The organism is Pseudomonas syringae group sp. J248-6, assembly GCF_032586995.1.
Classification (GTDB): Bacteria; Pseudomonadota; Gammaproteobacteria; order Pseudomonadales; family Pseudomonadaceae; genus Aquipseudomonas; species Aquipseudomonas amygdali.
The window spans coordinates 1-57,671 of record NZ_JAWHOP010000009.1; the positions used below are offsets into that span (position 1 = coordinate 1).

The following is a 57,671-nucleotide window of genomic DNA, read 5'->3' on the forward strand; positions in this document are numbered from 1 at the left end:
GTTTCCGTCTGCGCCGGAAGTGGGGCGAATTATAGACAGATCACAGAGGGCGTCAACCGTTATTTTGAACTTTCTTCGATCCTGTCCCGGCAGAACCTCCAAGACGCGGGATTCGCCTTGTAATCATTGGAATCCGCAACAGCAACAGGAACGCACCTATCCCCGCATACAGCGCCCATTCCTTAAGGTCAGCCCTGACAATCCAGAACATGTGCAGCAAGCCCAGCCCCAGAATCACGTATATAAGCCGGTGCAGCTTCTTCCAGCGCGCCCCGAGTCGACGCTGACTATAGCGATTGGACGTCACCGCCAAAGCCAGCAGCCCGAGAAACGCCAACGCACCCACGATGATATAAGGACGCTTGACCAGCTCCACGCCCAACTGACCTAAATCCAGCCCGAGGATGAACAGCGCATACATCGTCATGTGCAGCACCACATAAGCAAAACACCACAACCCCAGTTGACGACGGACAACGATCCATCCCGGCCAGCCGGTCAGACGCTGCAAAGGCGTCATGGACATTGTGATCAGCAACATCACCAGAGTCGCCAGCCCGAAGTTCTCTACCAGAACCTTGCCCGGATCAGGACCCAGGGCAAAGATCCATGCCTGATAGAGCCACCAGACCGGCGCAACACACGCGGCGAGAAATACAGCCAGACGCCAGAACGGGTATCGCATCAATAGTCCTTCCTCAGATCCATACCGGCATACAAGGCACCCACCTCCTCCTCATAACCGTTGAACATTTTCGTGTCGCGCAGATTCGGACTGAATAGCCCACTCGGCAAGCGACGCTCTCGGGCCTGGGTCCAACGAGGGTGATCCACCGTCGGGTTAACGTTGGCATAGAAGCCGTACTCATTTGCCGCAATGCTTTGCCATGTGGTCTTCGGCTGCTCACTGACCAGACTGATACGCACGATGGACTTCACACTCTTGAAGCCATACTTCCAAGGCACCACCAAACGCAGCGGCGCGCCGTTCTGATTAGGTAATTCACGCCCATACATGCCCACCGCAAGGATCGCCAACGGATTCATCGCTTCATCCAGTCGCAGCCCCTCTACATACGGCCAGTCGATGAGGGCAAAGTCAGAGCGTTGCCCAGGCATGGACTTTGGGTCTTCAAGCGTTTCGAAGCGAATGTATTTGGCCTTCGAGGTCGGCTCTACCTGCTTAAGCAGTGCAGAGATAGGAAAGCCCATCCAGGGAATGACCATCGACCAGGCTTCGACGCAGCGCAGCCTATAGATCCGCTCCTCCAACTGGTAAGGCTTCATGAAGTCTTCCAGCGCATAGCGGCCCGGCTTGCCGACTTCACCATCGATCACGACGCTCCACGGTTCAGTCTGCAAGGAACCGGCATTTTTTGCCGGATCGCCCTTGTCGGTACCAAACTCGTAGAAATTGTTGTAGTGGGTGGCGTCCTTGAACGGCGTGATCGCCTCATCCTTGACATTGACCGCCTGCCATTTAGTGGAAGGCAGCTTGTCGGCAAACCACCCCGGCGCTTTCCCGGGCTCTACATCCGCATAGCGCGAAGCATCTGCAGCGCTTGCCCAGCGCGGCAGCGCCGTGACGGCCAGACCCGCAAGCGAGCCGCCGAGCAATGTACGTCGAGAGAGATAGATGGATTCAGGCGTGACGTCAGACTCTTTGGAGTCGGACGCAGAAGGAAGCTTGATTAGCATAATGACTCCATAGCCTAAGGGAACTGATGCACCAGTAGACTACGGAGTATGGTGGAAATTAGATCATTGAGAGGCTTTATGACGACGCAATAGATACTGAATAGGTCCCGACAGTGCGTAGGCGAGGAATATCAGCAGCAGAATGCGTGGCGGGTCGCTGAATACCACGGCAAACACCAGCACCACGGCCAGAATCGCAACAAAAGGTACACGCCCTTTCAGGTCCAGCTCCTTGAAGCTGTTGTACTTGATGTTGCTGACCATCAGCATGCCTGCAGCCGCAACCAGCAAGGCCACCAGGAACGACAACTTCGAACCCTGAATCCCGAAATCACTGAACGCCCAGACCGTGCCAGCTACAACACCTGCCGCAGCAGGGCTAGCCAGGCCAATAAAGTAACGTTTGTCAGCCTTGCCGACCTGAGTGTTGAAGCGCGCCAGACGCAATGCCGCGCCCGCCACATAGATGAAGGCGACCATCCAGCCCACCTTGCCCATGTCACCCAATGCCCAACCGAATGCCAGCAACGCGGGTGCCACACCAAAGGCGACCATGTCGGACAGGGAATCGTACTCGGCACCAAACGCGCTTTGGGTGTTGGTCATGCGCGCAACGCGACCATCCAGCCCGTCGAGAACCATGGCGACGAAGATCGCAATGGCAGCGAACGCGAAATACTTGCTCGCACCAGCGGTATCACCTGCACTCATCGCGCTTTGTGCGCTCATGGAACTGATGATGGAGTAAAAGCCAGCGAACAGGTTCGCGGTGGTAAACAGGTTGGGCAGCAGATAGATACCGCGATGCCGGACCTGCCGGCCTTCGGCGTCATGGCCTTCTTCCACATGTTCATCGATAGGTAGCAGACTTTCAGCGTCGGAGGCCTTGTTGGGCTCCTCGGGACGTTCGCTCATGGAGATTACCTTGCAGCGGTATGAAAAGGTTCGACAGAGGTCTGCCGCGAGGGTTCGGCGGCAAACGATGCAGCTTTATACCAGAGCCTGACCCATAACGAAAAAACGCGACCGATTGGCCGCGTTTTTTTGCGAAGCTAAAGCTTAGTTCTTGTCTTTGTCGACGATTTTGTTGGCAGCGATCCAAGGCATCATCGAGCGCAGTTTCTCGCCGATGATTTCGATACCGTGGGCAGCGTTGTTACGACGCTTGGCGGTCATCGAAGGGTAGCCGGTAGCGCCTTCGCTGATGAACATCTTCGCGTATTCACCATCCTGGATGCGCTTCAGAGCGTTGCGCATGGCCTGACGGGATTCAGCGTTGATGACTTCAGGGCCGGTCACGTACTCGCCGTATTCGGCGTTGTTGGAGATCGAGTAGTTCATGTTGGCGATACCGCCTTCGTACATGAGGTCAACGATCAGCTTCAGTTCGTGCAGGCACTCGAAGTAGGCCATTTCCGGCGCGTAGCCAGCTTCAACCAGTGTTTCGAAACCAGCTTTTACCAGCTCGACAGTACCGCCGCACAGAACAGCCTGTTCGCCGAACAGGTCGGTTTCGGTCTCGTCCTTGAAGGTAGTTTCGATGATACCGGTACGGCCGCCGCCAACGCCCGAAGCGTAGGACAGGGCAACGTTCTTGGCGTTGCCGGAAGCATCCTGATAAACCGCGATCAGGTCAGGAATACCGCCGCCCTTGACGAACTCGGTACGCACGGTGTGGCCCGGAGCCTTTGGCGCGATCATGATCACGTCGAGGTCAGCGCGCGGTACAACCTGGTTGTAGTGAATCGCGAAGCCGTGGGAGAACGCCAGTGTTGCGCCCTTTTTCAGGTTCGGCTCGACTTCGTTCTTGTACAGCTGGGACTGGAACTCGTCCGGGGTCAGAATCATGACCAGGTCGGCAGCAGCAACGGCAGAAGCAACATCAGTCACTTTCAGGCCATGAGCCTCGGCCTTGGCGACAGTAGCCGAACCTTTACGCAGGCCAACAGTGACATCAACGCCGGAGTCTTTCAGGTTGCACGCTTGAGCGTGGCCTTGCGAACCGTAACCGATGATGGCGACTTTCTTGCCCTGGATGATCGAAAGGTCACAGTCTTTGTCGTAGAAAACTTTCATGGAAATCCCCTGTTATCTTGGCCGTTCAGGCCATTTGCTTAATTGATTTAAATGCTCAGCACTTTGTCGCCACGGGCAATGCCCGTTACGCCGCTGCGTACTGTTTCCAGGATAGCGGCGGTGCCGATGGCCTGAATGAAGCTGTCCAGTTTGTCGCTCGTGCCGCTCAGCTGCACGGTATAAACGCTGGCGGTCACGTCGACGATCTGCCCGCGGAAGATATCCGTGGTGCGTTTGATCTCGGCACGCTGCGCGCCAGTGGCCTTGACCTTGACCAACATCAGTTCGCGCTCGATGTGAGCGCTTTCCGACAGGTCGACCAGCTTGACCACTTCGATAAGTTTGTTGAGGTTCTTGGTGATCTGCTCGATCACCTCATCATGGCCTACGGTGGTGAGCGTCAGACGCGACAGGGTCGGGTCCTCGGTCGGCGCAACCGTCAGGCTTTCGATGTTGTAGTTGCGCTGGGAGAACAGACCGACGACGCGAGACAATGCACCCGGTTCGTTTTCCAGCAGCAGGGAAATGATATGGCGCATGATTATGTCCGCTCCGTCTTGCTCAACCACATATCGCGCATGGAGCCGTCCTTGATCTGCATCGGGTAGACGTGCTCGGTCACATCGACCTGAATATCCATGAACACCAGACGATCAGTCATGGCAAAAGCTTCTTCCATCTTCGGCTTCAAGTCCTTCAGGTCAGTGATACGCATGCCGACGTGGCCATAGGCTTCGACCAGCTTGACGAAATCAGGCAGCGATTCCATGTAGGAATGCGAGTGACGCGAGCCATAGCTCATGTCCTGCCACTGACGGACCATACCCAGAACACCGTTGTTGAGCAGAATGATCTTCACCGGCAAGCCGTACTGCAGGCAGGTCGACAGTTCCTGAATGTTCATCTGGATACTGCCTTCGCCGGTCACACAGGCAACGTGCGCATCCGGAAAGCTCAGCTTGACGCCCATCGCAGCCGGGAAGCCAAAGCCCATCGTGCCCAGACCGCCCGAGTTGATCCAGCGGTTCGGCTTGTTGAAACGGTAGTACTGCGCAGCGAACATCTGATGCTGGCCGACGTCCGAGGTGACATAAGCGTCGCCATTGGTGACTTCGCACAGCGTTTCGATAACGGCCTGCGGCTTGATGACCGTGCCATCGCCATGGTTGTACGGGAACAGATCACCCGTACCGCGCCACTCGTCAATCTGCTTCCACCACGCCGCAACGGATGCCTTGTCAGGTGTCTCGCCGATCTCTTTCAACGTGGCGACCATTTCGGTCAGCACGCTTTCGACAGGACCGACGATAGGCACGTCGGCCTTGATGGTTTTGGAGATCGAAGCCGGGTCGATGTCGATGTGGATGATTTTTGCGTTCGGGCAGAACTTGCTCGCGCCATTGATGACACGATCATCAAAGCGCGCGCCTACAGCCAGAATGACGTCGGTGTGGTGCATCGCAAGGTTGGCGGTGTAGCTGCCATGCATCCCGAGCATGCCGACGAACTGGCGGTCAGTGCCCGGATAGCAGCCAAGACCCATCAGGGTATTGGTGACCGGAGCGTTGAGCAGTTGTGCCAGTTCGGTCAGTTGCGCCGACGCATTGCCCATGATCACCCCGCCACCGGCGTAGACGATAGGACGCTTGGCCGCCAGCAGCATCTCGACGGCTTTGCGGATCTGGCCGGAATGGCCACGAACCGCAGGGCTGTAGGAGCGCAGCTTGGCTTTTTTCGGGAAGACGTATTCGAACTTCTCGGCCGGGTTGGTCATGTCTTTCGGAATGTCGACCACGACAGGGCCTGGACGACCGGACTGCGCCAGGTAGAAAGCCTTTTTCAGGACTTCCGGGATTTCCGACGGGTGCTTGATCATGAAGCTGTGCTTCACGATCGGCCGAGAGATACCGATCATGTCGGTCTCCTGGAACGCATCGGTACCCACCAGTGTGCTCGCTACCTGACCGGACAGAACCACCATCGGAATGGAGTCCATGTACGCCGTGGCGATACCGGTAATGGCATTGGTTGCACCCGGGCCGGACGTCACCAGCACCACGCCCGCCTTGCCGGTAGCCCGCGCATAGCCGTCGGCCATGTGCGTGGCAGCCTGCTCGTGGCGAACAAGGATATGGCTTACCGCCGGTTCTTTGAACAGGGCATCGTAGACATGCAGGAGGGCACCACCCGGGTACCCATAGATATGCTCAACGCCTTCGTCACGCAAAAAGCGGACGACCATTTCAGCGCCAGATAAAAGCTCCACGTTGTTCACCTCTAAAACGCCAGAATACCGCCCACTCCGGGACGGGTCTTAATAGGTTTACTGCCAGCAGAGCATGAGCGACGGTGGTCGCCGACTACGTCAGCACTGACTGAGCAAGTATTGGGAGGTCCCTGAGTGTTGCGGAACATTCCCACCCAGCGCGAGGTAACGCGTTGCGGGTGTTACAGGTCGGCGCGGGTGTGCGCCTCATGATCTACTGAGAGGGTCTGCTTCTGGCAGTCCTTCTACAGCGAACTTTGGATTGTTGTGATTCCCCCCCTTCAAGTCAAGTGATCCGTGCGCTTTCTTGACAGCGGACCGGCGAAATCGCACCGTTTCGGACTGAAATGCACCGTTATGGTAGTTTTCTGTATGCACAGACTCTCAAGGACACGACATGCATTGGATGATTCTCGCAGCCGCACTGGCCCTCAGCACAACCAGCCAGGCCGCCTCAATCTATAAGTGGGTCGACGCCCAGGGCGTGACGCATTTCGATGCTCAACCCCCCACCGGCCAGCAGGTACAGGAAATCAATGTGCAGAAGCCGCCGCCTGCCGCTGCACCGAGCACTCCTGCGGACGACGGAGCCGCACAGCAACGCGCCATTGAGCAGAAAGTCAAAAGTCAGGTGAAAGCTCAGGAAGCGAAACGCGCGGAAAATTGCGAAACCCTGCGCACCAATCTTGCGCAGTTGCAGAATAATCCGCGAGTACGCGAGCAGGTTGGAGGAGAATCGAGGCGTCTTACGGAAGAAAACCGCAAGACGCGTACCGAAGAAACCGAGAAAGCCATCAGCGAATTCTGTCGCTAGAGGATTGGCTCAGCGAGCGGCTGTAATCAACTGGTCGAACCGTGCCAGATGCTGTTGCAGCAGCCGGGTTTCACCCAGGCGCCCGGCATAGACCATCTCGGCCATCTCCAGAATGCCGGACGCATTGGGCAGCGGCAGGTCGCGCTCAAGAATGACTTTCATGCGCGGCAGGAAGATCCATTGCAGCCACTGCGCGAACTCGAGCGTATCGACGCTGAACGGTTCCTGACTCGCAAGCGCCTGCTCGCTGGGCGGCGTCGCATCCCACCAGCCCAGCGCGCGCAACTCGCGCTCTATCAACAGCAACTGCTCGGCCACCTCAGGCAAACGCACGTCCATCAGCGAGCCTTTTGGCGAGCCAGCGCAGCACCGGCCGCATCACCCTGCTTTTCGCGAGATTGAGCGATCAGACCCCAGAGGCTGGCCTGAAGGCTGGTACGCCCGTTGGCGTAGGTCAGACCGCGACGAGCCAGTTGCTCGGCCTGGGCTGCATCACCCTGAGCCAGACGCACCTGAGCCAGACGATAAAGCACCTGAGGCTCACGCGGGGCAACACGCTGCGCACGCTCAAGGCTTGAGGATGCGCCGTTGAGGTCGCCACTGCTTTGCTGTTGCTGTGCCGTGGTCAGTAACGCCAGTACCGGACCGTCAAGCTGCTCGTCCTCTGACAAACCGCCGCCACTGGACGGAATACCGGTAGGTGCAGAAGCAGCCGGCATGCTGTAACTGTTGTTCGCCGGAGCCGGGCTGATCGGGGCCTGATTGACCGGAGCCGCGTCGACAGGCGGCGTGTTGACACTGAACGGCGCCTGACTGGCCGGCGCAGAGAAGCTCTGCCCTGCATCAGCACCACCAGCGCCCGGCACCATCACCACGACACCCGAATCCTGCGGCACGGCTTGCGGCTGCTGGACTGGAGCGGTGTTGGTTCGATAAGTGCCATTACGCGACGCTGCCGCGCGCTCGCCGTTGGACACCTTGGAGCTCGAATCCACGACCGGAATCGAGCCGCGTTCCACACTGGCGCAGCCGTTCAGCAAGGCCAGTGCCGTTAAAGCGGGAATCCACCATTTATTCACTTCAAAACCTCGATTGCCTAGTTCAACCAACCCTTGACCCAGTCCATCACCTCAGTGGCAGGTGCCGGAGCGCCGCCGCATGTCGCGCCGGGCTGGGGCTCACTGCCGCGAATATACGGCATCTGCACTGCATTCGGGCAGCTCGAATCAGAACCCTGACCGGTCTGAGCATCGACCCACGCCTGAACGACGTTATCCGGCATCGCCATGTCCAGCGGCAGCGGATTGGCCTTGCGCATAAAGCTGGTCCAGACCTGCAAGGCACCAGTGGCACCGGTAAACGGAGTCTTGCCGTTATCATCACGGCCCATCCACACCACTGCCAGCAGATCCTGACTGAAACCGGCGAACCAGCTGTCGCGCGAGTCGTTACTGGTGCCAGTCTTGCCCGCCAGGTTCAGCGAGCTTGGCAACACGTTGTAAACAGATTTGCCCGTCCCTTCGCGCATGACACGCTGCATCGCATTCTGTACCAGATAAATGGCACCCGGATCGAAACGCTGCTCGATCTTGAACGGATAACGCTTGAGCGGTTCACCTTCGGCGGTCAGCACACTGCGAATACCGCGCATCGGCGTATTGAACCCGCCACTGGCGATGGTCTGGTACATGGTGGCGACTTCCATCGGGCTCAAGCCGCCCGCGCCCAGCAGCATCGACGGATAAGCAGGCCACTCACGCGTTACACCCAGCTTGGCCAGTGTCTTGAACACAGTCGGAATACCCAGCTCAAGGCCCAGCTTGGCAGTCGACAGGTTGTAGGAGTGCGCCAGCCCTTGATACAGAAAGATGTTGCCATGCGACTTGTGATCGTAGTTCTGCGGTTTCCATATCTGGCCATCAGCGCCCTTGACCTGAAACAGTTCGTCGGCAATCCAGCTGGTCAGCGTGTACTGGCTCGGACGCTCCAGTGCGGTCAGGTAAATAGCCGGCTTGACCAGCGAGCCAATCGGACGCACTGCATCGATCGCCCGGTTGAAGCCCGAGAACCCGGCCTCGCGACCGCCAATCAGCGCCTGCACTTCACCGGTCTCCGGGTTGGTGACGACCATACCCGCCTCTACTTCATCCACACCCTTGCGCCCGGCGAGCTTTTTGAACGTGTCGTCCATGGCGGCCTGGGACTTCATCTGCAGGATCGGATCAAAGCTGGTAAAGATCCGCAGCCCTTCTTCGGTCAAGTCTTCATCGCGGTAGTCTTCGCGCAACTGGCGCTTGACCAGATCCAGGAACGCCGGGAACGAGCTATCGGCGAGCGTGCCGGTTTTGGTCACGCCCAGTGGCATTTTCTTCGCGGCGGCCACCACTTCGGGGGTGGCCACACCTTGCTGTTCAAACAGGTCGAGCACCAGATTACGACGTTCCAGAGCACGCTCGGGGTTGCGCCGCGGGTTGTAGAAGGACGGCCCCTTGACCAGCCCGACCAGCATCGCCACCTGATGAATCTTCAGCTCGGAAAGCGGCTGACTGAAGAAATACTGACTGGCCAGACCGAAACCGTGCACTGCACGCTGACCGTCCTGACCGACAAATACTTCATTGAGGTAAGCCTCGAGGATTTCCTGCTTGCTGTAATGAATCTCCAGCAAGACCGCCATCATGGCTTCGGTGAGCTTACGGGTCAGGCTGCGCTCGTTGGTCAGGTAGAAGTTCTTGACCAACTGCTGGGTCAGCGTACTGCCGCCCTGGCGCATCTGTCCTTGCGAAGTATTCACCCAGATAGCCCGGGCAATGGACTTGGGTGACACGCCGAAGTGGTGGTAGAAATCGCGGTCCTCGACCGCCACCAGCCCGTCAAGCAGATACGGCGGTGCCTGATCAAGCTTGATCAGGATCCGGTCTTCGAGGTTCTTCGGGTAAAGCCCGCCAATCAGCAAGGGCTCAAGCCGCGCCACGGCAAGCTTGGCACCATTACCTGATGACAGGTCGGCGACGTAATCGCCGGAAAAGCGCACGCGCACCTGCTGCGCCGCATCAGTGCCCTCGTAGAACTGGAAGCCACGCGTGTTGAGGTCGACGGTATTGCCATTCACCGCCGCAGCGCCGGGGCCATTCGCGACGCTTTCGCGGCGATAACCCAAGGCGTCGAGTTCGATGAGAAAATCGTCACGGCTCAGCTTCTGCCCGACGAACAGCTCCAGCGGTCGTGCATAGACCTTGGCCGGAATGGTCCAGCGCTTGCCGGAGAACTTCTCCTGAACGATTGCATCGAGGTAAATGGCCAGGCCGCCCAGCAGAACCAGGCCGACAATACCGAGCTTCAACGCCCAGCCCAGCCACTTGTTCAGGCTGCGAGGAGGTTGCTTTTTAGGAGAACGAGAGGTGCGGGATCGAGTCATGGGCGCGGATTATACGCACTTTAGCAAGGATCGACAGACGCCCGAGTCTGCGGTTTGCAGCCTCGCGCCAAGCGGCCATAATGGCGGCATCGCTTACTTACATTTTGAACACATTCCTGAAGGATCACCCGTGAGCCAGTCTTTGATTGCTGCCCTGCAGAACCCTGCTCTTTTCCCACATCCGGTGGAAAATTTCCAGCTCATCGAAACGCACATTTCGTGGGTTCTGCTGACTGGCCCGTATGCCTACAAATTCAAGAAACCGATGAACTTCGGTTTTCTGGATTTCACTACCCTGGCTCTGCGTAAGCATTTCTGTCACGAAGAGCTGCGCCTCAATCAGCGCCTGACCGACGACCTCTACATCGAAGTGCTGCCGATCACCGGCACAGTCGACGCGCCGCAATTGGGCGGCGACGGCGAAGTCATCGAATACGCCTTGAAGATGAAGCAATTTTCACAGGACGGCTTGCTCAGCACCCTGCAAGCCAACGGAGAGGTGACCACTGCGCATATCGACGAACTGGCGCGCCAGATCGCAGGCTTCCACCTCACCTCACCGCAGGTCGGAACCGAAAGCGAACTGGGCTCGCCTGACAGCGTCATGGCCCCTGTGGTACAGAATTTTGAGCAGATTCGTCCACTGATCAGCGAAAAATCCGATCTGACACAGCTCGACGCCCTGCAGGCGTGGGCAGAGTCTAGCTTTGCGCGGCTCAAGCCACTGCTGGCTCAGCGCAAGGCCGACGGATTCATCCGCGAATGCCACGGCGACATCCATCTGGGCAACGCGACAGTGATTGACGGCAAGGTCGTGCTGTTTGACTGCATCGAGTTCAACGAACCGTTCCGCAAGACCGACGTGTACGCCGACATCGGCTTCCTGGCAATGGACCTTGAGGACCGCGGCCTGAAATCCCTTTCCCGGCGCCTGATCAGCCAGTACCTGGAAGTCACCGGCGACTACGCAGGCCTGGAACTGCTGAATTTCTACAAGGCTTATCGGGCGATGGTTCGTGCCAAAGTGGCCCTGTTCAGCCAGCCATCCGATGCCGACGGTGTGCAGCGCGCAGCGACGCTTCGTCAATACCGCAACTACGCCAATCTGGCCGAAAGCTACAGCGCCATTCCCTCACCGTTCCTGACAATTACCCACGGTGTATCAGCCGTCGGCAAAAGCCATGTCGCAATGCGCCTGGTGGAATCGCTGGGCGCCATTCGCCTGCGTTCGGACATAGAGCGCAAGCGCCTGTTTGCCGGGCGAGATGAAGAGATGTATGGCGCGCAAGCCAACGATGCAACCTATGCACACCTGCACGAACTTGCCGGTATAACCCTTCGCGCAGGCTTCTCGGTAGTGATCGATGCCACCTACCTCAAGCATGGGCAGCGTGATGCAGCGGCAAAAGTCGCCGAAAACACCGGCGTGCCGTTTATGATCCTCGATTGCGAAGCACCACAGGCAGTGATCGCTGGCTGGCTTGCCCAGCGTCAGGCACAGAACAATGATCCTTCCGACGCAACCCTGGAGGTCATCGAGGCCCAGCAGGCCAACCGCGAACCGCTCAGCGCAGAGGAAACGCTGCGCAGCAAGAAGGTTGCCACCCACATCAGCAGTGAGCTGGACAGTCTCATCGACAACCTGCGCCAGCGCCTGCCGGGGCTTTAAAACCGGTACATGGCCGTTGAGCGGGTAATGCTTCACGGCCCCATAATGATGGCGATATAATGGCGTCATAATTCCAACGCAACCACATGTCCGAGGCCATCATGAGCCAGCCCAAACAGATCGACTCACCGCTTTATATGCTGCTGCGTAAAGATGATGTCGAAGGTTTCAACCAGGAAAAACCGCGAACCGGCACCATTGATATGGCCGGGGGTGACTTTCGAGGGCTGGACCTGCGGGCACTGGACACCGCCGGTATCGACTTCACCGACGCCTACTTTCGGTCTGCCGACCTTCGCGGCCTGGACCTGCGGCACACGCCGATGGAAGGTGCGAGCATCGCTCACGCACAGATTTCAGGCGTGTTCTTCCCCGCCGAGCTCTCGGCTGACGAGATTCTGATGTCGGTAAATTTCGGTACGCGCCTGCGCTACCGCACCCGCTAAAACTGTAAAACCGTCGCAGCCTGCATGCGCAATGCATGTCAGGCTGGCGCTGTGTCGCTTCATTTCTGAAACTCTCCCCCTCTAAAATATCGCGGCCATGCGCAGCCAGCCGTTATGCCGTGCAAGGCATTTTTGGCCTATGGATAGTTGTCAGGTGAAGAGCATGGACAGGGTCAAAAGAACTGTTGACTTACAAATGAGAATCGTTATGATTATCACATCCGGTCGCGAGACTGGACGGTAACTGAAAGACCTTGGTTCGGACTTTCAGATTATCTCCTCATCAGGCTAATCACGGTTTTTGACCCGGCTCTTTGCCGGGTCTTTTTTTGTCCTTCAAAAAGCTGCCCACCTCTCAAAAACCGTTGCCATATGACTCATACAGGCCAAGTCTGGCCAGCAAATCGTCCAGCAAGCTTGAGCCACCCAACCGCACGCGCCCGGCATTCATCCATTGCCGACCAAAACGGGCACGCGCCAGCATCATGTAAAAACGTGCCTCGTCGAACGTCCGGATCCCTCCAGCAACTTTCAACCCCACCTGCCCGCCGACGTCCGCGATGGACTCGAGCATCACCCGCGCAGCCTGCGGTGTAACGTGGGTGGCTGATTTGCCTGTGCTGGTCTTGATAAAGTCGGCACCCGAAACAATCGCATCGCGGCAAGCATTGAGGATCATTTGTGAATCGCGCAGATCGCCGGTTTCAAGTGTCGCAGTGAGTTTGACCCGCCCTGCACATAATGAGCTGCACGCCGATATCATCTCAAGGCCGGGCTGCCGATCTCCGCCGAGCAGTGCGCGAAAGGGATACACCACATCTATTTCGTCCGCGCCGGACAACAACGCGGCGCGAACTTGCGAGGTCACTGACTGAATGTTGCTGCTGCCATGAGGGAAATTGACTATGGCGACAACCTTGATGTCATGCGCCTGCATACGGTCCAGGGTGGTACGCGCCAGACACACGAAACGCGGCTGCACGCAGACCGCGGCAACCTGCCCCACAGGCGTCCATGCGCGCTGACAAATGCCGACGATGCGCTGCTCCGTGTCGTCGGCATTGAGGGCAAACAGCTCAAGCAGCCTTATGACCTGACGCGCCAGCCGCTCATCATCTGCTGTCATCTCTTTCATGGCGTATTCGCTCTGCAAAACATAGGCAGAACGATATACGGGCTTGAAGGCCAGCAGGCGTGAGCACCATGCTCAGAGAAAAAAGCCACAGGAAGACAGGAAAAAACTGACGCAGCCTGTAACAAGCCCGGCGTACGACAACGCGACAATCCAAAGAAGCTGTCAGACTACCCAGGTCAGGCGTCTACCCAAAAAACAGGCCTGTGGAGGCTTCTTGAAATTCCTTTGCACCTCAAGTCACTTGCACGAAGCCCAAAGCAGGGGTTTCGAGCTGGGCGAACACGCATTGCTGGCAGTACGTCGTCAGGGTGAAGTGTTCATCTACCAAAACCGCTGCCCGCATCGCGGTATCGCTCTGGAATGGCAGCCGGATCAATTCCTCGACAGCAGTGCCAGCCTGATCCGGTGCGCTACGCATGGGGCGTTGTTTCTGATCGAGAATGGCGAATGCGTTGCCGGCCCCTGCGAAGGCCAGTCATTGACGGCAATCCAGAGCCGTGAAGATGCTGAGGGGATCTGGGTGTCGCTGCCCATGGAGGATGACGAGGGCTGACTCGCCACGCCCAGAACGCTTCAATCCAGCCAGTGCAGCTGCAGTCGTCGGTCAATAACAATTTCGTCTGGCGTCAGGTGCACACCGTAGGCAAGAATTTGCACACCAGCGTCAATGGCTTCGCGCAACGCAGCCGCGTAAGCCGGATCGATCTCCTTTGCGGGTCGCACGGCGTCGATACCGGTGAGGTTGACGCAATACAACAACACGGCCCGCACGCCCTCGCGCGCCAGCGTGGCCAGTTCACGCAAGTGCCGCGCACCACGCTGGGTAACCGCGTCGGGAAACGCAGCGACACTGGAATCATCGAAACCCAACGTGACACTTTTCACTTCCAGATACAGATAGCCATCAGGGTATTCCAGGCGAAAGTCCACACGACTCTTTTCCTGCCCGTAGGCTACCTCGCGCTTGAGCGCCGTAAACCCTTCAAGTTCGCTGATAACCCCGGCGCGCAGGGCCTCTTCAACCAGCGTATTGGCTCGCCCGGTATTGATACAGGCCAGCCTGCCCTGCGGGGTCTCGCTGATTTCCCAAGTGCCCGGCAGCTTGCGCTTCGGGTCACTTGACCGACTGAACCACACACGCCCACCGGGCATCATGCAGTTGAGCATCGAACCGGTGTTGGGACAGTGAATGGTCAACAGCTCGCCGCTGTCGGTTTCGATATCAGCCAGAAAGCGTTTGTAACGGACCAGCAGACGACCCTGTTCAAGCTGCGGAGCAAAGCGCATCAGGCACCCCAGCTGCGCAAACCGCGAGCAATTCGCTCGACTGCCTGCTGAAGGCGCGGCAGGCTCTGTGTATAGGCAAAGCGCACATGATGCCCAGCCTGATGGCGACCAAAGTCCAGGCCTGGCGTAAAAGCGACATGCTCGGTTTCCAGAAAGTGCCTGCAGAACGCGAAGGCATCGCCGCCAAACGCCGAGATGTCGGCGTACAAATAGAATGCCCCTTCCGGCTCGACGGCAATACCGAAACCCAGTTCGCGCAGCGCAGGCAACAGGAAGTCCCGGCGACGGCCGAACTCGGCGCGCCGCTGCTCGAATATTTCAAGTGTCTGAGGCTCAAAGCAGGCAAGCGCGGCATGTTGCGCCATGCTTGGTGCGCTGATGTAGAGGTTCTGCGCCAGTTTTTCCAGATCGGCCACGGCGTCTTGCGGTGCAACCAGCCAGCCGAGGCGCCAGCCTGTCATGCCGAAATACTTTGAAAAACTATTGAGGACAAACGCTTCGTTATCCACCTCCAGCACACTGCTGGCCTCCACGCCGTAGGTCAGGCCGTGGTAGATCTCATCCACAACCAGGTGGCCGTTGCGAGCTTTCAGCGCCTGGGACAAGGCTGCCAGCTCGTCGCGATTCAACAGCGTGCCAGTAGGATTGGCAGGTGATGCCACCAGCGCGCCGACACTGTTCTGGTTCCAGTGAGCCGCCACCAGTTCGGGATTCAGTTGATAGCGTTCTTGCGGACCGACCGGCACCAGTTGCGCCTCGCCCTCGATCAAACGCAGGAAGTGTCGATTGCAAGGGTAGCCAGGGTCGGCGAGCAACCAATGCTTGCCCGGATCGACCAACAGGCTGCTGGCAAGCAACAACGCGCCCGAACCGCCCGGAGTGATCAGAATGCGCTGGGGATCAATATCAACGCCGTAGCGTCGGGCGTAAAATCCGGAAATGGCTTCGCGCAGTTGCGGAAGGCCGCGAGCGGCGGTGTAGCGGGTCTTGCCGTCTGCCAGTGCAGCCTGGCCAGCCTTGATGATGGGCTGCGCAGTCGTAAAATCGGGCTCACCGATTTCAAGGTGAATAACGTCATGACCCGCTGCCTGCAGTTCATTGGCACGCGCCAGCAGCGCCATCACATGAAAAGGTTCGATGGCGCGACTACGTGCACTGTAAGGCTGGGTCATGGATATTCCTTTATGGGTGCGGGTATTAAAAACATGATTGTCATGACGACGCGGCATGATTCTACCGAACCGACCGCCCTACGGTGCGTTAACGGGCTGAAAAACCCGTTCATCAAACGCTGAATAAAAGAAAGCTACGACGGTGCGCATCGACTAGAGTTCATTTAACTGAAGGGCAGATGTGAAATAGCCATCTCTGTAAGCGGACGGCGTCGTCATGCTCGACAACCGGGAGTAGCGCACTCCGATTTGATCTGGTAAGTTCGCCCGCTTGCAGCTGCAGGGCCGACGGGTGTCGGTGATGGAACAATCCTGCGCAATAGATTAGAAGAGTGAGAGGCGGTCCAGACATGCCCACCCCAGAAAAGCAACACAGCCATCTAATCGGCGGCTTTGCACCCTACCCGGAAACAAAGGGTGAGGAGTACATGAGCGAGCCCATGCGCGCGCACTTCACCAAGATCCTGAACAAGTGGAAGCAGGACTTGATGCAAGAGGTCGACCGAACGGTAGATCATATGAAGGACGAAGCTGCCAACTTCCCCGACCCGGCCGACCGTGCCAGTCAGGAAGAAGAGTTCAGCCTCGAACTTCGTGCCCGTGACCGCGAACGCAAGCTGATCAAGAAGATCGACAAGACGCTGCAACTGATCAAGGACGAAGAATACGGCTGGTGTGAATCGTGCGGCGTAGAGATCGGCATTCGCCGTCTTGAAGCGCGCCCGACTGCCGACCAGTGCGTCGACTGCAAGACACTTGCAGAAATCAAGGAAAAACAGGTCGGTAAATGACCTGGGGCCGCCTTTGACTGAAAAGACGCTTCGGCGTCTTTTTTTGTGCCTGCTCGAATCGCGCCCCTAGTGCCAGTGCGCGCGTTGCCTCGCGTGCCGACGCTTCACTTCGGTTCGTCGTTCTGGATTTGCGTCCGATCTTGAATTTGCGATGCGGCAAAGATATGTGACGCCGAGCGTCACGCACGGCATTCCTACGCTGGAGCGTGAGGAACGATAATCTCAACTATCGTGCGACGCTCCGCGTCGCATGCCGTTCTGGACGCTCTGCGTCACATGGCAGTTCTGTGATGTCAGGTGGGTTGGATTCTGCTCAAGTCCCCTTTTCGCCCCTCAGAGACCTACTTTGATGGGGCCAAAGTAGGCAAATCCCTTCGCTCCTGTTTTGCGTCGCCAGTGCTATCGCGACCGAAAAGCTTTGCGTTGGCAGCGGCTGCGTGTAGGGCGTGACAGTATTAACTATCGTGCGACGCTCCGCGTCGCATGCCGTTCTGGACGCTCTGCGTCCGATCTTGAACGAGCAACGCGGCGCAGAGTGAACATCGTCAAAAGAGTCCGCGTGACGACTACTGCGTTTCGCTTGCCCACTCAAGCCAGCCACCCGTAACATCCCGCCCATGAAAAAACCGGCCTATATCGGGCGCTTTGCGCCGACTCCCAGTGGTTATCTGCATTTTGGTTCGCTGGTCGCAGCACTGGCGTCCTATCTGGACGCTCGTGCAGTGGACGGCCAGTGGCTGTTACGCATGGAAGACCTCGACCCGCCGCGCGAGGTGGCCGGCGCGCAAGCCGCGATTCTTGAAACCCTTGAGCGCTATGGCTTTGAATGGGATGGCGAGATGGCTCGGCAGAGCGAGCGCCATGATGCCTACGCCGAAATACTCCAGCGCTGGTTCAATCATGGCCTGGCCTATGCCTGCACCTGCTCGCGCAAACAGCTCGAGCCGTTTGAAGGCGTGTATCCCGGTTTTTGCCGCAATGCGGGACATGCGCCCGAGAATGCCGCAATCCGCATCCGGGTCCCGGAGCTTGAATATCGCTTCGAAGACCGTGTGCAGGACACATTCAAAATGCACCTGGGACGCGAAAGCGGTGACTTCGTGATCCGCAGGCGCGACGGCCTGTATGCCTATCAGCTCGCCGTGATAATCGATGACGCCTGGCAAGGCGTGACCGATATCGTGCGCGGTGCCGACCTGCTGGACTCGACGCCCCGCCAGTTGTACTTGCAGGAACTGCTGGGCCTGCCCCAGCCACGCTACCTGCATGTGCCGCTGATCACCCAGCCGGATGGCCACAAGCTCGGCAAATCCTATCGCTCGCCACCGCTGCCGGCCGAACAGGCCACCCCTCTGCTGATTCGGGCATTGCGGGCACTAGGGCAACCACTCGATACGCACATGACCGATGGCACCGCGCAGGAAGTGCTTGCCTGGGGAATCCGCCACTGGAACGCCGACCTGATCCCCAGACTACGCAATATTGAAGAAGCCCGGATAGACTGATCCAGAGCGGTCGCCGCAAACTGCGACGCAAGTATGCTTGCAGGTTATCCGGCATCCGTTAACATGCCGCTCCTCATCTACCAGCACAGGGAGACCAGATGTACATATACCGGTTGGTTTTGCTTCTGGTGGTAGGCATCTATCTGTTCTCTCCGGCCATCATGGACTGGTGGATCGATGCGACCGGTGCCTGGTATCGCCCCTACATGCTGTGGCTGATCCTGATCGTGGTGACGTTCATTCTGCAAAGCCAGCGAGATGCCGATGAGCTTTAGTCTGACGCAGATGCTGATGGTCAGCGCCGCCTACCTGCTGGTGCTGTTCGGCGTAGCCTGGGTCAGCGAGCACGGCCTTATTCCGCGCTGGATCATCCGTCATCCATTGACCTACACCCTGTCACTGGGCGTGTACGCCAGCGCCTGGGCGTTTTATGGCACGGTCGGCCTGGCCTATCAGTATGGCTACGGTTTTCTGTCCAGCTACCTGGGGGTTTCCGGTGCATTCCTGCTTGCGCCAGTGCTGCTCTACCCGATCCTCAGAATCACCCGCACCTACCAGCTTTCATCGCTGGCCGATTTGTTTGCCTTCCGCTTTCGCAGCACCTGGGCTGGTGCGCTGACCACCGTATTCATGTTGATCGGCGTACTGCCGTTGCTGGCCTTGCAGATTCAGGCAGTGGCCGACTCCATCGGCATTCTGACTCGCGAACCGGTGCAGGATCGGGTGGCCGTGGCGTTCTGCGCGCTGATCACCCTGTTCACTATTTTCTTTGGCTCGCGACACATCGCAACCCGTGAGAAGCACGAAGGGCTGGTATTCGCCATCGCCTTCGAATCGCTGATCAAGCTGATTGCACTGGGCGGTGTCGGGCTGTACGCCTTGTATGGCGTGTTCGACGGCCCGCAACAGCTGGAACTGTGGCTGTTGCAGAACCAGACCGCCCTCGCCTCGCTGCACACGCCGTTGCAGGAAGGCCCCTGGCGCACCCTGCTGCTGGTGTTCTTCGCCTCGGCGATTGTCATGCCGCACATGTATCACATGACCTTCACTGAAAACCTCAACCCGCGCTCGCTGGTCAGCGCCAGTTGGGGGCTGCCACTGTTTCTGCTGTTGATCAGCCTCGCTGTTCCACTGATCCTCTGGGCCGGGCTCAAACTCGGGGCCACGACCAGCCCGGAATACTTCACCCTCGGGATCGGTATCGCGGCCAACAGCAAGTCGCTGGCCCTGCTCGCCTATATCGGCGGGCTGTCGGCGGCCAGCGGGCTGATCATCGTGACTACGCTGGCGCTGTCCGGCATGGCCCTCAACCATCTGGTGCTGCCGCTTTATCAGCCGCCAGCCGAGGGCAACATCTACCGCTGGCTGAAGTGGACGCGACGCGGGCTGATCGTGGCGATCATTGCCCTGGGTTACGGCTTCTACCTGCTGCTCGGTGCCCAGCAGGATCTGGCTAATCTCGGCATCGTCGCTTTCGTTGCGACGCTGCAATTCCTGCCGGGCGTACTGTCGGTGCTTTACTGGCCGACCGCCAACCGGCGAGGCTTCATCGCAGGCCTGCTGGCCGGCATTGCGGTCTGGGCAGTCAGCATGCTGCTGCCGCTGATCGGCAACCTGCAGGGCTTTTATATCCCCTGGCTGAACATGATCTACGTGCTGGACGACACCAGCTGGCACATGGCAGCTATCGCGTCCCTCGCGGCCAACGTGTTGTTGTTCACCCTGATATCCCTGTTCACCAATGCCAGCCCTGAAGAAGTCGGAGCCGCCGAGGCCTGCGCGGTCGATAACGTGCGCCGCCCGCAACGCCGTGAACTGCATGCCGTGTCGCCCCAGGAATTCGCCACCCAACTGGCCAAGCCGCTGGGCGCGAAAGCCGCACAGAAGGAAGTCGAACAGGCGCTGCGCGATCTGTACCTGCCATTCGACGAGCGCCGTCCTTATGCCCTGCGCCGCCTGCGCGACCGGATCGAGGCCAACCTGTCCGGGTTGATGGGGCCAAGTGTCGCCCAGGACATGGTGGAAACCTTCCTGCCGTACAAATCGGGCAGCGAAAAATATGTCACCGAAGACATACATTTTATTGAAAGCCGTCTTGAGGACTACCACTCGCGCCTGACCGGCCTTGCTGCCGAACTCGACGCCCTGCGCCGCTACCATCGCCAGACCCTGCAGGAACTGCCGATGGGGGTGTGCTCGCTGGCCGAAGATCAGGAGATCCTGATGTGGAACAGGGCGATGGAAGAGCTGACCGGTATCGTCGCCCAGCGCGTGGTGGGTTCGCGGCTGGAAACCATCGCCGAACCCTGGAAAAGCCTGCTGACCGGCTTTACCAGCCTGCCCGATGAGCATCTGCACAAGCAGAAACTCGGTCTGGACGGCCAGACCCGCTGGCTCAACCTGCACAAGGCAGCCATCAACGAGCCTCTCGCCCCAGGCAACAGTGGTCTGGTGGTGCTGGTCGAGGACCTGACCGACACGCAGATGCTTGAAGACAAGCTGGTGCACTCGGAGCGGCTGGCCAGCATTGGTCGACTGGCAGCTGGCGTGGCGCATGAGATCGGCAACCCGATCACCGGCATTGCCTGTCTTGCGCAAAACCTGCGTGAAGAGCGCGAAGAAGACGGCGAACTGAAAGAAATCAGCAGTCAGATACTTGAACAGACCAAACGTGTATCGCGCATTGTCCAGTCATTGATGAGCTTTGCCCACGCGGGGGCTCATCAGCATAGCGACGAGGCTGTTTGTCTGGCTGTGGTGGCTCAGGATGCTATTGGTCTGCTGGCACTGAACCGGCGCAATTTCGAAGTACACTTCTATAACCTGTGCAACCCCGAACATTGGGCTGTCGGCGACCCGCAGCGCTTGGCACAAGTGCTGATCAACCTGCTCTCCAATGCCCGCGATGCGTCCCCGGCAGGCAGTGCGGTCAGGGTCAGAAGCGAAGTATCCGAGCACACGGTGGACCTGATCGTCGAAGACGAAGGCAGTGGGATTTCAAAGGCAATCATGGACCGATTGTTCGAGCCGTTCTTCACTACCAAGGAGCCTGGCGAAGGAACCGGACTTGGCCTCGCGCTGGTCTATTCCATCGTTGAAGAGCATTATGGACAAATCACTATCGACAGCCCGGCCGATCCCGAGCAGCAGCGTGGAACCCGTATTCGGGTGACCTTGCCACGTCATGTCGACGCGACGTCCACCGTGAACTGAGACCGTCGAGAGAACTGAATCAATGCCGCATATTTTGATCGTCGAAGACGAAACGATTATCCGCTCAGCCCTGCGTCGCCTGCTTGAACGCAATCAGTATGAAGTCAGTGAGGCCGGCTCCGTTCAGGAAGCTCAGGAGCGCTTCAGCATTCCGTCTTTTGATCTGATCGTCAGCGACCTGCGCCTGCCAGGCGCGCCGGGTACCGAACTGATCAAGCTCGGCGAAGGCAAACCTGTGCTGATCATGACCAGTTACGCCAGCCTGCGCTCAGCGGTCGATTCGATGAAGATGGGGGCAGTGGATTACATCGCCAAACCCTTCGATCACGATGAAATGCTGCAGGCGGTCTCACGAATCCTGCGTGATCGCCAGACGGTCAAGGGGCTTCAGGACGAGCGTAACGCCCTTGCCAAGGCTAACGGCGCTGAAAAAGGCCCGGCACAGAATAATAATGGCGAGATCGGCATCATCGGTTCTTGCCCGCCCATGCTGGATCTCTACAGCAAGATCCGCAAAGTGGCACCGACCGATTCCAATGTTCTGGTTCAGGGCGAGTCGGGCACCGGCAAAGAACTGGTCGCCCGCGCCCTGCACAACCTGTCACGCCGTGCCAAGGCGCCGATGATCTCGGTCAACTGTGCGGCCATCCCTGAATCGCTGATCGAGTCTGAATTGTTCGGTCACGAGAAAGGCGCATTCACCGGAGCCAGTGCAGGTCGTGCTGGTCTGGTCGAAGCTGCTGACGGGGGCACGCTGTTTCTCGATGAAATCGGCGAGCTGCCGCTGGAAGCCCAGGCACGCCTGCTGCGCGTTTTGCAGGAAGGCGAGATTCGTCGTGTCGGCTCGGTGCAATCGCAAAAGGTTGATGTACGCCTGATTGCCGCAACCCACCGCGACCTCAAGACGCTGGCCAAAAATGGCGAGTTTCGTGAAGACCTGTTCTACCGCCTGCACGTCATCGCCCTGAAACTCCCCGCCCTGCGCGAGCGTGGCAGCGATATTCTGGAAATCGCCCGTGCGTTTCTGGTACGCCAGAGCGCCAAGGTCGGTCGCGACGACCTGAAGTTTTCCCCCGACGCCGAACAAGCCATTCGCCATTACAGTTGGCCAGGTAACGTACGCGAACTGGAAAATGCGGTGGAGCGCTCGGTGATCCTGTGCGAAAACCCGGAAATCACCGCAGACCTGCTGGGCATCGACATCGAGCTCGACGGTCTGGATGACGACGAGTACATGGGCATGGCACCGCTGCCGGGGTCTTCCAGCTCGACGGGCAATGAGCCGGCCGAAGACCTGTCGCTTGAGGACTATTTCCAGCACTTCGTTCTGGAGCATCAGGACCACATGACTGAAACCGAACTGGCGCGCAAACTGGGCGTCAGCCGCAAGTGTCTGTGGGAACGTCGTCAGCGTCTGGGCATTCCGCGTCGCAAGGGCGTCGCCAACGAGACGTAAAAAGCGGCAAAAGGCTCTGGCACGCGGTGCGCAGAGCGGGTAGAAACTGTTACCGCAAACACTTCACGTAACAAAAGCCGGGTCTTACGGTAACGCAGACCCGGCTTTTTTATGCCCGCAACAACCGCCTTTCGCCCGCAAACGCCCGGTTTACGGGGCTTCGCAAAAGTTGGCACAGCTTCTGCTATATGCTTAGTACAAGAAAAACAACAAGCAGTACGACACCCATAATAAAAACAACACGAATCGACTCACGCATAACAAGAACAACACGGCGGAGGCGCAGCTAACTGATTCTTTTGGAGAGGAGTTGTATTTGGGGCTTGCCCCGCAACCAGGCCGAGAACAACAAAAACTACCCTTAGGTAGAGCCTGAACTGGTTGGATCGGATGATCATTGCAACGCAGCGACCAAAGCAATCCGTTTGCTCTTGACTCCCGATTGGGAGGTTTCACAGACGAAGGTCTCGTGAATGGGCACTCAACAAAAACAAGAAGCCCATACAGAAAACAATAATAAAGAGCACACACTTTGGGGGAGCTTCGGCTCCCCCAGTAGCTTCCCCAGCGTTAATACGCGCCATCGTTTGCCCTTCCGCGACAGCTTCCTACACCATCCCTCGACTAAATGCTAGAATCCCCGCCCATCATGCGGTCATTCCACGTTTTTGGCCGAATATTCCTTCAAACAGTGCATCCCATGCTGAAGAAGTTGTTCCAGTCATTTCGTTCCCCACTGCGCAAACCGCAGCAACATACGCGTACCACGCCTGAAGTGCTCAATAGCAGCCAGCATTCGCTGCAACGCAGCCAGTTCAGCCGTTATGCCGTCAATATCGTCGAGCGCCTGCAGAACGCTGGCTACCAGGCCTATCTGGTCGGTGGCTGTGTACGCGACATGATGCTCAACATCACGCCCAAGGATTTCGACGTCGCGACCAGCGCCACGCCGGAACAAGTGCGTGCCGAATTCCGCAATGCGCGGATCATTGGCCGCCGGTTCAAGCTGGTGCATATCCATTTCGGTCGTGAAATCATCGAAGTGGCGACCTTCCGCGCCAATCATCCACAGGATGACGAAGAAGAGGACAGCAACCAGTCCTCGCGCAATGAAAGCGGGCGCATTCTGCGTGACAACGTGTACGGCACGCTTGAAGAGGACGCCCAGCGTCGCGACTTCACGATCAACGCGCTGTATTACGATCCGATCAGCGAGCGTGTTCTGGATTACGCCAATGGCGTACACGACATTCGCAACCGTCTGATCCGCCTGATCGGCGATCCGGAGCAGCGTTATAAAGAAGACCCGGTGCGCATGCTGCGTGCGGTGCGCTTCGCTGCCAAGCTGGACTTCGGCATCGAAAAGCACAGCGCGCAACCGATTCGCTCGCTGGCACCGATGCTGCGCGATATTCCGTCGGCACGCCTGTTCGAAGAAGTGCTCAAACTGTTCCTCTCCGGGCATGCCGCTCCCACCTTTGAAATGCTGGTGGACCTGGAACTGTTCGAACCGCTGTTCCCGGCCAGTTCCAAGGCGCTGGAATACAACCCGACCTACACCCATACACTGATCAGCAATGCCCTGATCAATACTGACCTGCGCATCAAGCAGAACAAACCGGTCACACCGGCGTTCCTGTTTGCCGCGCTGCTCTGGCCTGCCTTGCCGGCCAAGGTGCTGCGCGCCCAGGAACGTGGCATGCCGCCGATTGCAGCGATGCAGGAAGCCGCTCACGAACTGATTATCGAGCAATGCCAGCGCATCGCGATTCCCAAGCGCTTCACGCTGCCGATCCGCGAGATCTGGGACATGCAGGAGCGCCTGCCGCGCCGTTCGGGCAAACGTGCAGACCTGTTGCTGGACAACTCAAGGTTCCGTGCGGGTTACGATTTCCTGCTGTTGCGTGAAACTGCGGGCGAGCAGACCGATGGTCTGGGCCAGTGGTGGACCGATTATCAGGACTGCAACGACAGCGAACGCCGCGACATGATTCGTGACCTGAGCAACAAGCCCGAAGCTGCAGGCGCAGCGCCACGCAAGCGTCGCCGTAACAGCGGTGCCAAACGCAAGCGCACCACCGGCGAGGCGCAAAGCGGTGAATGAACCGCTGTTGACCACTGAACGCGTTTACATCGGCCTGGGCAGTAATCTTGCTGACCCGGCCGAGCAATTGCGCAGCGCCCTCAAAGCAATGGCGCAGTTACCCGGTTGTCAACTGACCAGCGTGTCATCGTTCTACGTCAGCGACTCGCTGCTGCCCGGCCAGCCGCGCTTTACCAATGCCGTCGCAGCACTAGACACTACCCTGACGCCACTGACCCTGCTGGACGCGCTACAGGCCATCGAGCTGGATCAGGGCCGCGAACGCCACGAACGCTGGGGGCCTCGCACGCTGGACCTCGACATTCTGCTGTTCGGCAATCGCATGATCGATGAACCGCGCCTCAAGGTGCCGCATTACCACATGCAGGCGCGGGCATTCGTGCTGTACCCGCTGGCAGAGCTGGCCCCAGGCCTGACGCTGGCCGACGGACGCGAACTCGATCGTCTACTTGACGACTGCCCGTTTACCGGCCTTGAACGCCTGCCCGCCGAGGCGTAAAGCCTGTCTGTCACCGCACATGTGTAACCGGTCCGACGCACAGGTAACACCTTCAATTGACTTCACGCCCCCTCCTCACGAAGATAGGCCTCCCGCCGCCGCACCACAGGCGAACGGGCGCGAAACAGGCCTTTGCAAAACACCGCGACACGACGGTGTGCCTGCTTTTCCAGGATGACTCTCACGCGCTGAACACCCGTCTTCACAGCGCCTGATGGAGGACTTACATGCCGAACATAACCGTTACGTCGCTGCTGGCCATGAAACAGAAAGGTGAGAAAATCACCATGCTGACCTGCTACGACGCAACCTTCGCCCACACCGCCTGCCAGGCCGGTGTCGAAGTGCTGCTGATAGGCGACTCGCTGGGCATGGTCCTGCAAGGTCACGACAGCACCCTGCCCGTCACGACCGCCGAAACCGCGTACCACGTTGCGTGTGTGAAACGCGGTAATCAGGGCGCGATGATTCTCGCCGACCTGCCGTTCATGGCCAACGCCACGCTGGAGCAGACCCTCATCAACAGCGCGACGCTGATGCAGGCAGGTGCGCACATGATCAAGGTCGAAGGCGCTGCATGGCTGGCCGAGTCGATCCGTCTGCTGGCAGAACGCGGTATTCCGGTGTGCGCGCACATGGGCCTGACGCCGCAGGCAGTCAACGTACTGGGCGGCTACAAGGTTCAGGGTCGACTGGAAGCACAGGCACGGCAGATGCGTGCCGACGCGATCGCGCTGGAACAGGCGGGCGCAGCGATGATCCTGCTGGAGTGTGTGCCGAGCGAACTCGCCGAAGAAATCACCCAGGCGGTGAAAATTCCGGTCATCGGTATTGGCGCAGGCAGCGCTACCGACGGCCAGGTACTGGTGCTGCACGACATGCTGGGCCTGTCCATCAGCGGGCGCGTACCCAAATTCGTGAAAAACTTCATGACCGGTCAGCCCGATATCCAGTCGGCTATCCAGGCCTACGTGGCCGCGGTCAAAGACGTCAGCTTTCCAGCAACTGAACACGGATTCTCGGCATGAACACAGTAAAGACCGTACAGGAACTGCGTGCCGCCGTTGCGCGGGCACGCAGCGAAGGCAAACGGATCGCGTTGACCCCGACCATGGGCAACCTGCACAGCGGCCACGCCGCACTGGTCGCCAAGGCGGCCCAACGTGCCGACTTCGTGGTCGCCACCATTTTCGTCAATCCGCTGCAGTTCGGCCCCAACGAAGACTTGGCCACTTACCCTCGCACCCTGGCGGCCGATCAGGAAAAACTTCTGCAGGCCGGGTGCAACCTGCTGTTCACCCCAAGCGTCGAGGAAATGTACCCGCACGGCATGGCCGATCAGACGCTGGTCAGCGTGCCACACCTGTCGCAAGGCCTGTGCGGTGCGAGCCGTCCCGGCCATTTCGAGGGCGTTGCTACAGTCGTCAGCAAGCTCTTCAACATGGTGCAGCCAGACCTGGCGATTTTCGGCGAAAAAGACTTCCAGCAGCTGGCGGTGATTCGCGCCATGGTCCGTGACCTGAACATGCCGATCCAGATCATCGGAGAACCTACCGTGCGTGCCGACGACGGTTTGGCGCTGTCCTCGCGTAACGGTTATCTGAATGAAGCTCAGCGCGCTGCGGCACCCGCGCTGTATCAGGCCATCCGCCAGACCGCCGACGCGATCAGCGCAGGCGAGCAGGATTTCGACGCACTGCTGACGAGCAAGAAGCAGCAACTGGAGGCAGCCGGTTTTCGTATCGATTATCTGGAAATACGTGACGCCACCAGCCTGCGTCCGACCACTGCCGAAAATCGCGACGTGGTCATCCTCGCCGCCGCATTCCTGGGTAAAACCCGCCTGATCGACAATCTGCACCTGACCAGAAGCTGACGGGATGCGCCGGGGCAATGAACTAAGCCACACCGGCAATGCCATACCGGTACAGGTTGCCTGAACCACAACCGACAGCATTTGAGCGCAAGCCCCGGCTTCTTGTGTGCGAAAAAGTACCGGGGTCATGTAAGGCGAGGCGCAGACAAACGGGTACGCGAAGGGTAGTCTGCTATGTATAGCCCGTGAGAAAGCTTGCGACCTCGCCCCAAGAATATCCAAAGACAGAACCAGTTAAAGGAAACCCGCAGCGATGGCGTACTACCGCAATCCTCCCGATGTGACCGCTCTGCCCGCCTGGCAAGCGTTGAGCAAACACCGCCAGTCCATGCAGAATTTCAGCATGCGCGAAGCGTTCAATTCTGATCCGCAGCGCTTCAGCCAATTCACCCTCAGCAGCGCCGGTCTGTTTCTCGACTACTCCAAAAACCTGATCACCACCGAAACCCGTGATCTGTTGGTCAGCCTGGCGGGCGAAGTGAACCTCAAGGACGCCATCAAGGCTCAATACGATGGCGAGCTGGTCAACTCATCCGAAGGTCGCCCGGCGTTGCACACTGCCCTGCGCCGGCCAGTTGGCGACAAGTTGAAAGTCAACGGCGTCGATGTGATGCCGGACGTACACCGCGTACTCAATCAGATGACCGAACTGGTCGGCCGCATCCATGACGGCCTGTGGCGCGGTTACACCGAAAAGCCGATCACCGACGTGGTGAACATCGGCATTGGCGGTTCGTTCCTCGGCCCGGAGCTGGTCTCCGAAGCGCTGGTGGCCTACGCGCACAAAGGTGTCCGTTGCCATTATCTGGCGAACATCGATGGCAGCGAGTTTCACGAACTGTCGATGAAAATTCGCGCCGAGACCACGCTGTTCATCGTCTCGTCGAAGTCCTTCAATACGTTGGAAACCCTGAAAAACGCTCAGGCTGCACGCGCCTGGTATCTGGCGCAGGGCGGTTCCGAAGTCGAACTGCATCGCCACTTCATTGCGGTTTCCAGCAACAACGCCGCGGCCGTAGCCTTTGGCATCCGTGAAGAAAACATCTTCCCGATGTGGGACTGGGTCGGCGGTCGCTATTCGCTGTGGTCGGCTATCGGCCTGCCTATCGCGCTGGCCATCGGCATGTCCAACTTCAAGGAACTGCTGTCCGGTGCCTACACCATGGACCAGCACTTCCAGAGCGCCCCTTTCGAACAGAACATGCCGGTGCTGCTGGCGCTGCTGGGCGTCTGGTACGGCAACTTCTGGAACGCACAAAGCCACGCGATCCTGCCGTACGATCACTACCTGCGTAACATCACCAAACACCTGCAACAACTGGACATGGAATCCAACGGCAAAAGCGTCCGTCAGGACGGTACGCCGACCTCCACCGACACCGGCCCGGTCATCTGGGGCGGCGTGGGTGCCAACGGTCAGCATGCTTATCACCAGTTGCTGCATCAAGGCACACAGATGATTCCGGCCGACTTCATCGTGCCGATCGTCAGCTTCAACCCGGTTGCCGACCATCACCAGTGGCTGTACGCGAACTGCCTGTCACAAAGCCAGGCTCTGATGATGGGCAAGACCCGCGCCGAAGCCGAAGCCGAACTGCGCGAGAAGGGCATGAGCGAGGAAGAGGTGCAGAAACTGGCACCGCACAAGGTCATCCCCGGTAACCGTCCGAGCAACACCCTGGTGGTCGAACGCATCAGCCCGCGTCGTCTTGGCGCACTGGTGGCGATGTATGAGCACAAGGTGTTCGTGCAGAGCGTGATCTGGGGCACCAATGCCTTTGACCAATGGGGCGTGGAACTGGGCAAGGAGATGGGCAAGGCCGTGTACCAGCGTCTGACCGGCGGCACCGAAGAGCCTGCTGACGATGCATCGACCCAAGGCCTGATCAACTACTTCCGCGGCCGTCACCGCGGCTAAACGCTATCGCCCCCCAGGCTCCGTGCTACACACAAGTTCGCTCCTGATTCTGGCCGAAGGCCGTGGGAGCGAACTTGTTCGCGAATACGGTATTTCAGACGTTATATTCTTGGCGAATGTAGCGGCCCCTTCGCGAACAAGTTCGCTCCCACGCCCTGCGGGCAGAAGCTCGGGGCCTCAGGGCTTGTGTCTAACCATGGGTGCGTAACGGGGTTTATCTCCCCCGATGCACGAGCACGACATGGAATTCATCCGCACCCGCATCGAAACCCAAGTCATCAGCCTTACCGGCCTGGCCCTGGGCCAGCTGGATCTGGAGAACCCCAAGGGCGACCCTGGTCTGTTTGGTCCTCAGGCAGTGTGCTGGAAGGTACACGGCGATTTCACCAGTATGCTGGTCGGCGGCATCAGCGCCTTGATGCTGCAGGCTTTGCACCCGCTGGCACTGGCGGGTATCTGGGACCACTCCAACTTTCGTCAGGACATGCTCGGCCGCCTGCGGCGTACCGGGCAGTTTCTGTCCGGCACCACCTACGGTTCCACGCAAGATGCCAACTGGCTGATCGACAAGGTGCGCAATATTCACCTCAATATCGTCGGCACCGCGCCCGATGGCCGGCCGTATGCCGCCAGCGATCCGGATTTGCTGACCTGGGTGCATGTGGCCGAAGTCAGCAGCTTTCTCGCATCCCATCTGCGCTACCTCAACCCGGATATGTCGCTCGCCGATCAGGACGCCTACTACGCTGAAACAGCGCTGGTTGCCGAACGGCTCGGGGCAGGTAATGTTCCGCGCTCACGTCAGGCCATCGCTGATTATCTGGCAGACATTCGCGGGCAACTGGTATGTGACGAACGCAGTCACGAAGTGCTGCGCCTGCTGCTCGATGCCCCTGCGCCCAACTGGCTGGCCAAGCCTTTCGGTGTGTTGATGATGCGTGCCGGTATCGACTTGCTGCCGGACTGGGCGAGCGAAATGCTCGACATTACCCAGGGTCCCGTGCAGCGCCGGATGATCCGCCTGGGCGTCAACAACACCGCGCCCATTTTGCGTTGGGCCGTACGGGACGGATCAGCGCAACGTGCCAGACGCCGCATGGACGTTACGTAAAGGTTTTCGGCAAAACGTGACCGAGCGGTTCACGGTTGGAACCTGCCTGCCTATCTGTGCCACCATGAGCTCTCAATAACAATGAGGATCAGCACCATGCAGGACGTCGTTATCGTCGCCGCCACCCGTACCGCCGTCGGCAGTTTTCAGGGTTCTCTGGCTGCCATTGCTGCTGTAGATCTTGGCGCTGCAGTCATTCGTCAACTGCTGGTGCAGACCGGCGTGGACGGCGCGCAAGTCGATGAAGTCATCATGGGCCAGGTGCTGACCGCCGGCGCAGGCCAGAACCCGGCGCGACAGGCCGCCATCAAGGCGGGCCTGCCCTTCTCGGTACCGGCCATGACCCTGAACAAAGTCTGCGGCTCGGGTCTCAAGGCACTGCACCTGGCGACCCAGGCGATTCGCTGCGGTGATGCCGAGGTCATCATTGCTGGCGGCCAGGAAAACATGAGCCTGTCCAACTACGTACTGCCGGGCGCACGTACCGGTTTGCGCATGGGCCACACCAGCATGGTCGACACCATGATCACTGATGGTCTGTGGGATGCATTCAATGACTACCACATGGGCATCACCGCCGAGAACCTCGCGCAGCAGTACGACATCAGCCGTGAAGCCCAGGATCAGTTCGCTGCCCTGTCTCAGCAAAAAGCGATTGCGGCCATTGAAGGCGGGCGCTTTGTCGATGAGATCACCCCGATCCTGATACCTCAGCGCAAGGGCGAGCCATTATCATTCGCCACTGACGAACAGCCCCGCGCTGGCACCACGGCCGAAACACTCGGCAAACTCAAACCTGCGTTCAAGAAGGACGGCACCGTCACCGCTGGTAACGCGTCTTCGCTCAACGACGGTGCCGCCGCCGTGATGCTGATGAGCGCGGCCAAAGCCGAGCAGTTGGGCCTGCCAGTGCTGGCGCGCGTCGCCGCGTACGCCAACGCAGGTGTCGACCCGGCCATCATGGGCATCGGCCCGGTCAGTGCAACCCGGCGCTGCCTGGACAAGGCTGGCTGGTCGCTGGACGAACTGGATCTGATCGAAGCCAACGAAGCCTTTGCCGCACAGTCGTTGTCGGTCGGCAAGGAACTGGGGCTGGACCCGCAAAAGCTCAACGTCAATGGTGGTGCCATCGCCCTTGGCCACCCGATTGGCGCGTCAGGCTGCCGCGTGCTGGTGACGCTGCTGCACGAGATGATCAGGCGCGATGCGAAGAAGGGCCTGGCCACGCTGTGCATCGGCGGTGGCCAGGGGGTTGCCCTCGCGCTGGCACGCTGAGGGCGCTTACGATCGTAATCAGGCGCCTGCGGGCGCCACTTCCATGTCCACGGGCTCTGGACGCTTGATCAGCGCGTAGATCACGCCGGTCAGCACGCTACCGGCGATAATCGCCAGCAGATACAACAGCGCATGGTTGATGGCGTTGGGGATCAGCATCACAAACAGGCCGCCGTGTGGCGCCATCAGCTTGCAGCCGAAGTACATCGACAATGCACCGGTCAGCGCGCCACCCACAACACTGGCCGGAATGACCCGCAACGGGTCCTTGGCGGCAAATGGAATGGCACCTTCGGAAATAAAGCACAGCCCCAGCACGAACGCCGCCTTGCCTGCCTCTCGCTCGCTCTGGGCAAACTTGCGGCGGGCCAGGATCGTGGCGATGCCCATACCGATGGGCGGCACCATACCGGCAGCCATGGCAGTGGCCATCGGCGCATAGCTCTGGGACGCCAGCAGACCGACCGAGAACGCATAGGACGCCTTGTTGATCGGCCCACCAAGGTCGACGCACATCATTGCACCGAGCACCACGCCCAGCAGGATGGCGTTGGTGGTGCCCATGCTGTCGAGGAAGTGAGTCAAGGCTTCCAGCATGCCCGCAACCGGCTTGCCGACCACGTAGATCATCACCAGACCGGTGAACAGGCTCGACAGCAACGGGATGATCAGAATCGGCTTGAGCGCTTCGACGCTGGCTGGCAGGCGTGCATAGCGGTTGATCGCTGCAGCACTGTAACCGGCCAGAAAACCGGCAATGATACCGCCAATGAAGCCGGCACCCAGCGTACTCGCCAGCAGACCGCCGATCATGCCAGGCGCAAGGCCCGGGCGATCAGCAATCGAATACGCGATGTAACCGGCCAGCAATGGAACCATGAGTTTGAACGCAGCTTCCCCGCCGATCTGCATCAAGGCCGCCGCCAGCGTGCCTTGCTCTTTGAACGCGGTAATGCCGAACACAAACGACAGGGCGATCAACAGACCACCTGCCACCACCATCGGCAGCATGAACGAAACACCGGTCAGCAGGTGCTTGTACACACCTGCCTTTTCTTGCCTGGCAGGTGATTTGGCAGCAGCCTCGTCGGACTCGACCTGGCCTTCTGCCAAGGCTTTTTTCAACGTTGCTTCGGACTGCTTGAGCGCGATCCCGGTGCCGCAACGGTAGATTTTCTTGCCGGCAAAACGATCAGTATTGACCTCGATATCCGCAGCCAGCAGCACCACGTCGGCCTCGGCAATAGCCTTGGCGCTGAGCGGATTGCGCGCGCCGACCGAGCCCTGGGTTTCGACTTGCAGGTCGTAATTCAGACGCTTGGCCGCTTGCTGGATCGCTTCGGCAGCCATGAACGTGTGCGCAACCCCGGTCGGGCAGGCTGTGATCGCAACAATGCGCGGCTGCGCACCGGCACCCTCGGTTGCTTGAGGCGTGACCGCCTCAGACGCCGCATGCACCTGCGCTTCTCGCTCGGCGCGTTGCAGAAAACCGTCGACGTCCTGCAACGCATGGGCAGGCGAATCCTGAAACAGACGTTTGCCGACAAAGCGGCTCAAATCCACCGGACCGGTATTGACCACCAGAACAAGGTCGGCGGCTTCGATGTCCTGGGCGGACAACTGCTGGTCCGACTTGTTGGGATCGATGATTTCGACGCTGGTTTCCCAGCCCTGGCGCAATGCCGCCGCTTCGAGCAATCGTGCGCTGAGTACGCTGCTGACCTTGCCGTTCGGGCAGGCCGTAACTATGGCTAACTTCATGACGATCCTCTCTTATTGTTCTGAAAGGCTGCGTACAGTGACGCCGCCTTCAAGCCGTTTGAGTTGCGCGGCATCGGTGATACCGAAACCGATCTGGGTCACTGCCATGGCGGCAATCGCTGTGGCAGTGCGCAAGGTCTTCTGTGGCTCGTGAGCGCTGATCAGCCCGTGCACCATGCCGGCCAGAAGCGAATCACCAGCACCTACCGTGCTGGCCACCGTGACCTTGGGCGGCAGCGAGTGCAGCGCCACACTCGGACTGAACCAGTGCACGCCTTCAGAGCCTTGAGAGATCACCACATGCTCGATGCCCTGCGTGTGCAGGCGAGCAGCCACTTCGGCTTGCGCGGCGATGGAAATGATCGGTGCGTCGAGCGCATCGGCCAGCTCTTCGGTGTTGGGCTTGATCAGCCACGGCCCAGCGGTAAGACCGGCGCGCAGGGCCAGGCCGCTGCTGTCCAGCGCTACTTTCAGACCAAGGTCCTTGAGCATCACCAATAGTTTGTGCAGCCACTCCGGCGTGACACCACGCGGCAGGCTGCCAGCAACGACCACAACGTCGAAACCTGATGCAATCTGTTGCACACGGGCGAACAGCGCTTGCTGTGCCTCTTCACTGACCTGCGGGCCAGGGCCGTTCAGGTCGGTGATGCGGCCACTGCCTTCGGCCAGCTTGATATTGCTGCGGGTTTCTCCCGGCACGCGGACGAACTCGTCAACAAAGTTGCGACGTTCGAACAACGCCTCGAACGCTTGCTGGTTGTCGACACCGAGAAAACCGGCAACGGTCAGGTCGTGGCCCAGGTCTGCCAGCACCTGCGCCACATTCAGGCCTTTGCCCGCTGCGTGAGTGAGCATTGCATTGCTGCGGTTGACCTGGCCCAGCTCCAACTGGCCCAACTGCACAGTCAGGTCCAGCGCCGGGTTCATGGTCAGGGTAAGAATCTTAGCCATTACACAGCCTCCACAAGCGCGCGGACTTCGGCAGCGCTGCCCGCCGTCAGCGCATTTTGCGCCAGTTGGCGCGCGCTGCTCAGGGTCAGTTCACGCACGCACGCCTTGACCTCGCCAATGCTGCGCGCCGATACACTCAATTCATCCACGCCCAGCCCGACCAGAATCGGCACCGCCAGCGGGTCGGCGGCCAGTTCGCCGCATACGCCCACCCATTTACCGTTGGCATGCGCAGCGCGCACGGTCATGTCGATCAGTTGCAGCACCGATGGGTGCAGGCCGTCAGCCTGGGCCGACAGCGTCGGGTGACCACGGTCGATGGCCATGGTGTATTGCGTCAGGTCATTGGTGCCGATGCTGAAGAAGTCCACTTCCTTCGCCAGCACAGGGGCGATCAGCGCCGCCGATGGCACTTCGATCATGATCCCCAGTTGCAGGTCGCTGACCGGAATTTCCTCGCGCAACCGCTCAGTCATTTCCCGCGCCTGACGCCACTCCTCAAGCGTGCCGATCATCGGGAACATGATGCGCAACGGGCCGCTGTCTGCCGCGCGTAACAGGGCGCGCAGCTGGCTTTCCATAACATCCGGACGTTGCAGGGTCAGACGGATACCGCGTACGCCAAGGAACGGGTTTTCCTCTTTGGCGATCGGCCAGTAAGGCAAAGGTTTGTCGCCACCCACGTCCAGCGTACGCACCACCAGCGGACGGCCGCACAGATCAGTCAGCACGCGACGGTATTCAGCTTCCTGCGTCGCTTCATCGGGGGCCTGGGAGTGCGCCATGAACAGCAGCTCGGTGCGCAGCAGGCCAACGCCTTCCGCGCCCTGCTCCACAGCCGCTGGCGTCCCGGTGCTGTCACCGATATTGGCGAACACTTCGACGGCATGCCCGTCACGCGTCACAGCAGGCTCCATACGCGCTGCCGCTGCGGCCTTGAGACGCTCTTCGCGGGCATCACGGTCCTGAGCGGCGCGCTGCAGGGTTGCTTCATCGGGTGCGACGGTCAGCCGCCCGCGCTGGCTGTCGAGCAGCAGCACGGTGCCGGGCTTGAGCAGCAGCACTTCGTCACCGGCACCGACCAGTGCGGGAATGCCCAACGCACGCGCCACGATGGCACTGTGCGCGGTCGCGCCGCCACGGGCGGTGAGGATGCCAGCGACCTGCGCCGGGTCCAGACGGGCTACGTCGGATGGGCCGACTTCGTCCATCACCAGAATGTAAGGTTCGTCCGGGGCCGCAACGGTTTCGACGCCACAGATCTGCGCCAGCACGCGACGCCCCACATCACGCAGGTCGGCGGCACGCTCGGCCAGCAGTGCGTCCTGCAGTTGTTCCTGCTGAACGGCAGCGGTCTCGATGACCGTGGCCCAGGCCGCAGCCGCGCTTTCGTCGTTGTTGAGGCGCGCCTCGACTTCGTTGGTCAGTTCCGGGTCTTCGAGCATCTCCTGGTGGGTGATGAAGATTTCCCGGATGGCCTTGGACTTGCTGCGCTGAATGAGGTTTTCGATGTCGCTGCGGACTTCACCGATCGCCTTGTGCAGACGCTCGCGTTCGGCAGCCACAGACTCACCCTGCTGCGGATAATCAAAGCTTTGCAGCACCTGAACGTGGGCCGGGCCGATAGCAATGCCCGGCGAAGCAGGCACGGCCTGCAACACGCTGCCGGCAGCCGGGGCGTTGAGCGGCTTGGCTACAGCAGCAGGCGCTGGCGCAGCCTGAGCCTCTGAAGCAACGGGCAACGGTTCGACTTCTTCACCCAGGCCCTGCTCTACCGCGGCGATCAGGGCAGGCAACGCGTCGTTGGCAATCGTCGGTTCGGCAATGAACTCCAGCGTCTGACCACGGCGTGCACCGAGGCTGAGCAGCTTGCTCAGGCTCTTGGCCGACACCGCGGATTCGCCGCTTTCCAGCACGCGCATGCGGATCTCGCCGTCAAACTCCTTGGCCAGTTGCGCCAGTATCTTCGCCGGACGGGCGTGCAGGCCGTGGGCGTTGGCCAGCTGGACGCGTTGGGTCGGCCACTCGGCAGGCACTTCGCCGCCCAGAGCTTCCAGCACAACGCGACTGTTGGTGGCGTGGCCCAACTCATGGCCACGGCCTTCGATCAGCAACAGGCACAGGCGCTCCAGCAGCGCCTGATGCGCCTCACCCAGACTGGCGAGACAGAACAGACCGGTCAGCGGCTGGCCCAGATAGCGGATAGGTTTGTCCGGCGTGACGAACGCCAGACCCGGGCGTTTGACCGTTTGCTCGCTGTGCAGCCACCACAGGCCATCACCCAGCGATAACGCTTCAACCTGCTGCAGCACGGCAGCGAAACCGTTACTCACGCAATCGGCTTTGCGCAGCAGGCGTGCGCCGCGCCAGACCAGCTCTTCAAAATCGTCGGCCGATACGCCAAGGCTGATCATCTGTGCGTCGAGCGCCAGTTCCTGAGGTGCGCCCTGCAGCAGTTTGAGCAGGTCTTCCGGCGTCCTGGCTTCACGCAGCGCCTGGCCCAGATCCTCTTCACCCAATGCGCGGGTCAGCAGTTGCAGCAGACGCAAGTGCTCATCGGACTTGGCCGCAATACCAATCGCCAGATAGACCATTTGCCCGTCGCCCCAGTCCACCCCTTCGGGGAACTGCATCAGACGCACACCGGTGGTAACCACCAGATCGCGGGTTTCGGGTGTACCGTGCGGGATGGCGATGCCCTGACCGAGAAAGGTCGAGCCCTGCTGCTCACGGCTCATCAGCCCGGTGAGGTAGCCCTCGGCAACCAGGCCATCAGCGACCAGGTGGTCGGCAATCAGCTTAAGTGCGGCAGTTTTATCCACAGCCGACCGGGCCATGGATATTTGCTCCAGAGTGAGTTCGAGCATTGCCTTGACTCCTGTGCAGCGCCAAGGCGCCACCTGATTCTTGTTTTAATGACGATCACGTGATCGACAGCTTGGGGGATGCAAGTGATGCTTGTCCGGACATCGTATCGGACATCACTTTCATCTCGATTGCAGCAGACAACAGGCGTGCTGAATCGTTTAATCTACAATTGCCCGGCACGTTACTCGATTCTGAGGATTCATTGAAGCCCAGTCGGTCTGATCACTGTGGGACACTTCCCAAAATACTTGAAGCACATGGGAATTTCCTACGGTCTGGTGTAAAGATCATCGTCATAGCAAAAATAATTCGACTGTCCAGAGCCACTTACCTGACTAAAGGAAATTTCGGGGTGAAACTGAGCGATATTGCACGTCTGGCAGGTGTTTCTGTCACTACGGCCAGTTACGTGATCAATGGCAAGGCCGAACAACAACGCATCAGCCCGGCAACGGTCGAGCGCGTCAAGGCAGTGGTCGAGCAACATGACTTCCGACCCAACCCGCAAGCGGCGGGCCTGCGCAGCCGTCATAGCAAAACGCTGGGCTTCATCCTGCCGGACCTGGAAAACCCCAGTTATGCGCGCATCGCCAAATTGCTTGAACAGGGCGCACGCAGTCTCGGCTATCAACTGCTGATTGCCAGCTCCGATGACGACCCTGTCAGCGAACTGCAGCTCTTGCAGCTTTTCCGTGCACGCCGTTGCGATGCGCTACTGGTCGCCAGTTGCTTGCCACCTGATGACGACAGCTACCGCGACTTGCAGCTCAAGGGCATGCCGATCATCGCCATCGACCGGGAAATGAATCCCGAATTTTTCTGCTCGGTGGTCAGCGACGACCATGACGCGAGCCTGCAACTGACCCGCAGCCTGCTGCAAACCCGACCGCGACACATCGCCCTGATCGGAGCACGCCCAGAGCTGAGCATCAGTCGCGCGCGTGCCGCAGGCTTCGAACACGCACTCGACGGTTTTACCGGAGCCACCATCATCGAGCACGGCGAAGCGTTCAGCCGTCAGTGTGGCCAGCGTTTGATGACCGAGATGCTACAGCGTCAGGGGCATTTTCCCGATGCGCTCATCACCACCTCCTATGTGCTGCTGCAAGGCGTGTTCGATGTGCTGCAAAGTCAGGCACTGCAATCGACTCAATTGCATCTGGGCACCTTCGGCGATACACAACTGCTGGACTTCCTGCCGTTGCCCGTCAATGCCATGGCCCAGCAGCATCAGTTGATCGCCGACACGGCACTGCAACTAGCCTTGGCCGCTATCGAGAAGGATACTTATCAGCCTGGCGTCCATGCCATTGCACGCGCCTTCAAGCAACGTATTCACGAGGTGTGAATGTGACGCTGATCGATACCCACACCCACCTGGACTTTGCGGACTTCGATGCCGACCGTACTCAGGTCCTGGATAGCTGCCTGTCACTCGGCGTGCAGCGCATCGTGGTGCTCGGTGTATATCAGCGCAACTGGCGGCGACTATGGGAGCTGACCGAAGCCAACCCTGCCCTGCATGCAGCTTTCGGGCTGCATCCGGTGTACATCGATGAGCACCGGACCGAACACCTGAACGAGCTGGCGGACTGGCTGACGCGCCTGCAAGGCCATCCGCAGTTGTGTGCAGTGGGCGAGATCGGTCTGGATTATTACGTCGAGCATCCGGACAAGCCACGTCAGCAGGAGCTCTTTGAAGCACAACTGCAATTGGCATCAGACTTCAACCTGCCCGCCCTGCTGCATGTGCGCCGCAGTCACGCTGACGTAATTGCCGCCCTCAAACGCCACAAACTCAAACGCAGCGGCATCGTTCACGCCTTTGCAGGCAGTCGTGAAGAGGCGCGTGAATACATAAAGCTGGGCTTCAAACTGGGCCTTGGCGGCGCAGCGACCTGGCCACAGGCGCTGCGCATGCATCGTGTCATCGCCGAGTTGCCGCTGGACAGCGTCGTGCTGGAAACCGACTCACCGGACATGGCACCTGCCATGCATCCCTACATACGCAACAGCCCGCAGCACTTGCCTGACATTTGCCAAGCGCTCGCCGACCTGATGAAGATCCCCTCGGAGCGCCTGGCCCAGGCGAGCACCGAGAATGCCTGCGAGCTGTTTGGCTGGCATCGTACAGCCAGCGCATAAGTCAAAATCGTTGAGTCAACACTGCTGAGCCGAATCAGCGCAACAGGGTCCACAACGCAAACCCTGCGTACCAGACAATCGCGGCACGAACCAGCAACTCCCAGAGCATGTCGAGACCGGTAACGCCTTGCGGACCGATTACCGGCGGCGGCACCTCGCTGGCGGCGCAACCCACGCGCGTAATCAGCTGTGCGGCGCTGATGTTCCAGTTGAGCAGTTCATGCAACATCACGCGGCTCACGGCTACAAAGTTGCCGACCAGCGCAAAGCTTGCGGCGAGAAGCCTGACCGGCACCCATTCAAAGGCGTGACGCAGTTGCCCTGCCCGCTCTACCAGTGCAGGTGTCGCGCCCTGCTCAGCGGCAAGCGCCAACAGTCTGTAGGCCAATGCCGCTACCGGGCCGAGCACGAAATACCAGAAAATCACGGCGAAGAAACTCTGAAACGCCTGCCAGAGCATGTAGCCCTGCACGCCGTGCAGCAATTGCTCGCCGTTGTCTGCCTGCACACCCATGTCGCGCTCGGCCACGTGCACCGCAGCCTGCGTATCCCCACGTCTGCAGGCATCACGAAACGGCCCGAGTACCGCGATCAGATCAACCCGGCCCAGGCTGTAGATCAGCACCAGCAGGTGGATAGGCAGGACCAGCCAGCCATAAGCCACCGAGCCAATGATGGTCAGCGCCAGTTGCAGCAGCAGGACAGGCACTAGAACCAGCAGCGCCAGCATGACCCAGGGACGTGTCGCCGTCCGCGGGCTGGCTTCGAGCCTGGCCAGTTCCTTCAGCCAGGGCCCGTCACGCTGAACGCGCTGACGCAGCGCCGAAAACTTCTCGACAAGTACGGCCAGCAGTAGCACCAGAAAACTCATTGTTCGTCCCTCACATCAATCCAGCAAAGCCGCTTGAAACCTGGCCCAGTCGAAAAAGGGGCCTGGGTCAGTCTTGCGTCCCGGCGCTATGTCACTGTGACCGCAGATGCGCTCGGGGGTGATTGCCACGAAAGCCTGACGCAATTGACGCGTCAGGTCGATCAGAGCGTGGTACTGCGCCTCGGTGAACGGCTGCTCGTCAGTTCCTTCCAGCTCAATGCCGACAGAGAAGTCATTACAGCCCTCACGACCCTGAAAACTGGAAACCCCTGCGTGCCACGCGCGATCAAGACAGGAGACGAACTGAATGACCTCGCCATCACGTTCAATCAGAAAATGCGCTGAAACGCGCAGATCGGCAATCCCCACAAAGTAGGGATGCTCGGTGCTGTCGAGCTGGTTCTGAAAGAAAGCCTGCACCTTGCCGGTCTTGAATTGCGCAGGCGGCAGACTGATGTTGTGGATGACCAGCAGCGAGATTTCGCCTTCGGGCCGCGCATTGAAGTTGGGTGAAGGGCAATGCTGTACGCCATCGCACCAGCCGCTTGCGGAGTCCAGTTGCATGAGCGCTCCTTGAACGGGCGGATAAGTGGCGCTGATTATGCCCGCGACAGGAATGGATGTGGAGGTTTAGCCGTAGACCCGCGGTGTAGGAAACACACGCTACACAGCTGAGATAGGTGACGCGGGCTTCACGAACTGCATGCCGACGCAGAACGTCGGCAATACAGTCAATCAGATAAGATCAGGCACCCTTGAGCTTGCGCAGGTTGCTGATGACCGATTCCAGTGCCCGGTCAAACAGCAGCGCATCATCAAGAATCCGCACGGCACCGCGACGAAACTCGATGGCAAGACCGGTACGGGTCTTTTCCAGGACCTTCATGCCGGTTCGGTTGACGAACACATAGCGCCCGGTCGGCTCGACAATCGCGGTCAGTTTGCAGCGCAGCTTGTGCTCTTCATCTTCCTGAATCTCGACCCAGCAACCGACGCGCAATTTGTCGACCATCTGCAGACCAGCATCGTCGGCAGGCAGCTGCACAGTCGGCTCATTGAGCATCCGCTCTTCGGGTGTGACCAGAACGATTTCTTCAACAACGGCCATCATCGGCGGGCTTTCAACGAGCTGTGCGCTTGTCAACGACGTATCACCACCTTGCGCATCATCACCACCTTCCTGCAAGCGCGAGAAGTGCTGGAACGCCTGAACGTGCAGCGATTCCAGCTGGCTGAAGAATTCGCTGGTGGCAAACGGGTCGAACGCAGCGCTGGTCAGGCCATCGCGCAGGGACTTGAGCAGCCCGGGCACCAGATCGAGCAAGCGCTGCAGCGCCTGGGGGTCGTCATGCTGTTCGACGCTCCAGATCAGCTCATCCATGGTCGCCAGCCCGGCCTGCCACTCGCTGGACTCTTCGCCATGCTTGAGGCAGGTCAGCAGAAGCACCTTGCTCCAGGCCTCCTGCAGCAGACGCACAACCACTTCCGGCAAGGTGCGGCCCAGCAGGCGCTGATTCAACTCATGCTGCACCTGCTGGCGTGCAAGTTCGGCACGAGCGCGGCCCTCTTCGGCATCGCGGGTGCGCTGTTCAAGCAGCTCGCTGCGACGACGTTCATCACTGGTGAACGCCAGAAAATCCGCCAGCAATTCAGAGAAGATTGCCGGATCATCGACAAAGTCATTGAGCAGGCGCTGCACGATCTGCTCGACGCGCTGATAAAGCGAGTCGCGCTGATAGTCATCACGGCTGCCCCAACCCAGCGCGGCAGTGGCAATTTCGTTGAGCAGGCGACGGGCCGGATGGCTGCCGCGGCTGAAAAAGCTTTTATCGAGCACCGCCACTTTGAGCATCGGGATCTGCAAGCGCCCGATCAGCGCACGCAATGAAGGCGTCAGGTTGCGATCATCAAGGATGAACTCGAAGAGCATGGCAATCAGATTGATCACATCCTCGTCGCCGCCGCCGACAATCCTGGATTTGCCGGTTTTGACGTTGACTCGGGTCAGCAACTGTTCCAGCTGATTGCGCAGGTCAAAATCGTCTGCGGTGTCTTGAGACGGGACGTACTGCTGCAGGTGAGAAAGCAGGCGCAGCAGGTCACGGCTGGAAATCGGCCGAACCTCCGCATTGGGCTCATGACGCGGAGCGAGGTTGCCGCGAACCTGCAGCAATAACTCCTGCAGCGCAGAGAAAACCTCCTGCACCCCCTTGTCGAGCTTGTCGGCGGCTTCATTCAGCGCAGGATCGGACATCTCGGAGACACGATTCCTGGGAGCCGCCCGATCAGACGATCGACGGGCCGGCAGTGCTTTCATGTCCGGCAACACACCCGTGGCAATCAGCAGTTGATTGGCCTCACTGTAAAGGTGGTCAGTATTGGCCAGGACGTATTTCTCGAACAGCTTGAGGATGATCAGCTTGACCTTGATCTCGACGCCAAGGCTACGCCCTGCATCCAAGAAAAACCGGCACAGCATTGCCGGACCCAACGGGTTGGAATCCTCGGCGATAGCTTGCGGAATCAGAACATTCAGGCGTGCAGTGAGCTGGCCTAGCGCGAGGCTGTCACGGCTCATGACCTTGCTGACCATGGCATCCACCGCCACGGTCTTCTCGAGGTCATCGTTATGCACCAGCGCCAGTTTGTCGAACGACACGGCAGTGGGCAGCACGGGCTCGTGAATTTGATACTGGCCCAAAGCCAGAAAAGACTCATAAAACTTGTCGAGGAAGCCACGCTCGATACTTTTGCGCTTCAGGCGCAGGTCGCGCATGGCTTCAAAGAAGATGTTCTGATCAGTGTTGCTGCGGGCGCGGTCAGCCATTTCGAACAGCGTATCGTCGGCGTTGTCGAACAGCGCCTGCAACGCATCCTTGAGCTGCTGGGCCGCCTTGTCGCGGACCTGCAACAACACAACAGGTAATCGGGCCAAAGGAGTACCGGCCCCCTGCGCTGGGAGCAGTTTGCTCAACGGCACTACTTTTTCGTCGTTCGGCATTACACCCCCTGACAGGAAACAACCTGAACCCCATCACAAACGTGGCTTGCTACCCCCGCACTGTGAAGCGACCCGCTTGGCCTTGCAAAACGTCAAAGTCATGACGTCAATTACAAGTCGGATTATCTTTCAAAACTTGCCATCAACGCCAGTGACACTTCTATGGTTGTCGTTGGAACTGTGACAAGGCACTCATATGCTGCGATAGACCGCGATATTCGCTTTCCATCGCAAACGAATTTGCCAAACCGACCAACTGCATGTTCTCAAGGCTGCACCGGAGCATTGCCGCAGGTGGGTTAGCGGTGTGTGGTGCCTTATACTCGGACGACTTTGCTACTGGAGCCCGCTATGCCGAATTTACGAATTGCCGACCTGAGCGCCGAGATCGAAGCCAATGTGCGCCGCGCATTGCTTGAGGATGTCGGCAGCGGCGATATCACCGCCCAATTGATTCCGGCGGAACGGCTGGCCAAGGCCACCATCATTTCCCGCGATGCAGCGGTAATCGCCGGCACTGCATGGGTCGATACGGTCTTCCGCCAACTGGACCCTCGCGTGGCGGTGCACTGGCAGGTGACCGATGGCGACCGGGTCAGCCCTAATCAGGCGCTGTTTCACCTGGAAGGTCCGGCTCGCTCGCTGCTAACCGGCGAACGCAGCGCGCTCAACTTTCTGCAGATGCTCTCGGGTGTGGCCACGCGTGCGCAGTACTTCGCCGACATGGTCTCGGGCACCCAGGTCAAATTGCTGGACACCCGCAAGACGCTGCCGGGCCTGCGCCTGGCGCAGAAATACGCCGTGACCTGCGGTGGCTGCCATAACCATCGCATCGGTCTGTACGACGCTTTTCTGATCAAGGAAAACCATATCGCAGCCTGTGGCGGCATTGCCCAGGCGGTAGAGGCAGCCCACCGGATTGCGCCGGGCAAGCCTGTGGAAGTCGAGGTGGAAAGCCTGAGTGAACTCAAGCAGGCGCTGGACGCAGGTGCCGATATCATCATGCTCGATGAGCTCAGCCTCGATGACATGCGCGAAGCCGTGCGGCTGACCGCTGGCCGCGCCCGCCTGGAAGCCAGCGGCGGCATCAATGACGACACCCTGCGGGTAATTGCCGAGACCGGTGTGGATTACATTTCCATTGGTGCGATGACCAAGGATGTGAAGGCCGTGGACCTGTCCATGCGCCTGAGCCTCTGATATCGCGCACAAACGCGCGCACAAACGACTGTCACGATTCGCTCGGGAGTAGACGCTTTGGAACTATGGTTTGTGATGAATGCGGGCCGACAGCTTGGCCCGATGGATGCGGACGCTGCACGGCTGATTGCCCGTGAGTCGCCCGGCGCATGGTGCTGGAAACAGGGCATGCCGGACTGGCAGCCGATCTATCAGGTGGCACAGGTGCGCGCCATGAAGAAGGACGGCGTGACGCCCTTCCCGGACCCGACGCCGGACATGATCCAGCCGAAACCGTCCGGGCTGCCCGCACAGGCTGCACCTGCACCTGCACCTCCTGCCAAGCGTCCTTCATTCACGCCAGACCCGAACGCCTCGGGCGGCTATGGCCTGGCGCAAACCACTGATGGCGTGGACTTCAAGCTGTACGGTGCGGAAACGCAATTCGTCGAGCTGGAGCTTGATCCCGGCGAAAGCGCCGTCGCCGAAGCCGGGGCGATGATGTACAAGACCTGCGACGTGCAAATGGAAACCATCTTCGGCGACGGCAGCAACCAGTCTTCAGGGCTGCTGGGCTCGCTGTTCGGTGCAGGCAAACGCATGCTGACCGGCGAAAGCCTGTTCACCACGGTGTTTTCGCAACAGGGTTCGGGCAAAGGACGCGTGGCGTTTGCAGCGCCCTACCCCGGCACCATCCTGCCACTGAACCTGCGGGATTTCGGCGGCAAACTGATCTGCCAGAAGGACAGCTTTCTGGCCGGTGCCAAAGGTGTATCCATTGGTATCCAGTTTCAGAAAAAAATCCTCACTGGCCTGTTCGGTGGCGAAGGTTTCATTCTGCAAAAGCTGGAAGGCGACGGCTGGGTATTCGTGCACATGGGCGGCACAGTGCGCAAGATCGAGCTGGCGGCAGGTGAATCGCTGGATGTCGATACCGGATGTCTGGCGGCCATGACGCAGACAGTCGATTACGATATCCGCATGGTTGGTGGCGGCATCAAGTCGATGCTGTTCGGCGGCGAAGGCGTATTTTTCGCCAGGCTGACCGGGCCTGGCACTGTGTGGCTGCAAAGCCTGCCTTTCTCACGACTGGCCGGCCGCATGCTGGCAGCAGGGCCTGCCGGAGTGGGCAGAAGCGAACGTTAACGTCAGCACTTCGTCATTCGACCGAGGGCCATGCTGCGCCCTCACTGCCAAGGAAGAGACATGCAGATTACTCAAGGTCAACGCGTTCCCCTGTCCAGCCTGATTCAGGGCTCTGATCTCACCCTGTCGATTGCCATCAAGTCCGCACAGGTCATTGATTACGTCTGCTTCGGCGTCGATGCCAACGGCAAGCTGTCGGACGACCGCTACATGGTTTTCTTCAATCAGCCGAGCAGCCCCTGCAACAGTGTCAAACAAGTCAATGGCGGGGATTTTCAGCTATCGCTCGCGGGCTTGCCTGCCTCGATAGAGCGATTGGTATTTACTGCGTCCATCGATGGCGCGGGCACCATGAGCGAGATTCAGGCGAGCCATTTCAGCATCCAGAGTCAGGGCCGCGAAGTGGCTCGCGGCGAGTTCTCCGGTGCAACCTTCACCGCCGAAAAAGCCATCATGGTCGCCGATATCTATCGCAAGAACGGCGAGTGGCGCATAGCCTCAAATCTGCAGGGCTATAACGCCGGGCTGGACGCGCTGGTGGTGCATTTCGGCGGCGAAGTGGCTGATGCTCCAGCACCCCCGCCAGCAGCACCCGCGCGTATTTCGCTGGAAAAGAAAATCGCTGATGCCGCACCGCAATTGATAAGCCTGGCCAAAAAGGCTCAGGTCAGCCTGGAAAAAGCCAGACTGACCGATACCAAGGCCAGGGTTGGTCTGGTACTGGATGCGTCCGGTTCGATGAACCCGCAGTACACCCGCGGTCATGTTCAGGAAGTGGTAGATCGCCTGATTCCGCTTGCCGTGCATTTCGACGACGACGGCGCACTGGACTGCTGGGCCTTCGGGGCAAAGCCCCAGCAGTTAAATGCGGTGACGCTGAGCAACTTCCAGAACTTCATCAAAACCGATCATGGCGGCTGGAAAGACTGGGAACTGGGCGCACGCATCAACGATGAGCCCAAGGCGATGCGCATGGTCATCGACTACTACAAGAAGTCCGGTGACAAGACTCCGGTCTACATCCTGTTCATCAGCGACGGCGGCGTGCATCAGGACCGCGAAATTACCAGGTTGATGACCGAAGCGGCGAAACTGCCGATCTTCTGGCAGTTCGTCGGCCTCGGCGGACGCGGTTACGGCATTCTGGAAAAACTTGATGACATGGGCGGTCGCGTTGTCGACAACTGCAACTTCTTTGCCCTCGACCGACTGGACGAGATCCCGGAAGAAAAGCTTTATGACCTGCTGATGGAAGAGTTTCCCGACTGGCTGAAAGCGGCAAAGGGTGCAGGGATTTTGTAGCGCATCGAGCTCTCAACTATCGTACGACGCAGAGCGTCGAGAACTGCGTTCCCAGCCGGAGCCTGCGGAACGACTATCTCAACTATCTCAACCATCTCAACCATCTCAACCATCTCAACCATCTCAACCATCTCAACCATCGTGCGACGCTCCGCGTCGCATGCCGTTCCGGACGCTCTGCGTCCTCTTTGCGATGCAGAGCGTCGCAAGATGCGTCCTACGCTGGAGCGTGCGCAACGATAGCCTCGTAACCAGCCCCAATAAAAAACCCCCGCCATTGCTGGCGGGGGTTTTTTATCGTGCGCTGCTCGGGGTTTAGCCGATTGCAACGCCGTGCGCTTCTGCCAACGGTTTCAGACCGCCTGCAAAGCCTTGGCCGATGGCCTTGAACTTGAACTCGTCGCCATTACGGTACAGCTCGCCGAAGATCATCGCGGTTTCGGTCGACGCGTCTTCCGACAGGTCGTAACGAGCGATTTCCTTGCCATCAGCCTTGTTCACAACGCGGATGTAAGCGTTGGATACCTGACCAAAGCTCTGCTTGCGCTCTTCAGCCGAGTGGATAGTGACCGCAAAAACCAGCTTCTTGACCGCAGCGGCCAAACCGGTGAGTTTGACGTTTACCGACTCGTCATCACCATCGCCAGCGCCGGAACGGTTATCGCCCAAGTGCTCGACCGAGCCATCAGCCGATTTCTTGTTGTTGTAGAAAATGAAGCTGTTGTCATCCAACACCTTGCCACTTTCGCCAACGATAAAGACCGATGCGTCCAGATCGAATTCGGTGCCATCGGTAACGCGTGGATCCCAGCCCAGGCCCACGGTGATTTCTGTCAGGCCCGGAGCCTCTTTCGACAGCGAAACGTTACCGCCTTTACTCAGACTTACTGCCATGTTCGTAATCCTTTCTGGAAAAATGATTAGGCGCGAATCAGAAATTCATGCCGAAAGAGTTGGCCACAGCTTTCAGGCCACCGGCGAAGCCGCTACCCACTGCGCGGAACTTCCACTCGCCATTGTTGCGATACAGCTCGGCGAAGATCATCGCGGTTTCAGTCGAGGCGTCTTCAGCCAGGTCGTAGCGAACGATTTCCGAGCTGGATTTTTCATTCAGCACACGGATGAACGAGCCGCCCACCTGACCGAAGTTCTGCTTGCGGCTGTCAGCGTCGTGAATGGTCACAACGAAAACAACTTTCTCCACATCGGCAGGGACACGGGCCAGATCGACCTTGAGCACTTCGTCATCGCCATCACCAGCACCGGTACGGTTGTCACCGGTGTGTTCGACGGAACCATCGGCGCTCTTGAGCTGGTTGTAGAAAATGAAGTCAGCTTCACTGCGGACCTTGCCATTGGCGCCCAGCAGAAATGCGCTGGCGTCCAGGTCAAATTCCTGGCCGTCAGTGGCACGCGGATCCCAGCCCAGACCAATCAGTACATTGGTCAGAGTAGGGTCGGTTTTCGACAGCGAAAGGTTGCCACCTTTTTGCAGAGTCAAAGCCATGATTCGGTTATCTCCTTTATCCAGTATTTACGCTTTTTCTTCGGCGGGTTCTTCTTTACCCGGGAAGAGCAGGCTTGCAACGATACCGATGATCAACACGACGACCACAACCAGCAGGCTGGTATTGGCGCTGATCTCGTAACCGTGGTGGAACAGGTGGTTGGTTGCGTTCAGGCCCAGTTTGATGGCGATGAAGAACAGCAAGGCAATAACCGCTTTCTCCAGATGCACCAGATAGCGCTTGAGGGCTTCAAGAACGAAGTACAGGGTACGCAGACCAAGAATCGCGAACAGCATGGCCGAGAACACGATCAGCGGCTCGCGGCTCACTGCGATGATTGCCGGCACGGAGTCGAACGCGAACAGCACGTCGGAGATTTCAGCCACAACCAGACACAGGAACAACGGGGTCGCGAACAGAGCGCCTTTGGCGGCCAGAGTGATACCGGCGTTTTCCGGTTTTTTGACTTCTTCTTCCAGAACCGAGCGACGGACGAAGAAGTTGCTGCCGTGCAGCTTCGGCCATACCGGGAACAGTTTCTTGGCGAAGCGATACGCCATGTGCTGCGAGTAGTCGACTTCTTCGTCGTCGTCATCACCCGCTCTGAGCATCATGATGGCGGTCCAGGCAACGATGACCGCAAACACTACTTCGACCCACGGCCCCAGAGCCAGCAGGCCTGTACCAATGGCGACGAAGATGCCGCGGAAGACGATGGCACCGATGATGCCCCAGTACAGAACGCGGTGGCGCAGGCCATCCGGGATCTTGAACCAGGAGAACAACGCCATGAACACGAACAGGTTGTCGACGCTCAGCACTTTTTCCAGCGCGTAACCGGTAACGAACAGTGTGGCGACTTCGGAGCCGTGCTGCACATACAGGAAACCGGCAAAAGCCAGCGAAATGGCGACCCAGAAAATCGACCACGCCGAGGCTTGCGCGAGGGTGATCGGCTTGTTTCCCCGGTGGGAGAACATGTCGATAGCCATGGCCGTAATGGCCAGACCGACGAAAACCGCCATCGTGAGTGGAGGGAAGCCTAGAGAGGTGCTTTCCATTTAACTGCGTTCCTTAGGGTAAAAAATTACAGGTCGAAATCGGACGGGTTCAGGCCAAGCTCTCGGCAGATCGTGCGGCAGACTTCCCGCTCTTTCTCGTCGAAGCTGCCATCAGCGCCACCGATAGCACAGCAGACGCGCACCAGCAAACGGGCGGCATCTTCTTTCTTTTTGATCTTGCCGATGGTTTTCAACGCTTCGGCACGACCAATTTCAAAATCGAACTCGAACTTGGAGCACGCTTCCTGAAAACCCTGGATGACTTCCTTCATGTCAAAAACTTTAAGTTCCTGAGAGTTCTGGATGAAACCAGCCATTTTCTGCTTTTCACTGGAGCTGATATCGCCGTCAGCAGCCGATACCAGCGCACAGCCGGAAACCACAGCTTCCATGAATTCGCGGTTCTTGAACTTCGAAACTTCCGAAGCCAGCTTGTCGCGAGCAGCCGTTGCGTTTGTTTTCAACCAGTCCAGCATGTCTATCTCCCATGAGGCGGCACAGCCAGCCCAGAAATACCACGGTATTGTTTACTTGGAACCGGCAGCCCAGCGCATGCCCCAGCCATAGGCCTTGTCCATGTTGCTGTGGCCATTGTGAAAATCCACCCGGCGGGTCACCTTGACTGCGCCGTTGTCATTTTCCAGCAAGGCAATTGCACACATGCCCTGACGACCACCCTCTTCGTTGAGGCGAACCTCGATGGGTGGCTGGCCCGGCGCATGAATGGTGACAACCCCGTCGGTTTCTTTCCAGTTCGGCGCGCCTTCATAGATGAACGCATAAACCAGAATGCGACGGATCTTGCTCCAGTGTGCGCCATTGATATGCAGCCACTCACCATCGCTGACCGAGCCGGTACGGTCATCGCCCATCAACTTGATGAAAGGCTCGGTGTTGAGCGAACCGAACGAATTGCCCAGCGCCTGGACCGCGCCTTTCAGGCCATCCTGCAGTTCGAAGAGGCAGCCTACATCAAGGTCGATGGCATTGCTCTTCTTCATCGAGAAGAAGCCGCCGCCCTTGCTATCGTTACGACGGTTCCAGTTCAGGTTGACCCGAATCTCACCGAAACCGGCGCTGGATTTCTCCAGGCTGATCGAAGCACGGGTCTTGTCGAGCGTGATCTTGCTCAGACTGACGGTCGACTTGGGCGCAGGCGCGGGAACAGGTGCAGGTGCAGGTGCAGGTTGATCCTGGGGCGCTGCGACCTCTACGCCAAAGTTTTTTGCCAGCGGTTCAAGCCCGCCGGCAAACCCCTGGGCGACGCAGCGGAATTTCCACGCTCCCTGACGCAGATAGAACTCGCCCAGAATCAATGCGGTTTCTTTCATGCCGCTGGTAGGAATATCGGCTTCGATACCGCCAGTGATGCTCAGCGCCAACCGTGACACGCTGCCAAAACTGGCCTTGTTCTCGTAGATGGTTGCCGTCAGGGCAACCTTCTCGATGACCGAATCCAGGCGGCTCGGGTCAAGGCTGAACACAGCGCGCCCGGCCGACGCTTCCGTCTGCTGGACCGCACCGCCGTTGACGATTTTCTGGCCGTAGAAACACATGTCCTGATCGCCACGCACCTTGCCGGAGCCGGTCAGCAGGAATGCAGACACGTCGATATCCGCATCCGCAAGCGGGGAGTAGCTGACCTCGACCGTCAACGGACCGGCAGCGACTGGCGCGTTGGCGCCTGGGACAAGTTGGGTCATGCGCGTACAGCTCCGATGGCCAGTTCGACCAGATCATCTGCAGTACGGCCGTTGGTAACCTGACCAACTGCGGTGAAATCCCAGCCTGCGGGGGTGCGCGCCAGGTAGGACATCACAACGCCGGTGTGCTGGCCTTTCTCGGACAGATCAAAGCGGCCCAGTTCGTTGCGGCTGCCCAGATCGACAATACGGCAGTAGGCGTTGGCGACTTTTTCGAAATTCTGACCGGTGAACGAGTTGACGGTGAACACCAGGTATTTGACCGTGGCTGGCAGTTTTTCCAGATCGACGCTGATGGTTTCATCGTCGCCAGCGCCTTCGCCGGTGCGGTTGTCACCCGAGTGCTGAATGGCACCGTCGCGCGACTGCAATTGGCGGAACCAGACCAGATCGAGGGGCTTCTTGTCGGCGTCGAGCATGATGCAGGAGGCATCAAGGTCGATATCGCCGCCGCCACCGCCGAGCAACTTGCCGAAGAAACCGCTGGCTTTTTCAGGGTCCCATCCAAGGCCCATACTGACTTTCTTGAGGCCGGTACCAGCGGTTTTCTCCAGTGAGATCGTCTGGTTCTTTGCCAAAGTGAGTGCCATTTTTCGCTCCATGTGAACGTCGGAATTCGGATAAAAGTGTTACAGCCTTACCGTGTTGGCCCATCTTTGCCATCAGGATTGTGTAACTTGGCGTTAACGGGGCCTTTATAACGGCCTCGACGCCACGTCGGATGGAACAAACGCCAGTGCGCATCCTGAGCAGCGGCGAGCAATTCGTGATCACCACGCGTGTCGCCCCAGGCACGAACCCGGAACTGCGTGAGCGGCCCATAAACACTTTCAAGGCGTGCGACTTTCGAATCGCAACGGCAGTTGCTGCCTTCGATCAATCCAGTCAGTTTGCCGTCGATGACTTCCAGATTGGTGCCGATCAGCTCTACTTTCAAGCGATTAGCGAAGGGTTGCAGAACCATAGCAGGCGATGCTGAACATAGCGTGACAATGGCGCCCTTCTCGATTTCGGCGGCGATGGACTCCAGCGCAGCCGGGCGCATCAGGCGGTTCCAGTGCGACTGGCAGAACGCCTCGGCCTTTTGCTGCAGCCATTGCACTTCAACGCCGCTGAGAAACGCCTTGATCAGGCGGCCCTTCAGTTCGTCGCGGGTCACACGCTTGGCGAGATAGCCGATGCTCGGCAGCACCAGGCGGGCCATGCGCACGGAAAACGCACGTTGCCCAAAAGCGAATTTGAGAAAAGGCACAAAGCTGTCGTGCCGGGTGATGGTTCCGTCGAAATCGAAAACAGCCAGCAGGCGTTGTTCCACTTCGATTTCAAGATCAGGTCCTGCAGGTTCAAGATCAGGTTCTACGGTTTCAAGGTCAGGTTCTATCATCTAGCTAACTGCCTCAGCGAGTCGAATGCTGGCATCCATGATCGAAGCGGGTGCGGATAACACTCCATGCCATTTGGCGCGCTCCATGATGTGGGTTGCCCATTTGTAATGGGTAGCCGGTTCACACATCGCATCGTTGTACTTGAACACTGCGGGGGCCACAGAGTTCAAAATCATCCGGGCGGAGTTCATGTCCTCCAGACTGACGCGTAGTGCATTCTGAATGATATTGACCTGCGAGGGGTGAATTGCCGTTTTACCGACCAACCCATTGGTAATATCCAGCGCCAGTTCATGTTCCAGAATGTCAGGTGTGGCCAGTTGCTCAAACACCGGCGCTGTGAGTGCAAAACCCTGCGAGCCCATCACTCCCGCGAGCATCGGGATCACATAGCCCATGGGCGTCGAATACAGGGTCATGGCCGGGTTGCGGCGCAGCCCCAGACAGCCCATCAGGTCATTGCCACCGATGCGCAACGCAATGATCCGCTCGTACAGACTGGCTTTCAGCGCTTGCCCAAGTTCGACCATTGCCGTCGGATCGAACACTTCCGGCGTTTCCAGTGTAGGCATCAACGCCAGCGCCGGGTTGGTGACAGACTGCTCCCAACTCGTCAGACTTTTCAGCGAAAGCTTGGGGACAACGAACCCGTCAACGTGCGCCATCAGCGGCCAGTCATTGAGAATCCGCGCCATTGCGGCATCTCTCGGACGAACGAACAACAGCGGACCGTTGGCCGGGCGGCCGCCACGGTCCTGAATGCGGGTCAGCACCTGGCGAAGGTTGACCAGCGCTGTATCGACATCAATCAGCGCTACCGCATCTTCCAGGCACACGACCAGCGAACGCAGTTCGGGAATCTTTTCACCGAACACCACATCGACGATGTCATCGCGGGTGGCGGGCATGTACAGCGTTGCCCCCAGCGCGTAAGGCGAAAATAAGGCCATTAGCTCAGACTCCGAATGATGGTCACTGCCCGATAAGGCCCCAGCACATCGCCGACTTCTTCAACGGGAATCCCCGCTTTTTCGGTCAGGTGCAGCAGCAACTGCACATCGCTGTCCGCCCGATTGCGTACCAGCACATGGTCAGGAACACGACGCATGACCGCCCGAGTGGCTTCGGCAATGCCCGGCTTGATGCGATTGAAGTTAGTGATATCAAAGCGCTCGGCAAGGCGGTCGACCACCTGCGTTGCAGCGTCTTTGAGCCCGGCTCGCTGCGTCAGCGTCCAGGGAGTCAGCGTGAGCGTAGAACTGTTTTGACGACGCTGGCTGTCGATCTGTTCAATAAAAGACTGCGTGACATCGTGGCTCTGCAACTGCTCGTAAACCACACAACCATGCAGCCCGCCGTCCGTCGGCCAGATAGAACGAGACACCAGCCCGGACACGGTCGCGCCAAGAATGCCGGACGGAATCACCCAGTCTTCTGCCGACGCCGCCAGCCAGGCACTGCCGCAGGGATCGGCCAGCACTACCAGCCGTGGCTCTTTAGGGAAGCGCGTGTCGCCTGCCAGACTGCGACGGATTTCACCTGAAATTGCGCCCTTGCCGGTCCAGCCGTCGACAAACACGATGTTCTGCGCGCCGTGGGTCTGAATAATGGCCTCCAGCGCGACTTTATCGATGCCGCGATCACGCACGATGCTGATGCCGTAGTGATGCGCTTCGCGGTGCAGATCGATCAGCGCCCGACGCAACAACACACCCAGCGGCAGACCGGCACGCACGAAAGACACCAGAACGATTTCAGCGCCGGTACATTCGCGGTCAAGCGCCTGCGCCAGGGCTTGCACGTCATCGGCCATACGCGCACCGTTCTGGCTGAGTGCGCGCTGATACAACGCCTTGTGAGCGGCGCTGGGGGCCGACTCCTCGCTGATCATTTCCGAATAGTGCTTCTGGCGTGTCTGGATCAGGCGCTCCTTCTCCGCCACGCTGGTGGTCTGCATCGCAACGCTACGCAGCAGAAAATGCACGTCGTCGTGCAGATAACTGCCACTGCCGACCGTATCGAGCCCGTGAACGGGATCACTCATGCGCTGCTCCGACAAACATTTTCGCCAACTGACTGCGGGCAGGCGTCGCCCACCAGTGGCACTCATCCATGAAACCCAGGTCGGTAATGCTGTCGCCAAAACCGAGCACCGGGCGTTCGCCATTGATGGCTTTGTCGCGCCGCAGCCACTCCTGCACCGCGTAACGCTTGGCCAGCCCCTCGGGCAGAAAGGCCAGGTTGTTGCCATTGCCGTGGATGTGCATGCCGTCAAGCAGGCCTCGGGCCTGCACTTCGGCCAAAACTTTGCTGAGGACGCTGTCATCGCTCTCGTTGTGCTTGGTCACCACGTAATGAAACAGTTGCGCCTCTTCAACCACCCAGCCGCGCAGTGAAAAGCCCAACTCCTGACCAATCGCCAGTGTGGTAGCAGACAATTCATGCAACCGCGACTGATAGCTGGCCAGAGTCTGTTTCATCTGCTCGTTCCAGTCCTGGTCCAGTCGCCCCATGACATCGAGCATCACACCGCCGTGCGAACAGATCGCGCCTGCGGTGAACGGCAGTTTGACCCGGCTGTAGGCCTCGACACTGCGCGCCGTCACCGGCACCACATCGGAGTGCGCCAGCAGCCAGTGCGCGAAGGACTTCTGCACGTTGGTCATGTAACCATTGGCGTTACCGCTGATATCCAGCGTTGCGACATGTTTTTCAATGTTCTCGGGCGTTTTGCGGGCGGTCTGGAAGAGCGTGTCGTCCAGATCGACGAAGATCAGCGGGCGGTCGTTACTCATCGCAGATAACCTCGGCGTTCAGCGCTTCGATAAGCTCGGCGGGTACAGCCTGCCTTGGGGTTTCGGTGCAGATCAGCACCCGGTCAAACTGACCCGGCCGCACGTTGTAAAGGAAGTTGGGGATGCCCAGACCATAGTTGTCGGAGAATGACAGTGCGTGGTCGATGGCATGCCCCAGTGCAATCGGTGAACGGCTGGTAGAGCTGAAATGCACATCGGCACCGGCTTTTTCCAGACGCTCGGCCAGCAGAAACGGCCGCCAGACGAACTCGCTGGTGCCTACCACCAGAACGCGTTCACCCTTTTGCACGCTAAGTCCTGGTGCCAGGGTATCGGCAACCGACAACACCCCCATCCGGCCCCAGTCATTGGCGGTCACCAGCGGCCAGTCGCCCATTGCCACGGTGCCAACCTCAGGCATGTCCGGCAATGGCGCGCTCACGTCTTCATCGAAAGAGTACGAGCCCTGCAACAGCGAGACCTGCTCGGCCACTGCGCCCATCGACGTGCTGACTGCACCTGCCGACCAGTCGGTAAGCACGCAGGTCACCACCCGCTCGATGTTGCTCAGCCCGGCCTCGACCAGCGCCTGATGGAGATTGATGAAGGTCTTGCCCGTCGACGCCTCGTCATCGACCAGCACCAGCGAACGCGCGCCAAGCATCATCTCGCGTAACGCCGGATCGACAGGCAGATGGATAAGGTGAGCGCTGGCGTGGCTGTGTTCTTCTTCAAAACGGGCGAACAGCTCGCTACCGGTAGGATGACGCGTGCTGACCAGATACAAGGCATCAGGGCGCGTTTCGCTGTAGGCACGGTGCACACCGGCACCGAGGCCGACTGCGGTTTCGGCCATGCCGATGACCAGCACCGGGCCGGGCAGGTCTGCCGGAATCTTGTGCGCCAGGTCCTGAAAGCTTTTCAGCATCACGCCCGGACGCGCAGGAATGTGGCGTCCCAACACCCGGGACACGAACAGAAACGCGCGCTTGGGGTTGCGTCGTTCAGCGAAGCCGAACAGAGAGTCCGGGGCAATGGTGGACGAATCGACGCTGACGTCGAGACGACCACGAAGCAGGTCAGCACGAAGCTTTGTAGGGTTGGAAAAAGCTGCGCTGCTGTCCATCGATAAATTCCTGAGTAACGGGGCCGCAGCCCCTGACGCCTGCCACTTGAGCAGGCAACACCGACTTCATTGGCGAGAGGCTTCAACGAGCCATAACGATGACTGAGCGGCGCGTGAGATTTCTGTGGTGGTGTACGACCTTTCCGGACGAGCATGCGGCGCATCGATACGGCATGCCTGCAAAAAGGACAGCAGCAGTGCGGACTTCACTGCGAAGTTCATGTTCTGCCCGTCCGGCACGGTGGACGTCACCATGCCGATCACCGCGCCACCGTTGTCGAACAGCGGGCTGCCACTGGACCCCGGCTGAATCGGTGCCGTGAACTGGAACAGGCTGGCGTCATTGTGCAGGCCGAACAGACCGGAGATTCCGCCCTGCGTCACCTGCAGCCCGCCACCGGAAATAGACGCCAACGGGTAACCCAGGACCGCTACGGTATCACCCGGCTCACAGCCCTGCCCGTCCCGGAATGTAACCGGAGACAACAGCGGTGCGCCCTGCACGCGCAGCAGCGCAATGTCGTTGCGACGGTCGATGACCACCGGCTCGGCCTTGTAACGGCCTTCCAGTGAAGTGATGTAGAACACGCCCATGTCTTCGATGACATGCGCACAGGTCATGACGTGCCCCGGGCCGACCACAAATGCCGTGCCGGTCGCCGACTCATGCCGAGGCCCGCCACCGGAGCCACCAGACGGGTGGCGCGGGTGACGGTCATCAACGTCCAGGCCGATCTTGCGCCCGAACGCCGACAGCCCGTACGCCGAGCCTTCGCTCAGCGCGCGGAATTTCCACTGTTCATTGCGCTTGTAGAACTCGCCGATGATGATCGCCGCTTCGCCGTTATCGCGCAGATCCAGCCGATGCTCGATGTCGGCATCCACTTTGAGATGCAGACTGGCAACGTCACGAACCGGCCCCATGGCTGCATATACATAGACCATCAACAAGACGCGATCACTGCCAGCCGGGAGCCTGTCCAGCCGGAGCGTACAGCCGACATCCTGAGGCCCGCCGCTCCACTCCATCCAGCTCTGTTCATGATGCAGCAGCGCCGGGTCGCCCATGGGCTGACGCTTGTCGTTGACCGCCAGCAAGGCGACGGCAGCATACTCACCAAAAACCGAAGACTTACC

Annotated in this window: 51 protein-coding genes (1 of these 51 running past the window's edge); 21 read left to right on the forward strand and 30 right to left on the reverse strand. The window is 59.2% G+C overall.

The features are described from left to right. Positions 1-52: 52 nt before the first annotated feature. From msrQ to RYC17_RS13505, 6 genes are all read right to left on the reverse strand, one after another. Positions 53-685 carry a protein-methionine-sulfoxide reductase heme-binding subunit MsrQ gene (msrQ, locus tag RYC17_RS13480; RefSeq protein ID WP_058400379.1) on the reverse strand — a complete coding sequence of 211 codons (633 nt, stop codon included), beginning with the start codon at positions 683-685 and terminating at the stop codon, positions 53-55. After that, entirely contained in the window at positions 685-1,698 is a 1,014-nt protein-coding gene (gene msrP, locus RYC17_RS13485) for a protein-methionine-sulfoxide reductase catalytic subunit MsrP (RefSeq protein WP_316903359.1), read from the reverse strand. The genes msrQ and msrP overlap by 1 nt, the downstream gene beginning before the upstream one ends. A 63-nt stretch (positions 1,699-1,761) precedes the next feature. Beyond that, positions 1,762-2,613, reverse strand: coding sequence for a CDP-diacylglycerol--serine O-phosphatidyltransferase (gene pssA / locus RYC17_RS13490; RefSeq protein ID WP_019741330.1), 852 nt, complete (start codon positions 2,611-2,613; stop codon positions 1,762-1,764). 144 nt (positions 2,614-2,757) lie between these two features. Continuing rightward, a complete protein-coding gene (gene ilvC / locus RYC17_RS13495; RefSeq protein WP_002552076.1) occupies positions 2,758-3,774 on the reverse strand; it encodes a ketol-acid reductoisomerase in 1,017 nt (338 codons plus the stop codon). Positions 3,775-3,821: 47 nt separating this feature from the next. Continuing rightward, positions 3,822-4,313 carry an acetolactate synthase small subunit gene (ilvN, locus tag RYC17_RS13500; RefSeq protein WP_002552075.1) on the reverse strand — a complete coding sequence of 164 codons (492 nt, stop codon included), beginning with the start codon at positions 4,311-4,313 and terminating at the stop codon, positions 3,822-3,824. Between the two features lie 2 nt (positions 4,314-4,315). Next, complete coding sequence (locus tag RYC17_RS13505) at positions 4,316-6,040, reverse strand: acetolactate synthase 3 large subunit (RefSeq protein ID WP_058400386.1); 1,725 nt, start codon at positions 6,038-6,040, stop codon at positions 4,316-4,318. Between the two features lie 397 nt (positions 6,041-6,437). Here RYC17_RS13505 and RYC17_RS13510 point away from each other — a divergent pair, with 397 nt between their 5' ends. Then, the gene (locus RYC17_RS13510) at positions 6,438-6,854 is read left to right on the forward strand and encodes a DUF4124 domain-containing protein (RefSeq protein WP_058400377.1); all 417 of its coding nucleotides are present in this window, start codon (positions 6,438-6,440) and stop codon (positions 6,852-6,854) included. A 9-nt stretch (positions 6,855-6,863) separates the two neighbouring features. Here RYC17_RS13510 and RYC17_RS13515 read toward each other — a convergent pair whose 3' ends face one another. From RYC17_RS13515 to mrcB, 3 genes are read right to left on the reverse strand one after another with little or no spacing between them, the layout of a single operon-like run. Next, positions 6,864-7,193, reverse strand: coding sequence for a YqcC family protein (locus RYC17_RS13515; protein ID WP_058400376.1), 330 nt, complete (start codon positions 7,191-7,193; stop codon positions 6,864-6,866). Then, entirely contained in the window at positions 7,193-7,933 is a 741-nt protein-coding gene (locus tag RYC17_RS13520; RefSeq protein ID WP_219170955.1) for a tetratricopeptide repeat protein, read from the reverse strand. The genes RYC17_RS13515 and RYC17_RS13520 overlap by 1 nt, the downstream gene beginning before the upstream one ends. 17 nt (positions 7,934-7,950) lie before the next feature. Then, entirely contained in the window at positions 7,951-10,272 is a 2,322-nt protein-coding gene (mrcB, locus tag RYC17_RS13525; protein ID WP_058400374.1) for a penicillin-binding protein 1B, read from the reverse strand. A gap of 130 nt (positions 10,273-10,402) precedes the next feature. Between mrcB and RYC17_RS13530 the strand changes: the two genes are divergently transcribed. Together RYC17_RS13530 and RYC17_RS13535 are read left to right on the forward strand one after the other, a co-directional pair. Beyond that, a complete protein-coding gene (locus RYC17_RS13530) occupies positions 10,403-11,941 on the forward strand; it encodes a bifunctional aminoglycoside phosphotransferase/ATP-binding protein (protein ID WP_122281799.1) in 1,539 nt (512 codons plus the stop codon). A 101-nt stretch (positions 11,942-12,042) separates the two neighbouring features. Next, complete coding sequence (locus RYC17_RS13535) at positions 12,043-12,387, forward strand: pentapeptide repeat-containing protein (RefSeq protein WP_002552068.1); 345 nt, start codon at positions 12,043-12,045, stop codon at positions 12,385-12,387. A gap of 355 nt (positions 12,388-12,742) precedes the next feature. Here RYC17_RS13535 and deoC read toward each other — a convergent pair whose 3' ends face one another. Then, on the reverse strand, positions 12,743-13,522 hold the full coding sequence (deoC, locus tag RYC17_RS13540; RefSeq protein ID WP_058400372.1) for a deoxyribose-phosphate aldolase: 780 nt from the start codon (positions 13,520-13,522) through the stop codon (positions 12,743-12,745). 214 nt (positions 13,523-13,736) lie between these two features. On the opposite strand from deoC, the gene RYC17_RS13545 reads away from it, so the two are divergent. Further along, the gene (locus RYC17_RS13545; RefSeq protein ID WP_080394953.1) at positions 13,737-14,075 is read left to right on the forward strand and encodes a Rieske (2Fe-2S) protein; all 339 of its coding nucleotides are present in this window, start codon (positions 13,737-13,739) and stop codon (positions 14,073-14,075) included. A 20-nt stretch (positions 14,076-14,095) separates the two neighbouring features. On the opposite strand, the gene sfsA is transcribed toward RYC17_RS13545, so the two are convergent. Together sfsA and RYC17_RS13555 are read right to left on the reverse strand one after the other, a co-directional pair. Further along, the gene (gene sfsA, locus RYC17_RS13550; RefSeq protein ID WP_058408993.1) at positions 14,096-14,809 is read right to left on the reverse strand and encodes a DNA/RNA nuclease SfsA; all 714 of its coding nucleotides are present in this window, start codon (positions 14,807-14,809) and stop codon (positions 14,096-14,098) included. After that, positions 14,809-15,981 carry a pyridoxal phosphate-dependent aminotransferase gene (locus RYC17_RS13555; RefSeq protein ID WP_316888556.1) on the reverse strand — a complete coding sequence of 391 codons (1,173 nt, stop codon included), beginning with the start codon at positions 15,979-15,981 and terminating at the stop codon, positions 14,809-14,811. Before RYC17_RS13555 ends, sfsA begins: the two co-directional genes overlap by 1 nt. A 350-nt stretch (positions 15,982-16,331) precedes the next feature. Between RYC17_RS13555 and dksA the strand changes: the two genes are divergently transcribed. The 12 genes from dksA to RYC17_RS13615 all read left to right on the forward strand — a co-directional run bounded on the left by dksA (position 16,332) and on the right by RYC17_RS13615 (position 31,729). Then, positions 16,332-16,772 carry an RNA polymerase-binding protein DksA gene (dksA, locus tag RYC17_RS13560; protein ID WP_002552063.1) on the forward strand — a complete coding sequence of 147 codons (441 nt, stop codon included), beginning with the start codon at positions 16,332-16,334 and terminating at the stop codon, positions 16,770-16,772. 617 nt (positions 16,773-17,389) lie between these two features. Further along, the gene (gene gluQRS, locus RYC17_RS13565; RefSeq protein ID WP_316903363.1) at positions 17,390-18,277 is read left to right on the forward strand and encodes a tRNA glutamyl-Q(34) synthetase GluQRS; all 888 of its coding nucleotides are present in this window, start codon (positions 17,390-17,392) and stop codon (positions 18,275-18,277) included. 98 nt (positions 18,278-18,375) lie between these two features. After that, positions 18,376-18,552, forward strand: coding sequence for a hypothetical protein (locus tag RYC17_RS13570; RefSeq protein WP_002552060.1), 177 nt, complete (start codon positions 18,376-18,378; stop codon positions 18,550-18,552). After that, positions 18,536-21,490, forward strand: coding sequence for a sensor histidine kinase (locus RYC17_RS13575; protein ID WP_122259841.1), 2,955 nt, complete (start codon positions 18,536-18,538; stop codon positions 21,488-21,490). Before RYC17_RS13570 ends, RYC17_RS13575 begins: the two co-directional genes overlap by 17 nt. 22 nt (positions 21,491-21,512) lie before the next feature. Then, positions 21,513-22,946 (forward strand): sigma-54-dependent transcriptional regulator, encoded by a 1,434-nt coding sequence (locus tag RYC17_RS13580; protein WP_004663726.1) that lies wholly within the window; start codon positions 21,513-21,515, stop codon positions 22,944-22,946. 700 nt (positions 22,947-23,646) lie between these two features. Beyond that, positions 23,647-25,050 (forward strand): polynucleotide adenylyltransferase PcnB, encoded by a 1,404-nt coding sequence (locus tag RYC17_RS13585; RefSeq protein ID WP_122259840.1) that lies wholly within the window; start codon positions 23,647-23,649, stop codon positions 25,048-25,050. Then, positions 25,043-25,549, forward strand: coding sequence for a 2-amino-4-hydroxy-6-hydroxymethyldihydropteridine diphosphokinase (gene folK / locus RYC17_RS13590; RefSeq protein WP_122259839.1), 507 nt, complete (start codon positions 25,043-25,045; stop codon positions 25,547-25,549). Before RYC17_RS13585 ends, folK begins: the two co-directional genes overlap by 8 nt. Before the next feature lie 227 nt (positions 25,550-25,776). Next, positions 25,777-26,577, forward strand: coding sequence for a 3-methyl-2-oxobutanoate hydroxymethyltransferase (gene panB / locus RYC17_RS13595; protein ID WP_122259838.1), 801 nt, complete (start codon positions 25,777-25,779; stop codon positions 26,575-26,577). Beyond that, positions 26,574-27,425, forward strand: a complete 852-nt coding sequence (gene panC, locus RYC17_RS13600) for a pantoate--beta-alanine ligase (RefSeq protein WP_004658627.1) — start codon at positions 26,574-26,576, stop codon at positions 27,423-27,425. Before panB ends, panC begins: the two co-directional genes overlap by 4 nt. 253 nt (positions 27,426-27,678) lie before the next feature. Beyond that, positions 27,679-29,343, forward strand: a complete 1,665-nt coding sequence (pgi, locus tag RYC17_RS13605) for a glucose-6-phosphate isomerase (RefSeq protein ID WP_122259837.1) — start codon at positions 27,679-27,681, stop codon at positions 29,341-29,343. A gap of 241 nt (positions 29,344-29,584) precedes the next feature. Beyond that, entirely contained in the window at positions 29,585-30,454 is an 870-nt protein-coding gene (locus RYC17_RS13610; protein WP_219170951.1) for an oxygenase MpaB family protein, read from the forward strand. Between the two features lie 96 nt (positions 30,455-30,550). Next, the gene (locus tag RYC17_RS13615; protein ID WP_219170950.1) at positions 30,551-31,729 is read left to right on the forward strand and encodes an acetyl-CoA C-acetyltransferase; all 1,179 of its coding nucleotides are present in this window, start codon (positions 30,551-30,553) and stop codon (positions 31,727-31,729) included. Between the two features lie 18 nt (positions 31,730-31,747). Here RYC17_RS13615 and RYC17_RS13620 read toward each other — a convergent pair whose 3' ends face one another. From RYC17_RS13620 to ptsP, 3 genes are read right to left on the reverse strand one after another with little or no spacing between them, the layout of a single operon-like run. Next, on the reverse strand, positions 31,748-33,490 hold the full coding sequence (locus RYC17_RS13620) for a PTS fructose-like transporter subunit IIB (RefSeq protein ID WP_219170949.1): 1,743 nt from the start codon (positions 33,488-33,490) through the stop codon (positions 31,748-31,750). Positions 33,491-33,502: 12 nt separating this feature from the next. After that, positions 33,503-34,444: a 1-phosphofructokinase gene (pfkB, locus tag RYC17_RS13625; RefSeq protein ID WP_002552049.1), complete on the reverse strand. Its 942-nt coding sequence runs from the start codon at positions 34,442-34,444 to the stop codon at positions 33,503-33,505. Further along, positions 34,444-37,311 carry a phosphoenolpyruvate--protein phosphotransferase gene (gene ptsP / locus RYC17_RS13630; RefSeq protein WP_219170948.1) on the reverse strand — a complete coding sequence of 956 codons (2,868 nt, stop codon included), beginning with the start codon at positions 37,309-37,311 and terminating at the stop codon, positions 34,444-34,446. The genes pfkB and ptsP overlap by 1 nt, the downstream gene beginning before the upstream one ends. A 353-nt stretch (positions 37,312-37,664) precedes the next feature. On the opposite strand from ptsP, the gene cra reads away from it, so the two are divergent. Next, positions 37,665-38,660, forward strand: a complete 996-nt coding sequence (cra, locus tag RYC17_RS13635) for a catabolite repressor/activator (RefSeq protein ID WP_005732355.1) — start codon at positions 37,665-37,667, stop codon at positions 38,658-38,660. Further along, positions 38,657-39,457 carry a TatD family hydrolase gene (locus RYC17_RS13640; protein ID WP_219170947.1) on the forward strand — a complete coding sequence of 267 codons (801 nt, stop codon included), beginning with the start codon at positions 38,657-38,659 and terminating at the stop codon, positions 39,455-39,457. The genes cra and RYC17_RS13640 overlap by 4 nt, the downstream gene beginning before the upstream one ends. 34 nt (positions 39,458-39,491) lie before the next feature. Here RYC17_RS13640 and ampE read toward each other — a convergent pair whose 3' ends face one another. The 3 genes from ampE to RYC17_RS13655 all read right to left on the reverse strand — a co-directional run bounded on the left by ampE (position 39,492) and on the right by RYC17_RS13655 (position 43,329). Next, positions 39,492-40,328, reverse strand: coding sequence for a regulatory signaling modulator protein AmpE (gene ampE, locus RYC17_RS13645; protein ID WP_219170946.1), 837 nt, complete (start codon positions 40,326-40,328; stop codon positions 39,492-39,494). A 15-nt stretch (positions 40,329-40,343) separates the two neighbouring features. Further along, entirely contained in the window at positions 40,344-40,892 is a 549-nt protein-coding gene (gene ampD, locus RYC17_RS13650) for a 1,6-anhydro-N-acetylmuramyl-L-alanine amidase AmpD (protein WP_122281790.1), read from the reverse strand. 181 nt (positions 40,893-41,073) lie between these two features. Further along, on the reverse strand, positions 41,074-43,329 hold the full coding sequence (locus RYC17_RS13655; protein ID WP_219170945.1) for a DUF1631 domain-containing protein: 2,256 nt from the start codon (positions 43,327-43,329) through the stop codon (positions 41,074-41,076). A 351-nt stretch (positions 43,330-43,680) separates the two neighbouring features. On the opposite strand from RYC17_RS13655, the gene nadC reads away from it, so the two are divergent. Genes nadC through RYC17_RS13670 form a run of 3 tightly spaced genes read left to right on the forward strand, consistent with a single transcriptional unit; the run spans position 43,681 to position 46,956 of the window. Then, entirely contained in the window at positions 43,681-44,529 is an 849-nt protein-coding gene (nadC, locus tag RYC17_RS13660; RefSeq protein ID WP_058400357.1) for a carboxylating nicotinate-nucleotide diphosphorylase, read from the forward strand. 57 nt (positions 44,530-44,586) lie between these two features. Beyond that, positions 44,587-45,654, forward strand: coding sequence for a TIGR00266 family protein (locus RYC17_RS13665; protein ID WP_316903372.1), 1,068 nt, complete (start codon positions 44,587-44,589; stop codon positions 45,652-45,654). A gap of 60 nt (positions 45,655-45,714) precedes the next feature. Further along, positions 45,715-46,956 (forward strand): VWA domain-containing protein, encoded by a 1,242-nt coding sequence (locus RYC17_RS13670; RefSeq protein ID WP_219170943.1) that lies wholly within the window; start codon positions 45,715-45,717, stop codon positions 46,954-46,956. Positions 46,957-47,271: 315 nt separating this feature from the next. Here the strand turns inward: RYC17_RS13670 and RYC17_RS13675 are convergent, their stop codons facing one another. From RYC17_RS13675 to RYC17_RS13730, 12 genes are all read right to left on the reverse strand, one after another. Beyond that, entirely contained in the window at positions 47,272-47,850 is a 579-nt protein-coding gene (locus RYC17_RS13675) for a TerD family protein (RefSeq protein WP_002552039.1), read from the reverse strand. A gap of 37 nt (positions 47,851-47,887) precedes the next feature. Then, positions 47,888-48,463 carry a TerD family protein gene (locus tag RYC17_RS13680; protein ID WP_058400353.1) on the reverse strand — a complete coding sequence of 192 codons (576 nt, stop codon included), beginning with the start codon at positions 48,461-48,463 and terminating at the stop codon, positions 47,888-47,890. A gap of 27 nt (positions 48,464-48,490) precedes the next feature. Then, positions 48,491-49,525, reverse strand: coding sequence for a TerC/Alx family metal homeostasis membrane protein (locus RYC17_RS13685; protein WP_004663703.1), 1,035 nt, complete (start codon positions 49,523-49,525; stop codon positions 48,491-48,493). Positions 49,526-49,551: 26 nt separating this feature from the next. Beyond that, positions 49,552-50,001 carry a tellurite resistance TerB family protein gene (locus RYC17_RS13690; RefSeq protein WP_002552036.1) on the reverse strand — a complete coding sequence of 150 codons (450 nt, stop codon included), beginning with the start codon at positions 49,999-50,001 and terminating at the stop codon, positions 49,552-49,554. Positions 50,002-50,052: 51 nt separating this feature from the next. Next, positions 50,053-51,228: a TerD family protein gene (locus tag RYC17_RS13695; RefSeq protein ID WP_316903375.1), complete on the reverse strand. Its 1,176-nt coding sequence runs from the start codon at positions 51,226-51,228 to the stop codon at positions 50,053-50,055. Next, positions 51,225-51,818, reverse strand: coding sequence for a TerD family protein (locus tag RYC17_RS13700; protein ID WP_002552034.1), 594 nt, complete (start codon positions 51,816-51,818; stop codon positions 51,225-51,227). The genes RYC17_RS13695 and RYC17_RS13700 overlap by 4 nt, the downstream gene beginning before the upstream one ends. A gap of 47 nt (positions 51,819-51,865) precedes the next feature. Beyond that, positions 51,866-52,612 carry an HAD-IB family hydrolase gene (locus RYC17_RS13705; RefSeq protein WP_122259829.1) on the reverse strand — a complete coding sequence of 249 codons (747 nt, stop codon included), beginning with the start codon at positions 52,610-52,612 and terminating at the stop codon, positions 51,866-51,868. Continuing rightward, complete coding sequence (locus RYC17_RS13710) at positions 52,613-53,563, reverse strand: HpcH/HpaI aldolase/citrate lyase family protein (RefSeq protein ID WP_005782711.1); 951 nt, start codon at positions 53,561-53,563, stop codon at positions 52,613-52,615. Then, positions 53,563-54,657 (reverse strand): cysteine protease StiP family protein, encoded by a 1,095-nt coding sequence (locus RYC17_RS13715; protein ID WP_316903376.1) that lies wholly within the window; start codon positions 54,655-54,657, stop codon positions 53,563-53,565. Before RYC17_RS13715 ends, RYC17_RS13710 begins: the two co-directional genes overlap by 1 nt. Further along, a complete protein-coding gene (locus tag RYC17_RS13720; RefSeq protein WP_316903378.1) occupies positions 54,650-55,408 on the reverse strand; it encodes a trehalose phosphatase in 759 nt (252 codons plus the stop codon). The genes RYC17_RS13715 and RYC17_RS13720 overlap by 8 nt, the downstream gene beginning before the upstream one ends. Then, on the reverse strand, positions 55,401-56,534 hold the full coding sequence (locus tag RYC17_RS13725; RefSeq protein ID WP_316903380.1) for a phosphoribosyltransferase domain-containing protein: 1,134 nt from the start codon (positions 56,532-56,534) through the stop codon (positions 55,401-55,403). The genes RYC17_RS13720 and RYC17_RS13725 overlap by 8 nt, the downstream gene beginning before the upstream one ends. Before the next feature lie 66 nt (positions 56,535-56,600). Then, a protein-coding gene (locus RYC17_RS13730; RefSeq protein WP_058409012.1) for a trypsin-like peptidase domain-containing protein crosses the window boundary here: on the reverse strand, positions 56,601-57,671 show its 3' portion. Its footprint extends 69 nt past the window's final position; the window shows 1,071 of its 1,140 coding nt (coding positions 70-1,140); its start codon lies off the right edge, out of view; the stop codon is at positions 56,601-56,603.

Excerpts from the sequence above, each read along its gene's own strand:
- deoC (WP_058400372.1), bottom strand. The coding sequence starts at position 13,522 with ATGAAAGAGATGACAGCAGATGATGAGCGGCTGGCGCGTCAGGTCATA.
- ampE (WP_219170946.1), bottom strand. The coding sequence starts at position 40,328 with ATGAGTTTTCTGGTGCTACTGCTGGCCGTACTTGTCGAGAAGTTTTCG.
- RYC17_RS13705 (WP_122259829.1), bottom strand. The coding sequence starts at position 52,612 with ATGATAGAACCTGACCTTGAAACCGTAGAACCTGATCTTGAACCTGCA.
- msrQ (WP_058400379.1), bottom strand. The coding sequence starts at position 685 with ATGCGATACCCGTTCTGGCGTCTGGCTGTATTTCTCGCCGCGTGTGTT.
- RYC17_RS13700 (WP_002552034.1), bottom strand. The coding sequence starts at position 51,818 with ATGGCACTCACTTTGGCAAAGAACCAGACGATCTCACTGGAGAAAACC.
- panB (WP_122259838.1), top strand. The coding sequence starts at position 25,777 with ATGCCGAACATAACCGTTACGTCGCTGCTGGCCATGAAACAGAAAGGT.
- RYC17_RS13580 (WP_004663726.1), top strand. The coding sequence starts at position 21,513 with ATGCCGCATATTTTGATCGTCGAAGACGAAACGATTATCCGCTCAGCC.
- pgi (WP_122259837.1), top strand. The coding sequence starts at position 27,679 with ATGGCGTACTACCGCAATCCTCCCGATGTGACCGCTCTGCCCGCCTGG.
- ptsP (WP_219170948.1), bottom strand. The coding sequence starts at position 37,311 with ATGCTCGAACTCACTCTGGAGCAAATATCCATGGCCCGGTCGGCTGTG.
- RYC17_RS13620 (WP_219170949.1), bottom strand. The coding sequence starts at position 33,490 with ATGAAGTTAGCCATAGTTACGGCCTGCCCGAACGGCAAGGTCAGCAGC.
- RYC17_RS13570 (WP_002552060.1), top strand. The coding sequence starts at position 18,376 with ATGTACATATACCGGTTGGTTTTGCTTCTGGTGGTAGGCATCTATCTG.
- RYC17_RS13575 (WP_122259841.1), top strand. The coding sequence starts at position 18,536 with ATGCCGATGAGCTTTAGTCTGACGCAGATGCTGATGGTCAGCGCCGCC.
- pssA (WP_019741330.1), bottom strand. The coding sequence starts at position 2,613 with ATGAGCGAACGTCCCGAGGAGCCCAACAAGGCCTCCGACGCTGAAAGT.
- RYC17_RS13715 (WP_316903376.1), bottom strand. The coding sequence starts at position 54,657 with ATGAGTGATCCCGTTCACGGGCTCGATACGGTCGGCAGTGGCAGTTAT.
- pfkB (WP_002552049.1), bottom strand. The coding sequence starts at position 34,444 with ATGGCTAAGATTCTTACCCTGACCATGAACCCGGCGCTGGACCTGACT.
- mrcB (WP_058400374.1), bottom strand. The coding sequence starts at position 10,272 with ATGACTCGATCCCGCACCTCTCGTTCTCCTAAAAAGCAACCTCCTCGC.
- RYC17_RS13695 (WP_316903375.1), bottom strand. The coding sequence starts at position 51,228 with ATGACCCAACTTGTCCCAGGCGCCAACGCGCCAGTCGCTGCCGGTCCG.
- RYC17_RS13515 (WP_058400376.1), bottom strand. The coding sequence starts at position 7,193 with ATGGACGTGCGTTTGCCTGAGGTGGCCGAGCAGTTGCTGTTGATAGAG.
- RYC17_RS13555 (WP_316888556.1), bottom strand. The coding sequence starts at position 15,981 with ATGACCCAGCCTTACAGTGCACGTAGTCGCGCCATCGAACCTTTTCAT.
- gluQRS (WP_316903363.1), top strand. The coding sequence starts at position 17,390 with ATGAAAAAACCGGCCTATATCGGGCGCTTTGCGCCGACTCCCAGTGGT.
- RYC17_RS13680 (WP_058400353.1), bottom strand. The coding sequence starts at position 48,463 with ATGGCTTTGACTCTGCAAAAAGGTGGCAACCTTTCGCTGTCGAAAACC.
- RYC17_RS13725 (WP_316903380.1), bottom strand. The coding sequence starts at position 56,534 with ATGGACAGCAGCGCAGCTTTTTCCAACCCTACAAAGCTTCGTGCTGAC.
- ilvC (WP_002552076.1), bottom strand. The coding sequence starts at position 3,774 with ATGAAAGTTTTCTACGACAAAGACTGTGACCTTTCGATCATCCAGGGC.
- RYC17_RS13710 (WP_005782711.1), bottom strand. The coding sequence starts at position 53,563 with ATGGCCTTATTTTCGCCTTACGCGCTGGGGGCAACGCTGTACATGCCC.
- RYC17_RS13585 (WP_122259840.1), top strand. The coding sequence starts at position 23,647 with ATGCTGAAGAAGTTGTTCCAGTCATTTCGTTCCCCACTGCGCAAACCG.
- panC (WP_004658627.1), top strand. The coding sequence starts at position 26,574 with ATGAACACAGTAAAGACCGTACAGGAACTGCGTGCCGCCGTTGCGCGG.
- ampD (WP_122281790.1), bottom strand. The coding sequence starts at position 40,892 with ATGCAACTGGACTCCGCAAGCGGCTGGTGCGATGGCGTACAGCATTGC.
- RYC17_RS13675 (WP_002552039.1), bottom strand. The coding sequence starts at position 47,850 with ATGGCAGTAAGTCTGAGTAAAGGCGGTAACGTTTCGCTGTCGAAAGAG.
- sfsA (WP_058408993.1), bottom strand. The coding sequence starts at position 14,809 with ATGCGCTTTGCTCCGCAGCTTGAACAGGGTCGTCTGCTGGTCCGTTAC.
- nadC (WP_058400357.1), top strand. The coding sequence starts at position 43,681 with ATGCCGAATTTACGAATTGCCGACCTGAGCGCCGAGATCGAAGCCAAT.
- ilvN (WP_002552075.1), bottom strand. The coding sequence starts at position 4,313 with ATGCGCCATATCATTTCCCTGCTGCTGGAAAACGAACCGGGTGCATTG.
- dksA (WP_002552063.1), top strand. The coding sequence starts at position 16,332 with ATGCCCACCCCAGAAAAGCAACACAGCCATCTAATCGGCGGCTTTGCA.
- RYC17_RS13720 (WP_316903378.1), bottom strand. The coding sequence starts at position 55,408 with ATGAGTAACGACCGCCCGCTGATCTTCGTCGATCTGGACGACACGCTC.
- RYC17_RS13510 (WP_058400377.1), top strand. The coding sequence starts at position 6,438 with ATGCATTGGATGATTCTCGCAGCCGCACTGGCCCTCAGCACAACCAGC.
- RYC17_RS13670 (WP_219170943.1), top strand. The coding sequence starts at position 45,715 with ATGCAGATTACTCAAGGTCAACGCGTTCCCCTGTCCAGCCTGATTCAG.
- RYC17_RS13535 (WP_002552068.1), top strand. The coding sequence starts at position 12,043 with ATGAGCCAGCCCAAACAGATCGACTCACCGCTTTATATGCTGCTGCGT.
- RYC17_RS13615 (WP_219170950.1), top strand. The coding sequence starts at position 30,551 with ATGCAGGACGTCGTTATCGTCGCCGCCACCCGTACCGCCGTCGGCAGT.
- msrP (WP_316903359.1), bottom strand. The coding sequence starts at position 1,698 with ATGCTAATCAAGCTTCCTTCTGCGTCCGACTCCAAAGAGTCTGACGTC.
- RYC17_RS13685 (WP_004663703.1), bottom strand. The coding sequence starts at position 49,525 with ATGGAAAGCACCTCTCTAGGCTTCCCTCCACTCACGATGGCGGTTTTC.
- RYC17_RS13655 (WP_219170945.1), bottom strand. The coding sequence starts at position 43,329 with ATGCCGAACGACGAAAAAGTAGTGCCGTTGAGCAAACTGCTCCCAGCG.
- RYC17_RS13610 (WP_219170951.1), top strand. The coding sequence starts at position 29,585 with ATGGAATTCATCCGCACCCGCATCGAAACCCAAGTCATCAGCCTTACC.
- RYC17_RS13690 (WP_002552036.1), bottom strand. The coding sequence starts at position 50,001 with ATGCTGGACTGGTTGAAAACAAACGCAACGGCTGCTCGCGACAAGCTG.